This is a genomic window from Pseudomonas sp. 01L34 (genome assembly GCF_056400265.1).
On record NZ_JBFTSX010000006.1, the window covers coordinates 514,999 to 572,669 of the forward strand.

Below are 57,671 nucleotides of genomic sequence, written 5' to 3' on the forward strand. Positions count from 1 at the left end.
AGGGGGCTTGCCCCCGTTCGGCTGCGTAGCAGTCGTAAAACGTTGCACGCGGTGTACCTGACACACGGCGATTGCAGGTTTTGGGGCCGCTTCGCGACCCAACGGGGGCAAGCCCCCTCGCCACACAAGCTCACTGCCACAGGTTGCTTGGGTTGACTTGCGGACCGTGTGGGATCGGAGGTAGGTGTTTACGCGGCGATGGGCGGGGCGCGGGTGCGGGCGCCGGGGAAGAAGGTTTGCCGGGCGTGGCCCAGGCGGGTGGCGGGTGTGGTGAAGGTGGGGGCGGGCGGGGTGTCGAACGCGGTGAATGAAGCGCCACCGGTGAGTGCCGGGCAATTGAACAGCAGGCTGCAATAGCCGCATTTTTCCCACAGCGCGTGATGCTCGGCTGTCGGCCGGCAGTGTTCGGCAGCCGGTTGTGCGTCGTGGTCGGCGTGCTCCATCGCCGACATGTCCGAGCCCATGTCCATCGACATGTTCATGGACATGCCTATCGCCATGCTCGAAGCAGCCGCGCGCGAATCCATCGGCATCGACTGAGAAATCAGTGGGCCGATAAAGATCATCAGCATGGCGAACAGGCTGATCCAGCTGCCGCGGGTCAGGCTCATTGGCTGACGGCGGCGCACGGATGGCCTGGCGCTATGCGGGCGCATAGGCGTTTTCAACGGGGGCGATTACTGGGCGTGCATGTGCGCTTGCATGCTGTCCGGTGCCTTTTTCTGCACCGAGACCTCGACCGTTACATCACCGGACTTCTCGAAGTGCAGGGTCAGCGGGAAGCGCTTGCCGTCGCTCAACAGGCTGCGGTCTCTGAGCTCCAGCAGCATCACGTGGTATGCCATCGGGGCGAAGGTGACATCGCCGCCAGCCGGAATCTCGACGCTGGGCACTTGCTGCATTTTCATCAGATCGTTTTGCATCACATGTTCGTGCAACTCGGCCTTGCCGGATATTGGCGATCCGACGCTAAGCAGCCGATCAGCGGTTTTGCCGCTGTTGTGAATCACGAAATACGCCGCGACGGTGGGCGCGTTGGGCGGCAACTCCTGCGACCACGGATGGGCGATCTCAAGTTCGCCAACCTTGTATTCGTGGGCATTGGCAAAACAGGCAGGCAGCAGCAACACAGCCAGGACGATGAGTTTGTTCAACATGGCAGTTCTCCAGAACGATTCAAAACGCAGGTCAATTGCGAGAAGGAATCACACCAGAGGGGACGCGCGGGGGTTGAGACTCGGCCATTGCTGGCGCGGTGTCGGTGTGTCGAGCGTGGCCGGCGGCACGCTTCGATTGGCCTCGAATCGCGCGTAATACAACTGCGGCGTATGCCCCGGCAACGCCACCAACGGCGCGGAGCCCGAGCAACACCAGCAATGCTGCATGTTGGAATGATCGTCGTTCTGCGGGGCTTTCTGCTCGATGTCGCCCAGGGAAATCGCCACCAGCTTCGTGCCGCTGGAAGAGCAGAAACTGCCCCACAGCAACTGTTCGGCCGGCGATTTCGCCGTTTGCGCCATCGCTCCGGACATCGGCATGGCGAGCATGTTGAACAGCACTGCAAAGCAGGCGATCCAGGCAAATGCGAGCCGTTGTCGGGACATGGGACAGATCCGTTTGAGTGGGCGATCAGGCGCGGCTATTTAGCCTGATCAGGGGCGATAAGTAAAAAGACCGCGTGCGGTGTGGTGTCGCAGCGAGTCAGTCAGCATATCGAGCAGCCGGCGTGCAAGCTCAGCCTCGCCGTTTTGAAAGAGTGTAGCGACTTCGACTCTTAATGCCTGAGCGAATTGAGGGTCACTTTGGATTCTTGCCCGGATTGTGTTTGACATCTCTGAGCGCTACACGATTGAAGCTTCCATCGCCCGGGTCTTCCTCTTCGCAGGCCTTGATGTAGTGCCACATATCGGCAGACGTCAGGAGAAACTCAGTGATATCGAAGCGAGTGAATTTTTCAGTCATCCGCCATTTCCCGTTACATGGGTGGGGCTTGAAATATGGGGGTTGGGTTGTGAGCCCACAAGTCAGTCGATTTGGATGATGTTGTGCGTTAGGTCCGATGGATATGTAGGGGATTGCGCATTTTATGTAGCAGCTGCCGAAGGCTGCGTTCGGCTGCGTAGCGGTCGTGATCCCATGCGCCGCAGTCAACCTGGCAGACCGTGGTGTTTGATTTTACGACTGCTGCGCAGCCGAACGCAGGCTTCGCCAGCTGCTACCAGTTTTGTGTGAGGGCCGTTAAAACCTCAGTCACCGCCCCAAACTCCCGCTCAACCCCCGGCAACACCGGCCGCTTCAACACCAGCACCGGCACTCCACGCTCCCGCGCCACTTCGAGTTTCGGCTCGGTGGCAGTGCTGCCGCTGTTTTTGCTGATCAGCACATCGATCTGCCGACGTTCGAACAGCTCACGTTCATCCTCGATCAGAAACGGCCCACGGGCGCCGATCACTTCGCAGCGCGCGTTGCCCGGATAAACGTCCAGTGCACGCAACGTCCAGAATTGCTCCGGCGGGATTTCGTGCAGGTGCTGCAATGGCTCGCGACCGAGGGTGAACAGCGGTCGGCGAAAAGGTTTCAGCGCTTCGATCAGCTCGGCCCAGTCGCTGACTTCGCGCCAGTCATCTGCGGCTTGTGGCTGCCAGGCCGGACGGCGCAAGGCCCAACAGGCAATGCCGCTCAACTTCGCGGCGGTGGCGGCGTTGTGGCTGATGCGGGCCGCGTAGGGGTGGGTCGCATCCAGCAGCAGGTCAATGCCTTCGTCACGAATGAACTGCGCCAGACCTTCGGCGCCACCATAGCCGCCAACGCGGACCTGACAGTTCAGATCCGTCGGTACACGACCGACGCCAGCCAGGCTGTAGATGTGCTCCGGCCCCAGGGTTCGGGCGATGGCCAATGCCTCAGTGACGCCGCCGAGCAACAACACGCGCTTCATTGAACAACTCCCGCATGGCCGACAATCCCGCCCTGGCGATCGATGGCGAAGACTTCGACCTGAACCTGTGTCGGCACCACGCTGCGGGCAAAGTCGAGGGCGTGCTGGCACACCGCGTCGCCGAGGGCGATTCCGGCGGCGCTGGCCATGGCCAAAGCTTGCTGACTGGTATTGGCTTCGCGGATCGCCTGTTGCAACGCCGCATTGGCACCGACCGCCGCGGCCCATTCGGCCAGTTGCGGCAGGTCGATGCTTGAATGCCGACTGTGCAAATCCATGTGCCCGGCTGCCAGTTTGCTGATCTTGCCGAAGCCGCCGCACAGGCTGAGTTTTTCCACAGGTACTTTACGCAAGTGCTTGAGCACCGCGCCGACGAAGTCGCCCATTTCGATCAGGGCGATTTCCGGCAAGTCGTAGATCCGGCGCATGGTGTCTTCGCTGGCGTTGCCAGTGCACGCGGCGATGTGCAGGTAACCGTTGGTTTTGGCGACGTCGATGCCCTGGTGGATCGAGGCAATGTAGGCGGCGCAGGAGAATGGCCGGACGATGCCGCTGGTGCCGAGGATCGACAAGCCGCCGAGAATGCCTAGCCGCGGGTTCATGGTCTTCAGCGCCAGGGCTTCGCCGTCCTCGACGTTTACCGTGACCTCGAAGCCGCCCTGGTAATTCAGTTCCTCGGCCAGCAACGTCAGGTGATCAGTGATCATCTTGCGCGGCACCGGGTTGATCGCCGGTTCGCCGACGTTCAGCACCAGCCCTGGCCGGGTGACGGTGCCGACGCCACGGCCGGCGCTGAAGCGGATACCCGGTTCGCTGTGCAGGCGCACCTGGGAAAACAGCAGGGCGCCGTGGGTCACGTCGGGGTCGTCGCCGGCGTCCTTGATCGTTCCGGCTTCGGCGCCGTCGTCCGTCAGTCGACAGAATTCCAGGCGCATTTGCACCCGTTTGCCTTTGGGCAGAATGATCTCGACGGCGTCCGCTTCCACGCCGCCGAGCAGCAGGCGGGCGGCCGCGAGGCTGGTGGCGGTGGCGCAGCTGCCGGTGGTCAGGCCGCTGCGCAGCGGGGCGGGTTGTTCGGCGGTTTCGTCACGCATCGAGGGGTTTCGTCACGTCCAGCAAGGTAATCGGCAGCGCCTGACGCCAGGTATCGAACTCGCCCAACGGTTGCGCCTGGGCGACGTGAATGCGGGTCAGCTCACCGCCATGCCGTTCACGCCAGGCCATCAAGGTCACTTCGCTTTGCAGTGTCACAGCGTTGGCGATCAACCGGCCGCCGGGTTTGAGTTGCGCCCAGCAAGTATCGAGCACGCCCTCACGAGTGACGCCACCGCCGATGAAAATCGCGTCCGGGCGTTCGAGTCCGCTCAGGGCTTGCGGCGCACTGCCGCGAATCAATTGCAGGCCGGGAACGCCCAGGGCATCGCGGTTGTGTTCAATCAACGCCTGCCGTCCCTCATCCGCTTCGATGGCCAGCGCCCGGCAACTCGGGTGAGCGCGCATCCATTCGATGCCGATCGAACCGCTGCCGGCGCCGACGTCCCACAGCAGTTCGCCGGGGATCGGGGCGAGGCGAGAAAGGGTGATGGCGCGCACGTCGCGTTTAGTCAGTTGGCCGTCGTGCTGGAAGGCTGAGTCTGGCAGGCCGGCCAGGCGCGACAGGCGCGGCGTGTTGGGTTCAGCGATGCATTCGATGGCGATCAGGTTCAGATCGGCGATCGCCGGGTCGCTCCAGTCGTTGGCAGCGCCCTCGATGCGCCGTTCGGCTTCGCCGCCCAGATGTTCCAGCACGGTCAGGCGACTCGGCCCGAAACCGCCCTCACGCAGCAGCGCCGCAATGGCCGCCGGACTCTGGCCGTCGTTGCTCAACACCAGCAAGCGCACACCACTGAACAAATGAGCGTTGAGCGCGGCGACGGGACGGGCGACCACCGACAGTGTCACCACATCCTGCAACGGCCAGCCCAGGCGAGCGGCCGCCAGTGACACGGAGGATGGGGTGGGCAGGATCAGCATTTCTGCGCCGGGTAGTTGCCGCGCCAGGCTGGCACCGACGCCAAAGAACATCGGGTCGCCGCTGGCCAGCACGCAAACCGGCTCGCCCCGCAGCGCCAATAGAGGTTCAAGTGAGAATGGACTGGGCCAGAGCTGGCGCTCACCGCGAATGCACACGGGCAACAAATCCAGTTGCCGTTGGCCGCCGAATATCCGCGAAGCGCCCAGCAGGGCGCGACGGGCGTTCTTGCCCAGCCCCTTGAAGCCGTCTTCACCGATACCTACTACTGTCAGCCAGGGCGACATCTGCAGTCCTCAAAAAATGCCTCAAACGGGGTGTTCCGACGGGCAGGCTTTTCATGCCGTCGGACAAAGCAGGCATAATACCGCGCCTTCGCCCGCGAAGCGCCTTTCCCACACAGCCGGTCGCCCCTTTGAACGAACGCCCGATGTCTACCGCCTTACGCCCCTCGGCCTGCCCGGGGTTGCTGCGTATCGTCCCGGCGCTGGATGGCGGTATCTGCCGGATCAAATTGAACGGCGGCTCGATCAGCGCGGCCCAGGCTGAAGCGGTGGCCAGCGCGGCCGAACGGTTTGCCGGGGGCGTGATCGAGGCGACCAACCGGGCCAACCTGCAGATTCGCGGAATTGGCAGTGAGCAGACGGCTTTGATCGACAGCCTGCTCGCCGCAGGGTTGGGGCCGCGTACCGCGGCGGGCGACGATGTGCGCAATCTGATGCTCAGCCCGTCTGCCGGGATTGACCGGCACATGCTCTTCGACACGCATGCGCTGGCGGAGCAGATCCTCACCACGCTGCAAAGCCACGAACGTTTCCACGAGCTCAGCGCCAAGTTTGCCGTGCAACTCGATGGCGGCGAGGCGTTGGCGATGCTCGAGCACCCGCATGATCTGTGGTTGTCTGCTGCTGAGCGAAACGGCGAGCTGCTGCTGGCGTTCGGTCTGGCGGGTTGCCCTACGGACAGGCCCGCAGGCGCGGTGTCACTCGAGCAGGGGCACGCACTGGTGGTAGCGGTGCTGGAGTTGTTTCTCGACCTGGCGCGTCCGGATCAAACACGAATGCGTCATTTGCTGGCCGAGTATCCACTCGCAGAGTTTCTCGCTCGCCTGGCCGAGCGTGTGCCCTTGAAGTCGATTACCGATTGGCAGCGCTTGTTGACCCCAGGTGCCCTGCACATCGGCGATCATCCACAGGCTGGAACCGAATACGTCTATGTCGGCGCCGTACCGCCTTTGGGGCGGCTCGATCCCGTCATGCTCAGGGGCGTGGCGCAACTGGCGTGGGAATTCGGCGACGCGAGTCTGCGTTTCACTCCATGGCAAAATCTGTTGCTGCCCAACGTTCGCAAAGAGCGGGCGCCTGAAGTGATTAGGCGTCTGGAGCAACTGGGCCTGCTATGTGGCGCTGATCAGCCTGTGTCACGGTTGATCGCCTGCACCGGTTCCGCTGGCTGCGGCAAGGGCCTGGCCGATACCAAGAGCGACGCCATGCAATTGGCTGCGCTGTTGCAACGTCACGATCAAGCAGTGCATTTGTCCGGCTGCCAGCGTTCCTGCGCCGCGGCCCATGTGGCACCGATCACGCTGCTGGCTGTCGCCCCCGGTCACTACGACCTCTATCTTCGCGATGCAGGGCAGCCGGGTTTCGGCGCCCTGCACGCACACAACCTTACTATTGAAGCGGTCGCAGCCTTGCTCGACGCCCGCTCACGGAGCCCCCTTGATGCTTGATTACATCCGCGACGGTCAGGAGATCTATCGCAACTCCTTCGCGATCATTCGCGCCGAGGCCAACCTTGCGCGTATTCCGGCCGATCTGGAGAAACTCGCCGTGCGGGTGATCCACGCCTGCGGCATGGTCGAGGCCATCGACGGTCTGCAGTTTTCCGAAGGCGCCGGCAAGGCCGGGCGCGATGCGCTGGCCGCTGGCGCGCCGATTCTGTGCGACGCGCGGATGGTCAGCGAGGGCGTGACCCGCGCGCGTTTGCCGGCCAACAACCCGGTGATCTGCACCCTGCGCGACGACAGCGTGCCGGAGCTTGCCCGTGAGTTGGGCAATACCCGTTCCGCCGCCGCGCTGGAGCTGTGGCGTCCGCATCTGGAAGGCAGCGTGGTGGTGATCGGCAACGCACCGACCGCACTGTTTTATCTGTTGGAAATGCTCGATGCCGGCGCGCCGAAGCCGGCGCTGATCCTCGGCTTCCCGGTGGGCTTCGTCGGCGCCGCCGAATCCAAGGCGATGCTCGCGGCGGACAGCCGTGGCGTGCCTTTCGTCATCATGCAAGGCCGGCTCGGCGGTAGCGCCATGGCCGCCGCCGCCGTCAATGCCCTCGCCACGGAGATCGAATGATGCAGCAACCTGGACGTTTGATTGGCCTGGGCGTCGGCCCCGGTGATCCGGAACTGATTACCGTCAAAGCCTTGCGCCTGCTGCGCGAATCGCCGGTGGTGGCGTACTTCGTCGCCAAGGGCAAGAAGGGCAATGCATTCGGCATCATCGAAGCGCATCTGCAAGATGCACAAACCCTGTTGCCACTGGTTTACCCGGTGACCACCGAAGCGCTGCCGGCGCCGTTGTCGTATGAACAAGTGATCAGCGATTTCTACGATACGGCCGCTGAACAACTTGCCGCGCATCTGGACGCGGGCCGTGATGTGGCGGTGATCTGCGAAGGCGATCCGTTCTTCTACGGCTCCTACATGTACCTGCACGATCGACTGGCCGAGCGTTACGAAGCCGAAGTCGTGCCGGGTGTCTGCTCGATGCTCGGCGGTGCCTCGGTACTCGGTGCGCCGCTGGTGTATCGCAATCAGAGCCTGTCGGTGTTGTCCGGCGTGCTGCCCCACGAAGACCTCAAGCGTCGCCTGGCCGATGCCGATGCGGCAGTGATCATGAAACTGGGGCGCAACTTTCCCAAGGTCCGTCAGGTGCTGGAGGAACTCGGTCTGGCAGAGCGTGCGCTGTATGTGGAGCGCGCGACCATGGCCAACCAGAAAATCGTGCCGCTGGATCAGGTCGAGCCGATGTCCTCGCCGTATTTCTCGCTGATCATCGTTCCCGGCGAGCGGTGGCAAGGCTGATGACTCATTCCACGCCCGCAATCGTCATTCTCGGTCAAGGCAGTCTGGCCACTGCCCGCCGTATTCAACAGGTGTATCCGGCTGCGTTGATCCACGGCCTGGCCGGACGGGTCGAGGGCGCCGACCGCACTTATCCCGAATTCGGCGCGACCCTGCGCGAGCTGTATCAGCAGGACACGCCGATCATTGCCCTGTGCGCGGCGGGGATCGTCATTCGCACCCTGGCTGCGCTGTTGCTGGAAAAGGGCGCCGAACCGCCGGTGCTGGCCGTGGCCGAAGACGGTAGCGCGGTGGTGCCCTTGCTCGGTGGCCTCGGTGGCGTGAACGTCATGGCGCGCGAGATCGCTAGCGGGTTGCAGGTCGCTGCGGCGATCACCACCAGCGGCGAACTGCGCTTTGGCACCTGCCTGCTCAATCCGCCAAGCGGTTACGCCCTTGGCGATCTGGAACTGGGCAAGCGTTTTGTCTCTGATTTGCTTGCCGGGCACAGCGTGCGCATCGAAGGCGCGGCGCCGTGGCTGGAGCAGGCGCAGTTGGTGGAAGATCCACTGGCGCAGCGTTCGATCCATGTCGGCAGCGACGCCCGTGAGGCAAGTGCCAATGAGCTGGTGATTTATCCGCGCAGTGTTGCGGTGGCGATTGGCGCCGCCGCCGCAGATTTGCCGAGCACTGTTCGCGCGGCGTTACAGCAGGCGAACGTCGCGGTGCAGGCGCTGGCCTGCCTGGTAGCGGCTGACACTGAAATGGCCAGCCCGGTGTTGCATGCAGCGGCCGTTGCGCTGGGTGTGCCGCTGCGTTTTGTCGCGCCGGCGAGCGATATCGGCGCGTTGGCCCGTAGTGCGGTGCCCGAGGCGACGATCATCGCAACGACAAACAATGTGGCTGTGGCCGTGACCGAACAACCGCTGGACCTCACGCAAGTCGGCCGCCCACGCGGGCGTCTGGCCGTGATCGGCCTCGGCCCGGGCGCCGCCGAACTGATGGTGCCCGCCGTCAAGGCCGAATTGGCCCGGGCCACCGATGTGCTCGGCTACGAAACCTACGTGCGCATGGCCGGTCCCTTCCGCGCGGATCAGGTGCTGCATTGCACCGACAACCGCGAAGAAATGCAGCGTGCCCGTCACGCCTTCGAACTGGCGGCCCGGGGCCGTTCGGTGATCGTGGTGTCCTCAGGCGACCCGGGCGTGTTCGCGATGGCGGCGGCGGTGCTTGAAGCCTTGCACGAGTCGAGTGACCCGGCCTGGCACACTGTCGAGCTGGAGATCCTGCCGGGCGTCTCCGCGTCGCTCGCCACCGCTGCCCAGGCCGGTGCGCCGCTGGGGCATGACTTCTGCGTGATGTCCCTGTCGGACAATCTCAAGCCGTGGTCGATCATCGAAAAGCGTCTGGACCTGGCCGCCGAAGCGGACCTGGCCCTGGCGTTCTATAACCCGATCTCACGTTCACGGCCATGGCAGCTGGGGCGTGCGCTGGAGATCGTCGCGCAGCATCGCAAACCTGAAACGCCGGTGGTGCTGGGGCGGGATATCGGCCGACCGGGACAGACCTTACGCACGACCACCTTGGGGGCGTTGACCCCGGATCAAGTGGACATGCGCACCATGGTGCTCGTCGGCTCTTCCACTACCTGCGCATTCCCTCGCGCGGAGGGCGGCGATTGGGTGTATACGCCACGCTGGTACGGTGAAAAACCGGCGTCCTGATATCCAGCGGCCCTTCGGGGCCGCAGTCTTTTCCGTCACTTCACAGCACTGGAATCCCAGTGGTCGGGTTGGTTTTTTCCACGTTCGAACGTGTCGTCCTTTTCAGCGGCTGTCATGGGATTTGGCGCGGTAGCCTGTGGTCTTTTTTCTGTCGCTAATGTCTTGTTTTATTTATTCGGAAATATTAAATATTTTGCATTGTTGAGTGTGTGACAGGTTTGTTTGAAGTGGCAGTGGTTTAATGTTTGCTCGTGGTGTGTTAAGTAACTTTTGGTGTCGTTAGAGTGTGTTGTTAAGTTTTTTTGTTTCTGCTTTATTGAAATTAATTGAATTTCTTCCTGTTTGAGCTTGCCTGTTTCAAGGCGTAGTTTTCAACTTCCAGGTCAAGACTTTAGATGCCCTGTTGTTTGAGTGTCTGTGTTTATTGGCTGGCCTATTCGTTGATAATTAAACCGAAACAGTAAACGGGATACGCATGCACGATATTGAACGCCGAAACAAGGATGGTTATGTTGATTTTGTCAGTCTTTTCAAACTGGCGGATCTTGAGCGCGGATTGTCGTCGCATAAAGACAGTCCACACTACGAGGAACTATTGCGTTATTACTTTGCCTGTGTGGGGCTGCTGGAGTCGCCAAGACTGCTCGAACCGTTAGGGTTATTCAAACACACGCTGACACTGTTGCTGGGCAACAAGCGAGTCAAACGCAATCTTGATTCGCAGACGCCGGGCAATGCTGACGACACCGCGATGCAACTATCGCAGATACATGACGAAGTCGAACGGTATGAGTCGCGTCTTCGGTTCAGTGTGGAGCAGATGAACACAGTGGCGACGGAAGTTCCCAAGGTGTTGCATTTTGTCTGGCTCGGTGGCGGTCTCGGCGCCATTCAGCGCGATTACCTCAACCTATGGAAACAGGTGTTGGCCGAGCATGGCTACACCCTCAATCTCTGGTATGACAGCGATGCGCTGCTGGCTTATCAAACCAACAAACTGATTGTTGACGCCGCCAAGGCGCATGCCCTGACGCAGGTTGCAGACAAAAGTATCTCCGAAGATGAACTGGCAACCCTGTACGAGGAGCGCGCCATTGTTCTGAAGCAACAGATGTACGCACACATCAATGCGGCAGTGGCTAACGGTGAATCAGCCGATGAGGCACGGATGGATCTGCTGACTCGGGCCTACGGCCAGGATGCGGCGAAGCTGCAAGCGTTGAAGGAAAGCAATCACCGCAGTGTGCAGGACATGAACGGTTTCCAATTGCGCGATCTTGATGCGGCCGAGGTGCCGTTGCAATTACAGGGCATCTACGAACAGGAAATGCGATTACGCGGCAATCTGGCGGCGGCGTCCGATGTGGTGCGTGTTGAAGTTCTGTTTGGCGAAGGTGGCATCTATGCCGATGTGGATAACCTGCCGCCGTTATCGAGAACGCTGGGCGGAGTCGATATCCACGGTTTCGGTTCCGATGCGCATTTGGGGATTTTGCAGTTATTGCTCAATGACAATCCTGAATGGATGCCTGGGCGTCGGGCATCCTCCAGTTACATCGAGACGATTCCCCCTGAGCATTTGCCGGCACTGGAGGCTTTTGTAAAAAGCCGGCCGGGCCTGAGTGAGGTATTTCAGCCACCGGCAGATCGGTTGGCCCGACCCTTTATGCTGCGAGCGGCGTCGGAAGGCAGTTCGATAACGAATGCATTTCTGATGGCGCATCCCCGCTCGACGATTCTGCAAACCGTGCTCGAGCGTTTCCGGTTCAACTATGAGGTGATAGAGGCTTCGAACCGGTTGGCCGCCCGACGAGGCGTTGCTTTGAGCGATGTTGATGCCATGGCACCGCTGGTGCAGGAAGTGGTGGAAGGAACGTATGGGCCGCTGATTGAGCTGTCGATGGAAGAGGAGATATTTGCAGGGTTTCTGATCGATGCCATTGCGACCTACTTTCGCGACGGCATTCGGCTTCAGAGCGAAGGGACTATCTACCTGACCGGCCCTGGAGCCGTGCGTGATGGCATGGCCGATTACGCAAGAGCCCACTTTACCCCCTCGGTGGCTGAGGCCGTGCGCAAGGAGGCCGCCATTGCGCGCTACACGTCGGTCAACCGCGCCACCGAAGAAGAACTGGACCATTCCTGGAAGGACAATGAAACCGACCCTGATAAATGGGTCAGTAATGAGCAGAAACGCTGGCAGGAAGGCCAATACAAGACCCGTTACAGCGGCGATATCGCGCAATTGCTCAAAGGCCCGACGATTGAGTTCGAGCAAGGCTGGCCGGTGATCGAAGAGCGGCCGGTGCTGCTGACCCACGTGCTGGAGCGTTTGGTCGAAGGGCTGGGCGAGCCGTTCATGGCGGCGATGAGTCGGGGACACACTGGCGCTATCCGCTTCGAAGATCCACTGCCGCTGAGTTTTGATGATCGCCAGGCCATTCGTAATCAGCCCCTCGAATCGCAAGCCCCTGCTTTCCTGAACGATGGGAAAAGCCACAACCCGGGTGTCGATGAAGTGCTGAGCGACATCGCCAATGGCACCCGTCACTTCGTCGAGACGACCCCCTTGCAGAGGCTGTCGCTGGGGGTGTTGTTGGGGATGGACTCACTGCATAACCAACGCTTTGTGGAGTTCACCGGTGAGCTGGACAATCTGGCCAACAGCATGGTCGGGCAGGGCGCTTCAGGCCGTTACGCCGTCATTGAGCGGCAACTGTACAAGCGCGAGGCACCGGGATTCATCGCCAGTCTGAACAGTGATTCAGAACCGGCGCCGAGGGCAGCCGGCAGCGCACTTGAACTGAAAAAGGCTGCATTGACACAGGCGCGGACGGCGGGCCAGTGGGGGCGCCGTGTGGCGCAAATCCAGCAAGTGGCGACCCTTGAACATCGCATGCAGATCGTCGAGAAGGTGGGGCAGATACTCGACGAGATCGAAGCCAGCAGCATCAAACTGGTTCCCCAGGATCTGCTGCTGCGCAGCGGTGGCGAGGCGGTTGGCGGCCGGTGCTACCCGTTGGCCCTGGTGATGAGCGCGGCACTGCTGCAGGACGACGTGGCCTCCCGGCAGTTGCGTGAACGTTTCTATCTGTCCGCCATCGATCCCGAGCAAGCTGATTCGGCAACCTTCCTTCAAGCGCTGGAAGAGCTGCGGGATGTGCAATTGAACGATGTAGGGGCACCGCTTGACCGCGCGGACCTGGATCAGGTCACTGCCGCTCTCGAGCAACATGAAGGCAGCCGCGCGCTGATGCTTAACTCCGACAATCATTCGATGCTGGTGGCCAAGACCGTAGAGGGCGATCACACCACTTATCATTTTTACGACCCCAACTTCGCGTTGTTCGAATTCGAGCAACCGGCCATGTTCAAGCGGGCGCTGGAATACTTTTTTCTGAAGCAAGGCATGGCACGGCATTACGCGGCCTATGGTTCGCAAGCCCGGCCGGAGTTTGACCTGATTGACCTGCATGGGGGAAAGGTGTCTGACTTGAAGCTGTCTGCCGGATTTGCCGTGGAGCAGCTACTGAAGTCCGAACCGTTACCGGGAGCACCGCTGCGTCCGATTCGCCAGCGCCTGAACAGTGCCCGTGGGCAATCGCTGGTCAACAATTGGCATCTGGGCAGCAGTTTGCTGGAGCTCGATAGCCACTGGTGGGGACAGCAGATCGCACACGCCAGCGTCGGTTTGCAGGAGTTGCATGCGTCGGTAACGCCGCTGGTGCCGTTGTTCGAAACGCTGGAAATTACGCCCGAGGGTAAATATCGGGTGAGTCTGATCAATCCGTCAGACCCGGAACACGAGGTTCAGGTGATCAGCGGCGATCACCGTCTGTTGCGGATCAAGAATTGGCTGTCGGAACAGTTTTCAACCCTGGCGCGTAAACCGGTCGAGACGGGCGGTGTCGTGGATCCGACCGAGATCGGCAGTGTTCACACCCTCAACGCAGGGTTCGCCATTCAGGCGTTGATGAACGCGTTGCGTGGACGGGAAGGGGAGGGCCGGACATTGACCACCGCCGTGCGCCTGCACGCTTACGTCAACTATGCCCAGTTGGTGCATGGCACCGTCGTGGATGTGGTTGGCCTGGTGCAGTTGGTTCGCACCGCGTTGAGAGAAGAGAAAATCATCGCTCGTACTTGCGCTCCGGTAGTCGGCGAAGCTTTGGGGCATGCAGCCGGTGAAGGTGTCGGCGCCGTATTGGGGCTGGCCAACGTCGGCTTTGATATTTATCAGCTGTCGACGGCGCAAAACGAAGTCGAGAAGGCCCAGTTCGGTACTCAATTGACATTCGATACCGCCAGCCTGGCGCTCACGGCAGGCGGTATCGGTGCAGGACTGGCCGGCGCATCGACCGCCGCTGCGGTGCTCGGTGGCGCCGGGGTGATTCTTGGTGGCCTGGCCATTGGTGTTGCTGCACTGGCCCAAGGGTTTGCCAGCATCTTGCGAGACGCTGAGGAGGTCGGCAAGTTCTTCGACGACATGGATCGGGGGTATCGCTCGCACGGCTACCGGTTCGATCACACCGTTGGCGCCTGGGTCGTGCGGCCTTCGCTGATCGTCCAGCGCATAGATCTGAGTGCTGGCAAGTTGCTGCTCGACAGCCCGAAGCTGTTTCCACTGCACGACCACTTTGGAGTGCCGGGTTTCGATGTTGATTACACGCGGGCGATCAATATCCGCCAGGAATTGAACCTGCCCGGTCAAAAAGAATTTGCGCCGCCCACAGGGCAAGCCATTGTGCTGCCATGCACACCGCAAACCTTTTACGGCTATGAGTACAAGGCGCTGCCGTTCGCCTCCGCATTTCACGACCCTGGTTTTGACACGGCCCGGCGCCTTGAAAAAAAGCAAGCGGATGGTCAGCGGCTATTTCTGTTTACGTTCTATTCCTTTCCGTCGCATTACATCCTTCATCGCCTGAATCCGGTGTATCGCGAAACAGTCATCGAGGTGCAACTGGATGCGGTGGATCGTTCACTGGTGGTCCCCGTTTTGCCGGATGCCTGGCACGGCAAGCTGTCGTATGAGCTGACAGGCGCGGGGGGGAGCTGTTCATTGATGCTCAATCCCGGTGCAAGTATCCGTCTTGTCTCTCCAAGCCTGAAGCAATGCCGCTGGGTGTTGCAGGCAAGCTGGGCGAGTGAAAGTGATATCCGCATCGAGCCTTACGGCGAACTGTACATCGGTACTGTCCATGTGAAAATTTCCGGCAAAGGTCGTCATGAGGTGCTGATCCAGGTGGCGGATAAACAGTTGTTCAGCGTTGACCCTGGCAAACGCCAATTGGACATTCTCCAGCAGACAGCGCCTGAAGGACTCGATGAACAGGCATTGCTGGCGCACTACAAAGGCCTCGCGCAGGAGCATCGACTGGTATTGCCGTACACGCAGATCCATCGTTACCTGATTCCGTACGAGGCGCCGGACGAACCCCGTTACACCAATGCCTGGTATGACTGCGCTGAAGATCGTTTCCTGTATATCCGCAACGAGACCGTCCTTGAGGCCGACGAGGCGCAGCTGTCGATGGTGGTCGAGGGTTCTGCTTATTTCTACCAACCGGAGGGCCACCAGATCTGGCAAGTCGATGCCGCCACAGGCTTGCTCAAGAATCGCTATCGCTTACTGCTAGAGGACAGCAAAGGCACCATTCGCAGTATCGAAGCGGATGCTCATGGTGTGATTCATGTCGTGCAGGAGTACGTCACGGGCAATCAGGCCGCCAGGCAGTACCGTTACCTGATTCATGAAGGTCGATTGCTGTTGAGTTCCGTGACTCACGATATGGCGCGGGAACTGCAGGCGTTGGTGTTTGCCAGCGAAACGCTGGCCGACTGGTCATCGGTGTTCGGCAAGTATGTGTCTTTCAATCCTGTTCCTGAGCGGGACGGCTTCACAACGGTCGACTGGCAGCCGGCGCCTTACGTTTCGATCTGTTGGAAGTTTGACCCGGATCGGCGAGACATGGCGTGGGTTCGCAGTCGCGATCAATTGCTTATTCATCCGCTGCCCCGACCTCAACACGCGCGTGGCTGGGCCGATTCGATCAAGCACCTGAACGATCTGATGCTGTTGCCGATGGCCGATGACAGCGACATATTCTTCATATACGACCGGCTCGCCCAGACCCTTTGCCGACTGCAACGGACCGTGACAGAGGGCAAGGGACAATGGGCCCACCAATGGGTGCAGCCCGCCGGTCTCAAGCAGGTCGTGGCCGTCGAGAGCGGCTATGTGGCACTCGATGAGGAGGGGCTGTTTTTCAACCTGACCGCGCAAGGCGAGGTGCAGCTGGGCGGCCTGAGCGAGCAGTGGCTCAACGGCCGCGCCCAGTGGTGGCAGGCGCTGGAGCCGATTGTCGAGCGTTACCCGGGCAAAAATATTGCCATTGTCGGCCTGCGCAATTTCGCCGATAACGGCAACGTGGGTGCCTGGTATGTGAGTAACCGCCTGGTGCTGTGCGATCCGGGACTCGACAAGGAAATTCGCCTGCTTGGCGTTACCCCGGACAATCAGGCGGTCTGGCTGTTCGATCTGTCCAGCGGTGAAATCTGGAATCAGACGTTCATCGATCCGCAGCAACTTGATCAGGCATTCGGCACGGGCTCGCGATTGTTACTGGGCGACAGGTTGCCGGCTCATCAACCAGAGTGGGCGGATTGGCGTTTTGCCGACGTGACCATCGAGGGCGCCGGCTTGCGTGGGACAACCGTTGACGGCGTACTGCTCGAACTCCGCCATCAAGAGGTGGAGATCATCACTGGCGTCAGCCACGACTGGGTGAACGCCCATGGCGAACACTTGATCGAAAGTCTCCAGGCGTTACTGGAAACGGCGGAACATGCCGAATTTGTATCTGTGGAGTCCGAACCCGGCAGCTTGCAGTGGTATGCCGTCCAAAGCGCCCGGTTGATCCGGATTACCGGTAAGGATCTGCCGCAGATTATTCGCTGCTGGGCACTCAAGGCCAGGTCAATGTGTTGCTGCATGAGGCCCGGGAAGGACGGGTGCGTGTGTATCCGGACAGGCGAAGCATCGGGCCGTTCGATTATGTCCAGCGCAACGCCGAAGTGCTGGTTGTCGAAGGAGAAAAGACCTTGGGTGATCTCCTGCCGCTGATTCCCGATGACGTCAATACGTTGATTCTGCGATTGGGGCAGGGTGCCGTGACTTATCACCTGACGAAGGCTGTCTGGCTGAGGCTCGACTCAGTCATCGTCGACTGCCGGCACGCACTGGGTGAAGTGCCGGCCATTCCAGGCAAATTGATCTGGGCCTTCGATGATCCGCAAAGATTGCTGTTCGAGATTGTTCAGGAACATCTGGTCATCGTTGACCCGGACAGTGAGCACAGTTTGATCTTCCGTGATGTGTGTTCCGTCGACCCGGCATTGCGCGGTGATGTGTTCCTAGCGTTTGAAAAGCTGCAATCCCATCCGGTATCGATGTTCGTGGCGCGGTTGCGCGACAGGAAAGAAAAAAACGGTAGTGCAACGCTGCAGGAGTTGTTGGCGGAGCCGGCAGTCGCAGGATAAGCAGCGACTGGCGCCGGGTTCATGAAAAAAGGCCGCGAACGATTCCGTTCGCGGCCTTTGACATGATGGGGTCGGTGTGGCGATCACCACGTTCACGGGATGACGGAGTTGTTCGCCTATCAGGGCACCAGATAGCCTTTTACGCCGGTAAAGATGATCTGTGCTGCCAGCGCACAGACAAAAAGTCCCATCAAGCGACTGACGATTTGCAGGCCCTGATCGCCAAGAATCCGCTCGATACGGTTCGACAAGTAAAGCACCACCCCCACCGTGAAACTGGCCAGGGCAATGCTGAGGATCGCGGTGAGTTTGTCGTCCCAGTGCGGTTGGCTGACACCCATCACCAACAGCGCACCGATGGTGCCCGGGCCGACGGTCAGGGGGATGGTCAGCGGGACGATGGTCACGTCTTGCTGCACGTTGTCGGTTTGCACCACCGACTTACCCTGGGCCATGCCCAGCGCCGAGATGAATAGCACGCTGCCGGCGCCGATGCGAAATGCATCCACGGTAATGCCGAACACGTCAAATATCACCCTCCCGAACAGGTACAGCAAGACGCTGGAAACCAGTGTGGCAATTGCCACTTTCCAGGCCAGGCGACGTTGTTCCTTGCGCGAATAACCGCGGCTCAGACTGATGAAACAGGACAACACGAAGAACGGGCTGTAGAGCACCAGCATCTTCAGATAAACGCTGAATAACACGTGGAGCATAATATCGGCTCGCGGCAGGAGATTGTTGGAGCGGAGTCTATCAGCCGGTTTAGAAAGTTGTCGGCGCGCGACGGGAGATTGCTCAGAACGTCGAAGCCGTACGATTCTGATGATCGCGCTGGGCAACCCAATGCTCGATCAGGTCGCGCAACTGCGACAGCTCGACCGGTTTGGCCATGTGCCCGTCCATGCCGGCCTGACGCGCGCGCTCTTTGTGCTCGGCGAGGATGTGCGCGGTCAACGCCACCACGGGGGTGCGAATCCGCTGGTTGCCGACTTCCCAGGCACGCAATTGCTGGGTGGCGGAGAAGCCGTCAAGGATTGGCATTTCGCAGTCCATCAGCACCAGGTCGTAACGCTGGGCCTTCATTGCCACCAAGGCTTCTTCGCCATTGCTGGCGGTATCCGGTTGCAGGTTGAGCTTGCCCAGCATGCCGCGGATGACCTTGGTCGAGATGCTGTTGTCTTCGGCCACCAGGATGCGGAAGTCGCTGGGCACCTTGACCGGAAGGGTAGGGCCGGTGGGCAGGTGCTGCGAGGTCGCCGGGCCGTTGTTGCGCTGGTTCAGTTCGTCCGCCAGGGTGGTCTTGAGGGTGTAGCCGGCCACTGGCTTGGCGAGGATGCGCTTGATCCCGGAGTTGCGCGCGATGATCTTGCTCGGCGCGTTGCTGATGCCGGTGAGCATGATCAGCAGAATGTCGTGGTTCAGGCTCGGGTCTTCCTTGATCTTGGCGGCCAGTTGCATGCCGGTCATACCGGGCATGTTCTGGTCCAGCAGGACCACGTCGAAATAATCGCGCAGGTGGGCCTTGGTGCGCAGCAGCGCCAGGGCCTCCTTGCCGGACGGTACGGCGCTGACGTTCAGGCCCCAGGCGCTGCACTGCTGCACCAGCACCTTGCGACAGGTGTCGTTGTCGTCCACGACCAGTACGCGTGCGCCTTGCAACGGACTGTCCAGGTCCGAGGTCGGATGCTCGAGACGGTCCGGGTCCAGTGGCAGGGTCAGCCACAATGTGCTGCCTTGGTTGGCGCCGCTCTTGATGCCGAATTCGCCCTGCATCAAACGGATCAGCTGACGGGCAATCACCAGCCCCAGATTGCCCCCCAGGCTGGTGGCCGAGAGGAAATGCTTGCTGTGCAGCTCGGCGTGCATCAGTGCGTCGCGTTCTTCAGCCTCCATCGGCTGGCCGCTGTCCTGCACGGCGATGCGCAGCCGCGGTTTGGCGCTGCGTTCATCCAGGGCGACAACGATCAGAATCTCGCCTTCGTCGGTTTTCTTCAGGGCGTTTTCCAGCAGGCTCAGCAGGGTCTGGCGCAGGCGCGTCGGATCGCCGCTGATGACGCGCGGTACCTGTGGCTGGATAAAGCTGATCAGCTCGATGTTCTGTTGTTCGGCCTTGGCGCGGAAGATGCTCAGGCAGTCTTCGATCAGGGCATTGAGGTCGAACTGCACATCGTCCAGCTCGATCTGTCCGGACTCGAGCTTGGAGATGTCGAGAATTTCGTTGATCAGTGTCAGCAGTTCGTTGCCGGCGCTATGGATGGTTTGCACATAGTCGCGCTGCTTGACCGACAGCGGTGTGCCCAGCAGCAGCTCGGTCATGCCCAGCACACCATTCATCGGGGTGCGGATTTCGTGGCTGATTTTCGCCAGGAATTCAGCTTTGGCGTTTATTTCGGCATTGCTGGCAGCCAGGTCGCGACTGACGCTGAAACGGTCTTCGGTGATGCTACGCTGTCGCTCGCCCAGGGCCACACTCATCAACAGGCCACTGATACAGATAAACACCAGCAGGGTGATGATCAGGCCTTGCGGGGCGACAAGGGTCAGCCCCTGCAGCGCCGGCAGGATAATCAACGTGCCAAGGTTGAACACCACCATGGCCGCCACGAACAGGCGAGCCGGGCGATAACCTTTTTGCCAGTGATGGGCGCTGACGAACAACATGCTCAGGCCGGCCAGGGCAACCAGTGCGTACGTGATCAGGTTCAGCGGCAGGGTGTTGACGAACAACAGCAGCAGGCCGCAGGCCACGATGAACAGGATGTCCCCCAGCAGCAGCTTGTTCAGCGGGTGCGGGCCGAGCGGGGCGAAAAAACGGTAGGCGAACATCAGGCCGCAAGGTGCGGTCAGCAGCAAGGCAAGATAGGCACCGGGTGTTTGTACGACGGACCAGTTCGGCAACCATGGTCGGGCCAGGTTCAGCAGCAGCACCAGGCTGAGCAGCAACAACCCTTCGCACGCTGCCAGCCAGAGGCTGCTGCGCGAGCGGGTGTAGGTGTAGCGGGTCAGGTTATGCAGGATCAGCATCCCGAGACAGCCAAAGAGCAGACCGTAGATCAACGTCTGGTTCTGAGTGGCTGCGCTCATGACCGCCGATTGCAGGGTGATGTAAGGCCGAAACTGGTGTTCGGAGACCAGTCGCATATAGACGTCGAGGGTTTTGTCGCTTTGCGGCAGCGGCAACATGAAGTCGTTGCCGGGCAGGGGGCGCTCAGCCTGAGGCTGCCCGGTGCCGGTATTCAATTGATCGATCAGCTGGTCGCCATCGAGCACATACAGATTGAGGTGCGACAGGTCGGGAGCGAACACCCTCAGCAACTGTTCGTGTTTGCCGGGTGCCAGCCTGAAACGCAGCCACAGCGCACCGTCAGGCCCGGCTGCGGTGAGGCGGTCGAGTTCAACGGGGCTGAATTGATTGGTGTAGCGGCCGGAGCGGATGTCGCTCAGCTGCAGATCGCCCTGTTCGTCGAGCAATACCGCCCAGCCACTGCCTTGCGAGGCCTGGGCCGGGAGCATGCAGAGCAAGGTCAGCAGAGTGACGGTGAAGCCTATGGCAATCCTGAGCCAGCGCACGGCGAAATCCCTTCGTAGGTTGATGCCAGAATATAACTATGCGCGGCGCCGGAATAGTCCGGCAAGGGCTGCAAGCCCTTGCCTGGCCGAATGGATGGCTTATTCCTGATTTTCGCCACGCTCGCGGGCAATGGCGCGGTAGCCAATGTCCTTACGATAGAAGCAGCCTTCCCAGTCGATTTTAGCCGCCAGTTTGTAAGCCTGCTGCTGGGCTGCGTCGACGCTGGTGCCCATGGCGGTTGCGCACAGTACACGACCACCGGCCGTCACCACCTGACCGTCCTTGAGTGCAGTGCCGGCGTGGAAGACTTTGCCTTCCAGTGCCGCGGCTGCATCCAGACCGTTGATGGCAACGCCTTTGGCGTAGTCACCCGGGTAACCGCCAGCGGCCAATACGATACCGACGCTCGGACGTGGATCCCACTGTGCTTCGACCTTGTCCAGCGCTTGCGCCAGGGCCGCTTCGACCAGCAACACCAGGCTCGACTGCAAACGCAGCATCACCGGTTGGGTCTCAGGATCGCCGAAACGGCAGTTGAACTCGATAACTTTTGGGTTACCAGCCTTGTCGATCATCAAGCCGGCATAGAGGAAACCGGTGTAAACATTGCCTTCCTCGGCCATGCCGCGCACGGTTGGCCAGATCACCAGGTCCATGACCCGCTGATGGACTTCGGCGGTGACGACCGGTGCCGGAGAGTAGGCGCCCATGCCGCCGGTGTTCGGACCGGTGTCGCCGTCGCCGACGCGTTTGTGGTCCTGGCTGGTGGCCATCGGCAGCACGTTCTTGCCGTCGACCATGACGATGAAGCTGGCTTCTTCGCCGTCCAGGAACTCCTCGATGACCACGCGGGAGCCGGCATCGCCAAACGCGTTGCCAGCGAGCATGTCGCGCACCGCGTCTTCAGCTTCAGCCAATGTCATGGCCACGATCACGCCTTTGCCGGCGGCCAGGCCATCGGCCTTGATCACGATCGGTGCGCCTTTTTCACGCAGATAAGCCAGGGCCGGCTCGATCTCGGTGAAGTTCTGGTAGTCGGCGGTCGGGATCTTGTGACGCGCCAGGAAATCCTTGGTAAAGGCTTTCGAACCTTCCAGTTGCGCGGCACCTGCGGTCGGGCCGAAGCAATCCAGGCCACGGGAGCGGAACAGATCGACAACGCCTGCAACCAGCGGCACTTCCGGGCCGACGATGGTGAGGGAAACGTTTTTCTCCGCGAAATCTGCAAGCTGCTCGAGGGCGAGCACGTCGATGGCGACGTTCTCGCACTTGGCTTCAATGGCGGTGCCTGCGTTGCCCGGGGCAACGAACACTTTCTGCACGCGCGGATCCTGAGCCACTTTCCAGGCCAGGGCGTGTTCACGGCCACCGCTGCCAATGATCAAAACATTCATTTCAAAAACCTCGGATGACGCTAATTCTGTTTTGGAACCTAAAGCGCTTCACGCCGTAGGAGGTCGCAATGAAGCCGGTAGATGCAAGGCGGAGTCGACCTCGATGAGCGGAGTTGCCTTTTGGCAATGAGCGTCATCGAGGTCGGCTCCAACGCAGCAGGTACCGGGTTCAGTGCGGCCGTTGTCTTATTAGTGACGGAAGTGACGCATGCCGGTGAAGACCATGGCGATGCCGGCTTCATCAGCTGCCGCAATCACTTCGTTATCACGCATCGAGCCACCTGGCTGGATCACCGCAGTGATACCGACCTTGGCTGCGTTGTCGATGCCGTCGCGGAACGGGAAGAACGCATCCGACGCCATGACCGCGCCCTGCACTTGCAAGCCGGCATGTTCAGCCTTGATCGCGGCGATACGCGCGGAGTTCACGCGGCTCATCTGGCCGGCGCCGACACCGATGGTCTGACGGTTCTTGGCGTAGACGATGGCGTTGGACTTGACGTACTTGGCGACTTTCCAGGCGAAGATCAGGTCGTTGATTTCCTGCTCGGTTGGCGCGCGCTTGGTCACCACTTTCAGGTCTTCGCTGCCGATCATGCCGATGTCGCGGCTCTGTACCAGCAAACCGCCGTTGACGCGTTTGTAGTCCCAGGCTGGAACGCGGTCAGCCGACCACTCGCCGCAGGCCAGCAGGCGTACGTTGGCTTTGGCGGCCACGATGGCGCGGGCTTCTGCGCTGACGGATGGGGCGATGATCACTTCGACGAACTGACGCTCGACGATGGCCTTGGCGGTTTCAGCATCCAGCTCGCGGTTGAACGCGATGATGCCGCCGAACGCCGACTCGGTGTCGGTGGCGTAGGCCAGCTCGTAGGCTTGACGGATGCCGCCTTCGGCGTCCGGGCTCACGGCCACGCCGCACGGGTTGGCGTGCTTGACGATCACGCAGGCCGGCTTGACGAAGCTCTTCACGCATTCCAGCGCGGCGTCGGTGTCGGCCACGTTGTTGTACGACAGCTCTTTGCCTTGCAGTTGGGTCGCGGTGGCGATGCCGACTTCGGCAGGCTTGGCTTCAACGTAGAACGCCGCGCTCTGGTGCGGGTTCTCGCCGTAGCGCATTTCCTGAGCCTTGATGAACTGGCTGTTGAAGGTGCGCGGGAATTCGCTGCGGCCGGAGGTCGAGAGGGTTTCAGCCGCCTGGTTCACGGTGCCCATGTAGTTGGCGATCATGCCGTCGTAGGCGGCGGTGTGTTCGAAGGCCTTGAGCATCAGGTCGAAACGCTGAGCGTAGGTCAGGCCGCCGGCCTTGAGGCTTTCCAGAACGTTGGCGTAATCGCTGGCATTCACCACGATGGCCACGTCTTTGTGGTTTTTTGCCGCCGAACGGACCATGGTCGGGCCGCCGATGTCGATGTTCTCGATAGCGGTCGGCAGGTCGCAGCCTGGCTTGTTGATGGTGGCTTCAAACGGGTACAGGTTGACCGCTACCAGATCGATCGGCTTGATGCCGTGCTCGCTCATGATGGCGTCGTCGATACCGCGACGACCGAGGATCCCACCGTGGATTTTCGGGTGCAGGGTTTTCACCCGGCCGTCCATCATTTCTGCGAAACCGGTGTAATCCGCGACTTCCACTGCGGCAACACCGTTGTCGCGCAGCAGCTTGAACGTCCCGCCGGTGGAGAGGATCTCTACGCCCAGGGCTTCGAGCTCTTTGGCGAATTCAAGGATCCCGGTCTTGTCGGAAACGCTGATCAAGGCGCGGCGGATCGGCAGGCGGGTAGTCTGGTCGGTCATCTCAATTTCCATCAAAAGCAAAGGAGTCAGCAAAAAAGGCGACCGGTTTTACGTGGGCGCCTTTCTGGTTTGATTGAATGCTTACAGCAAATCGTACTGCTTGAGTTTCTTGCGCAGGGTGCCCCGGTTCAGTCCGAGCAGCTCACTGGCTTTGGTCTGGTTGCCCTTGACGTAGTTCATCACGCATTCGAGCAGGGGGGCCTCGACTTCGGAGAGCACCAGGTTGTACACATCCGTGACGGCAGCGCCCTCAAGGTGGGCGAAATAATTGTGCAGCGCCTTCTCGACACTCCCGCGAAGGGTCTGACCTTCTTCGCTCGGTGTATTGAGGTGCTGTTTCAAATTCACGTTGTCGCTCACGGGTGTTGTTCCACTCACTAAAGTCTCGGTCATCATCGTCATGCGGCCACCCCTTCTCCGTCCCCTGTCAGGCTCTTGTAACGTTCGGCGAAGAAGCCTCGAACGTAGGCGCATTGTGCTTCCGTATCTTCCAAACGATTGAAGTGGGCGCGAAACTCCCTGGCGCCCGGCAAGGTTGCGAGATACCAGCCCACATGCTTGCGAGCTATGCGCACGCCCATGACGTCGCCATAGAAGGCATGCAGCGCGGCCAGATGCTCAAGCAGAATACATTCCACCTCGATCAGTTCCGGTGCCGGGAGTTTTTCACCGGTACGCAGATAATGGTCGATTTCACGAAAAATCCATGGCTGCCCCTGGGCAGCCCGGCCCACCAACAGGCCATCGGCACCGGTCGCGTCGAGCACGTACCGGGCTTTCTCGGGCGAATCGATATCGCCATTGGCGAAGACCGGAATCGACACCGCCTGCTTGATCGCGGCAATGGTGTCGTACTCGGCTTCCCCGGTGTACAGGTCGGCACGGGTGCGGCCATGTACGGCCAACGCCGTGATGCCTGCCTGTTCGGCGATCTTCGCCACCGTCAGGCCGTTCTTGTTCGCCCGGTCCCAGCCGGTGCGGATCTTCAGGGTGACCGGCACATCGACCGCAGCCACCACGGCTTGCAGGATCTCGGTCACCAATGCTTCATCTTTCAACAGTGCGGAACCGGCGGCCTTGTTGCAGACCTTCTTCGCCGGACAGCCCATGTTGATGTCAATAATCTGTGCGCCCAGTTCGACGTTGGCCCGGGCCGCATCCGCCAGCATCTGCGCATCTCCGCCGGCGATCTGTACCGAGCGGGGCTCGGGATCGCCTTCGTGGATCATGCGCATCCGCGATTTGCGGGTGTTCCACAAGCTCATGTCGCTGGTGACCATTTCCGAGACTACAAGTCCTGCGCCCAATCGTTTGCACAGCTGACGAAAGGGCTGGTCGGTGACGCCCGCCATGGGGGCGAGGATCAAGCCGTTGTGCAATGTATATGGACCGATGCGTACCGCCGACATAGGACTTCCCTGTTGTGGGGCCGGATCATGAGAGTTCGAAAAAGGGTTGGCATGATACCCGCTCTCGATGACTGGATAAAGGCTGAATTGAACAAAATCTGAACAACTAATTCGTTATCGCCAGCGGTTTGGTTTGAACGGTCAAAGTCAGGAAACCGCCGTCAAGCCTGCAACGCTTGAGTGTTTTACTCGGGCGAATGGAAGCTCAGGCTGTAGTTCACCGCTTTGGGGCCTGGGTCGAGAATGTCCAGCGCGATGTGGATCGGCGTTTGCGGCGGCATTTCGGCCAGGCCTTCGAGATCGCCGTTGAGGTACTCGCCGGGCTTGAAGCGACGGCTGGCGATCAGGTGGCCGTTGAGGTCGGCAAAGCGCAGCTCCAGCAGCGGGAACGGCTGGGAGAAGGGCGCACGGTTATAAATGATGGCATCGACCACCAGCGCCCCGTTGAAGTCCGGGTGGCTGCGGACCACCAGATTGCTGCTTTTGACTTTCGCGATGTCGACCTTGGACGGCACTGTGCAACCGATGTGCGGGCACAGTTGCTGGAACCACGGACGATACTGGTCCTGGCGCGCCAGTTCGTCGAAGTGGTAGGCGACGTACTGGCCAACGAGGCCGGCGGCACCGATCAGGATCAGCAGCAGCCAGAAAAAGCGCCGACCCCAGGGGGAGCGGCGTTTTTGCCAATCCAGTTGCAACGGATCGTCGGTCAGGTCCTGTAGCACTTCAGCGCGCATGGCCGGTTCGCTGCGTTCGCGTCGCTTGCGCAGGGGCTCGACGGAGGGCAGGTCATCTTCGATCTCATCGTCATCGGTTTTCGCCGACAGGCTGCCAAAAGGGATCGGGGCGTCGAGCGGGTCGTGCAGGCGCAGCTGCTGTATCTCGGGCTCATCGTCCAGTGGCACGGGCTCCATGGACAGCGAAGGCTCGGTGCGCGAGTGTTTGCTTGGCTCGATCGTCGGTTCGACCATCGGTGATGGCGTCTGCGCGTCGGCGGCTTGCGCACGATCGGCGGCCGACTCACTGAAGAGACTGTCGGGCCAAGGGGCTTCGTCGTGTTCGGTGCTGTCGCGACGAGCACTGAGGCTGTCTTCGCGGGGGTGACCGAACTCCGTCGTCGGCTGGATTTCCCGCTGTTCGAGCCGGGCGAGTTCTTCGTCCAGGTCCAGGCTGTCCAGGTCCATCTCGGCCGCGGTCCATTGCTTTTGGCTGATGGCCCGCTGCACGGGCGGTTCTACGGGCGCCGATGCAGCCGGTTTTACCGCTTCCTTGCCGGCCCGTTGCTCAAGCAACTGCCTGGCGGCGTTGAACACCTGCAAGCACGAGCCGCAACGAACCACCCCACGGGCCACGCTCAACTGAGCGTGGCTGACGCGGAAGCTGGTTTGGCAATGCGGGCATTGGGTGACGAAGCTATCGGTCATGCGGCAATCCGGTTTATGCAGGCGCTCATTCTAGCGCCGACGGCCAGTGATGCGTACCCAGCCGTCGCGATTGGCGATCGGATCCAGATCGAAGTCCCGGGCATAGGCAGCGGCAACCTCTTCGCCCTGTTCGGCGAGGATGCCCGACAGTGCCAGGCGACCGCCGGGCTTGACCAGGCTGGACAGTTGCGGCGCCAGGGAAACCAGCGGGCCGGCGAGGATATTGGCGACCAGTACGTCGGCTTGAACCTGCGGCAAATCTTCCGGCAGATAGAGCGGGAACAGCTCGTCGGCAATGTTGTTGCGTCCGGCGTTGTCGCGGGAGGCCTCCAGGGCTTGCACATCGATATCGGTGCCGACGGCTTGTTTGGCGCCCAGCAACAGGGCGGCAATCGCCAGAATCCCCGAGCCGCAGCCGAAATCCAGCACGTTGCAGTCTTTCAGGTCCTGGCCATCGAGCCATTCCAGGCACAGCGCGGTGGTCGGGTGAGTGCCGGTGCCGAACGCCAGGCCCGGGTCCAGCAGCAGGTTCACCGCGTCAGGCTCAGGGGCGGCGTGCCAGCTCGGGACAATCCACAGGCGCTGGCCGAAGCGCATCGGCTGGAAGCCATCCATCCAGCTGCGTTCCCAGTCCTGGTCTTCGATCACTTCGCTGTGATGCTCGGGCAGCGGGCTGCCGGTCAGCAACTCCAGGTGGGCCAGCACGCTGGCGGCGTCAGTGCCACCTTCGAACAAGGCCAGCAGGTGTGTGTGCGACCACAGCGGGGTGGTGTTGAGTTCCGGCTCGAAGATCGGCTGATCTTCGGCGTCCATGAAGGTCACCGATACGGCGCCCACTTCAAGGAAAGCGTCTTCGTAGGTTTCGGCTTGTTCTGGGCTGATGGCGAGACGGACTTGCAGCCAAGGCATGGCGGGCACCTTTGAAAAATATAGATTGCAGCCTAGCGGGCTGCGAGAAGCGCGCAAGTTTACGCGAGCGCGCGGCAGAAGACGACCGGGTTGCCATCCAATAGCGGAGACGTCGGTCTCTGTGGCGAGGGAGCTTGCTCCCGCTGGAGCGCGAAGCGGTCCCAAAATGGCAGATACGGCTCTGTCTGACACAACTCGGATGAATGGTCTTGCGGCTGCTGCGCAACCGAGCGGGAGCAAGCTCCCTCGCCACAAGGTTTCCGGGCGGCATCTCCAGAAACAACAAAGCCGCCCGAAGGCGGCCTTGTCATGTTCCGGCTGAAGCTTAGTGCTTCTCGCCAGCCAGCTTGTGCTCGAGGTAGTGAATGTTCACACCCCCTTTGCAGAAGCCTTCGTCACGGGTCAGATCACGGTGCAGCGGGATGTTGGTCTTGATCCCGTCGACAACGATCTCGTCCAGCGCATTACGCATGCGCGCCATGGCTTCGTCACGGGTTGCGCCGTAGGTGATCAGCTTGCCGATCAACGAGTCGTAGTTCGGCGGAACGGCATAGCCACTGTACAGGTGCGAATCGACGCGAACGCCGTTGCCGCCTGGTGCGTGGAAATGCTTGACCGTGCCTGGGCTCGGCATGAACGTTTTCGGGTCTTCGGCGTTGATCCGGCATTCCAGCGCGTGACCGCGGATGACCACGTCATCCTGGGTGAACGACAGCTTGTTGCCGGCGGCGATGCTGAGCATCTCCTTGACGATGTCGATGCCGGTGACCATTTCCGATACCGGGTGCTCTACCTGGACACGAGTGTTCATCTCGATGAAGTAGAAGCGGCCGTTCTCGTACAGGAACTCGAAAGTGCCGGCGCCACGGTAGCCGATGTCGATGCAAGCCTTGACGCAACGGGCGAGGACTTCCTCGCGCGCGTTCTCGTCGATGCCCGGTGCCGGCGCTTCTTCGAGAACCTTCTGGTGACGACGTTGCAGCGAGCAGTCGCGGTCGCCCAGATGGATGGCGTGGCCCTGACCGTCGGAAAGCACCTGAACTTCCACGTGACGTGGGTTGGTCAGGAATTTTTCCAGATAGACCATCGGGTTGCCGAACGCTGCGCCCGCTTCGGAGCGGGTCAGTTTCGCCGAGGAGATCAGGTCTTCTTCTTTGTGCACCACGCGCATGCCACGACCACCGCCGCCGCCAGCGGCTTTGATGATCACCGGATAACCGACTTCGCGACCAATGCGCAGAGCGGTTTCTTCGTCTTCAGGCAGTGGGCCGTCGGAGCCCGGAACGGTTGGAACGCCAGCGGCGATCATGGCGTGCTTGGCCGATACCTTGTCGCCCATCAGGCGGATGGTATCGGCTTTCGGGCCAATGAACGCGAAACCGGAGTTCTCGACCTGTTCGGCAAAGTCGGCGTTTTCCGCAAGGAAGCCGTAGCCTGGGTGAATGGCGGTAGCGCCGGTCACTTCAGCAGCGGCGATGATGGCCGGAATGTGCAGGTAGGAGTGAGCGGCGGAGGCCGGACCGATGCAGACGGATTCGTCTGCCAGGCCCAGGTGCATCAGCTCTTTGTCGGCCTTGGAGTAAACGGCGACGGTCTTGATGCCCATTTCCTTGCAGGCACGCAGAATCCGCAGGGCGATCTCACCGCGGTTGGCGATCAGAACTTTTTCCAACTTCGCAGTCATCAAAGGCTCTCCGCGATTCAAACGATGGTGAACAGCGGTTGGTCGAACTCAACCGGCTGGCCGTCTTCGACGAGGATGGATTCGATCACACCGCTGTGGTCAGCCTCAATGTGGTTCATCATCTTCATGGCTTCGACGATGCACAGGGTGTCGCCTTTCTTCACGGTCTGGCCAACTTCAACGAAGGATGGCGAGGACGGCGAAGATTTGCGATAGAACGTGCCGACCATCGGCGAACGGGCAACATTGCCGTTCAGCGTTGGAGCCGCTGGAGCCGCAGGCGCAGCGGCAGCAACCGGAGCGGCGGCAGCAACTGGAGCCGGTGCCGGCGCATGCATCGGAGCCGGTGCGTAGTACTGCTGAGCCGGCGTCTTGCTGTGACGGCTGATGCGTACGGACTCTTCGCCTTCCTTGATCTCAAGCTCGTCGATGCCGGACTCTTCCAGCAATTCGATCAATTTCTTAACTTTACGGATATCCATGAATCATCAACTCCCAAGGGTCGGTCAGGGGCGTTTAACGCTTGTTGTTCAAGCCGTTGCCTGTCTTTCAAGCTGCTCTAGTGCGGCCTCCAGGGCCAGTCGATAACCGCTGGCGCCAAGGCCGCAGATCACTCCCACCGCTACATCGGAGAAGTAAGAGTGATGGCGGAAAGGTTCGCGTTTATGCACGTTAGACAAATGCACTTCGATGAATGGGATGCTCACCGCCAGCAGCGCGTCACGTAACGCGACACTTGTATGCGTAAAAGCTGCTGGATTGATCAGAATGAAGTCCACACCTTCGCCGCGAGCAGCGTGGATGCGGTCAATCAATTCGTACTCGGCGTTGCTTTGCAGGTAAAGCAAATGGTGGCCGGCATTGCGCGCCCGCTGTTCCAGGTCCTGGTTGATTTGTGCCAGGGTGGTTGCACCATAGACGCCCGGTTCCCGGGTGCCGAGCAGGTTCAGGTTAGGGCCGTGCAAAACCAATAGGGTCGCCATCTGCTGCTCCTTTGTGATCCGTGTGCAATTGTCAGAACCAGGCGACTATGCCGCAAAGACTTTGTGACTGTCCAGTTCTATGCAATAGGCAGCACGATGGCCGATGTTTGCGCGAAATATGTGACCGGGTGATTAAATCCGGTCATTTGCTTTCGCAACACGTTCGGCGAAGTCCGTGGCGTTTATCTCGCCGATCACTCGCACATCGGTGCGTTCGACGCCGTCCCTGCCGAAAAACATCAGCGCTGGAGGGCCGAACAGCTTGTAGCGGTCGAGCAGGGCGCGCTGTTCGGTGTTGCTGGCGGTGATGTCGAAACGGATCAGTCGATAGCCTTTAAGACGTTCGACGACGTTGGCATCGTTGAGCACTTCGTGTTCGATGACTTTGCAACTGATGCACCAGTCGGCGTACCAGTCGAGCAGCAGCGGCGTGCCGGAGGATTTGGCTTCGGCGAGGACACGATCCAGTTCTGCTGGAGAGGTTATGGTTTGCCAGGTGCTGGCGATTGGCGCTTGCTGCTCGTTGCTGGCGACGAGGCGCGTCTGGCCAATGGGGTTGAATGGATCGGACTGACCGCTGAACGCACCGTACCAACAGGCCAGTGCATAAAACAGCAGAAACATCCCCAGCAATTGCCCCAGGCGTTTTCTCGGCGGCTTATAGACAAACTCCAGCGCGCCCATGAACAAACCGACGCCACCGGCGAGCAAGCCGATCAACAGTAAAGTGATCTGGCCTGGCAATACTCGGCTGAGCAAACCGATCGCCAGCCCCAGCAGGAGCACACCAATCGCGTTTTTCACGTAGATCAGCCACGGCCCGCTTTTCGGCAACCAGGCCGCGCCGCCAGTCGCCACTAGCAACAGCGGTGCGCCCATGCCCAGGCCAAGCATGAACAGTTTCAATCCGCCGCCCAAGGCATCGCCGCTGGCGCTGATGTACAGCAGCGCACCGGCCAGGGGAGCCGAGACGCAGGGCGAAACCAGCAGGCTCGACACCACGCCCAGCACCGCCGCGCCCCACAGTGAGCCACCTTCGGTGCGCCCGGCGATCCGGTCCAGACGGCTGCTGATGGCGTAGGGAAGTTTCAGTTCGAACACCCCGAACATCGCCAAGGCAAACACTGCGAAAAACATCGCGAACGGCACCAGCACCCAGGCCGATTGCAAGCGCGCCTGAAGATTAAGCTGTGCGCCGAACATGCCCATCAAGGCACCCAACAGGGCGAAGCAGATGGCCATCGGCAGCACATAAGCCAGCGACAGGTTGAAGCCACGTAAACCGCCGATCTGCCCGCGCAGGACTACCCCGGAGAGGATCGGCAGCATCGGCAGCACACAGGGGGTGAAGGTCAGGCCGAGGCCTGCGAGGAAGAACAGCGCCAGTTCGCGCCAGCCCCAGGCTGTGGTCGTGGCACCGCTGCCATCAATACTCAGGCGCTCGGTCTCGGGCGGGTAGCACAGGCCTTTGTCGGCGCAGCCTTGATAGGTCACGGCCAGCGTAAAGGCGCGGGAATCGGTGCGTGGCAGTTCTACATCGAGAATGCCGTGGTAAACCTCGACATCGCCGAAGTATTCATCGTGCTTTTGTTCGCCCTTGGGCAGTTGAGCCGCACCGAGGCCAACGTCGGCCGGATCTGCGCGAAACTGGAAGCGATGGCGGTAGAGGTAGTAACCCTCAGTGGCGACGAAACGCAGCTTGATCGATTGCGGCGTACTTTCTACCAGGCTCAACTGAAAGGCTTCGCGCACCGGCAGGAAGTCGGCGCTGTTGTTGATCGAACCCAGGGTGGAACTGGGGCGACTGTCCAGCAACCCGGCGGCGGAGGCCGGGAGGGCGAGCACTAAAAACAGCAGGCAGAGCAAACGGCGCATGACAATCTCGCGTATTGGAGGTGCGGGCATGATAGCGGACGATGGGCTGGTGTGCAGAATGGGGAATGGGTGGTGAACATGCCCGCGATGGCGATTTATCAGACGCGGAAGGCTTGAACGGCGGTATGCAACCGTCCGCCCAGCACCAGCAAATTCTCTCCTTGCTCCCGCCCCTCGCCGATGCGCAGCAAGTTATCCCCACCCAATTGATGAATCCGCTCACTGTGATCGCGGATTTCGCTGACAGCGCCGCTCTGCTGGGCAGTGACATCGGCGATGCGCACGGCGGTGTCGGAAATGGTCTGGATCGCTCCGACGATTTTATCCAGCGCACCGTCGGCGGCCTGGGCCTGGTTGGCCGTGGCTTCGGCGTGTTCGACCTGGGCGCGCATGCCTTCGACCGATTGTCGCGCGGCGGTTTGCAGGCCGGCGATCAGTGTCTGAATCTCGGCGGTGGCACCGGCGGTGCGCTGCGCCAGTGAACGAACCTCTTCGGCCACCACCGCAAATCCCCGGCCCATCTCCCCGGCGCGGGCCGCCTCGATGGCGGCATTCAGCGCCAGCAGGTTGGTCTGGTCGGCAATCGAGCGAATCACCGTCAGCACGCCGCCGATAGTCGCCGACTCTTCGGCCAGATGTTCGATCATCTGCGCGTTGCCTTGCACTTCACCCACCAGCGCATGCAGCCCGGTGAGGCTCAGGCCGATGACCTTCTGACCATGCTCCACCGCCAGCCCTGCATGACGACTGGCGTCCGCGGCCTGGCTGGCATCACCAGCGACTTGTTGAATCGTCGCCTCGAGTTCACCGAGGGAGTCGCGGATCAGCGCGGTGTCGCCGGCCTGATGCTCGGCGCCGCTGTGCAGGTCATTGCTCAATTCGGCCAGCGTCCGGCTGCTGCCGGCGACTTGCTCGGCATTGAGGCGAATGGTCCCCACCAGGTCGACCAGATAGGCACGCAAGCGATTGAGCGAAGCTTGAATGTCATGCAGTTCGCGGTTGGTCGCACCCAGTTGAATGTCGCGACTGAAGTCGCCCTCGGCCCAGATCGAAAGGGCTGGCGCCAAATTGGTCAGGGTTCGGGCCAGGCGTCGCTGCAAGGTATCGATGAGCAAGGCGATCAGCAGAATCAGCCCGATCATCACGCCCTGCATCAGCCGCACTTCGCCCTGGATTTGCCCGTGCTGGGCGCGCACTACCGGTTCCAGCCCGGCGATGGCCTGCTGCACGGCGGTGATTTTCAAGTGAGTCGCGGCGCCGAGGTCGGCGCGTTTCTGGATCTGTCCGCGGGTGCGTGCCAGTTCAGTCGGGTAGCGGGTGAGCAGGCTGTTGAGTTCACGCTTGAGGCTGACGCCGGCGTCTTCGGCGACGGCTTTCTCGGTGTTCTCCAGGCCCATCATGGCGGAGAAGTCATCGGTGTTCGATTCACTGCTGGCAGTCACCCCCAGCAGCGGCAAGCTGTTCAATTGTTCAGACTGAACGCGGATGCTGGCGACTTCGCGCTCGACATCGGCGGCCAGTTCACTGCGCCCGCTGCTGACCAGTTTGTCCCGGGCCAAAGACAACTTGCCCAGATGCTGGGAAGCTGCGAGCAAAGGCGTCAGGTACGCCGCGTTGCCGTTGGCGTATTGGCTGAGCTGATCGAGGCTGGCACCGAGCTCGCGCTCGGCTTGCAGCAGCAGGGCTTGTGGATCGCCGGCGAGTTTGCCGGCGGCCAGCAGGTCCGTCTTGCTGAACTCCTCCAGATTCGACAGGCTGGGGTGCAAGGTATCGGCCAGGGGCGGAGGTAATTCGCCGAGCTCCTTTTGCAGGTTGTCGATGGCCTGGCTGGCGCTGCTCAGACGCAGGGCATCGCCGCTGGCCAGGTAATCCTCGACGTTGCGCGCCACTTCATTTTGAAACTGCTGGGACAGGCCCAGGTAACGCTCCATCAACAGATAGGGGCGTTCCAGGGCTTTTTGCGACCACCAGAGGGTCGCGCCGAGGGCCACGCACACGGCGACCAGAAGGAGGGTATTGAGATTGGTCAACAGCTTCAGGCGCATTGCGGACTACCAATGGCAGAATGGTAAGTGCCTGAAGTTATTGCGTTTCTGTTACAGCGTTATGACCGAATCGGTCGATTCCGATGAAAAAGTGGCACTTTGCTTTGACTCCCGCGCGGCTTGCACGCGGTTGCGTCCGGCGTCCTTGGCGCGGTACAGCGCCTCGTCTGCCTGTGTGGCCATCATCAGGCTGTCGGAGCCTTCGTGCAGTTCGACGACGCCGGCACTGAAGGTGCACCAGAGGTCCTGGGGCTGCGCGGGGTAGTGAATTTCGGCAAAGCGCTGACGGATTTCATCGAGCACCTTGTAGGCCGATTCAATATCGGTGTCCGGCATGACGATGGCGAACTCTTCACCGCCGTAACGGCCGATGAAGTCGCTCTTGCGCAACCGTTGCTTGAGGAACAGCGCCAGGCTCTTGATCACCCGGTCGCCCATGGGATGGCCGTGGCTGTCGTTGACCCGTTTGAAGTGGTCGATGTCGAGCATCGCAAAGCTCAGCGGCTTGTTTTCGCGACGGGCGCGGAATGAACAGTCTTCGAGCAATTGCAGGATATGGGTGTGGTTGTACAAGCCAGTCAGGCTGTCGCGCACCATCCGCGCTTTCAGATTGCGCGCCCGCGCCGCGCGGTTGCGCACGGTGGTGATCAGGTGGCGCGGCTTGATCGGTTTGGTCAGGAAGTCGTCGCCGCCCTCACTCATGGCGTCGAGCTGCTTGTCCAGATCGTCTTCGGCCGACAAATAAATGATCGGCACGCTGACATAGCGGTCGTTATGGCGGATCACCTTGGCCAGTTCCGTACCGGTGCAGGCCGGCATGTACATGTCGAGGATGATCAGGTCCGGCTGGAAATCCGCCAGCTCGGCCATGGCCTGGATCGGTTCGATCAAGGTCCGCGTGACGATCCCGGCGCTGTTGAGCAGGCGTTCGGTGTGCAAGGCCTGTGCGCGGGAGTCGTCGATGATCAGCACTTTATAAGGTTCGTACTGGGCGACGCAGGTCAGCACTTCGATCTTTTCCAGCAGGCTCGAGGCTTCGAGGGTGCCGGTGAGAAACTCCTGGCCGCCGGCGCGCACGGCAGCGAGGCGAGTCGGGGTGTCGGTTTCGTGCAAGCTGAAAAACAGCAACGGCAAGGGCTGCTCCAGGCCTTGCTGGGCTTCGGCCGCCAGTTTCAGGCCGATGCCGGCGCCGCTGAAGTCGACATCCATCACGATCGCCGCCGGCAAACGCTCGACCATCGAGGCGCGGAACGCGGCGACGCTGTCGAGGGCTTGGGCGCTGAGCCCGAAGAATTCAAGTTGCTTGGCCAGCCGTTCGGCCCGGTCGTGATCTTGCAGCATCACGTAGATCGGTTTGCGCAGCGGTGGCAGAAAGGTGTGTTCGAGCTGATCGCCATGGCGCAGGCCGGTGCGGGACAAGCGCTGCATCAGGCGGTTGAGGTCAGTGATCAATCCGCTGCTCAGGCGTCCGCGATTGGCGTCGACGGCCTCCAGCGACTGGCCGATATGACGGGCCAGCAGGGTGTGTTCCGGTTGTTCGAAACGTTCGGCAAAGCGCAGCAGGCGCAGATTGGCCTCGCTCAGCTCCGACAGGTCGGTGATGGACCATTCATTGCGTTGCAGACGTTGCCATATCTCAAGAATCTGACGTGCCTGATGAATTACCCGCTGGGCAAAGTGGTGCTTGAGGCGCTCACGGCTGGGGTCTTCTGGCTCGGTCATATCCTGACTACTAGTTAGGGTGCATGCTGAGATCGACTGGTGGCTCTATGCTAGCATCTCTTTTCAATTGCATGAGTGTCCTGCGTCAATAATCTGTAAAGCGACATCATTCAGTTCCCGACCGACTGGTCGCATAGGCTCAACGCTGTGCTTCATTTATAGTGATGGCTTCGATTGCAGTCATTGTATGGCTCGCTGTGTCCCGCAGGATTTAATGCGCGGCAAATAAGGCACGATGGCGTAGGGTTGTAGTCGAACCGATGAACTCAAGTGATTGAAAGGATATCGCCATGCTGGACTGGAAGAACCGCACGGGCAGCGCGCCTGAGCGTGCCGCTGAACCGAAATCGGCCACCCGCAGTTATTTTGGTGGCCTGTTGTTCAGCCGGGCGCTGGCCACTCTGATTTGCCTTTACTTGTTGGTGGCTATCGCGCTGGGCTGGTACTGGAGCCAGGAGCCCGCGCTGTTCCCGGTTCAGCAGAATGCCCAGATGGCAGCTGAGAAAGAAGGTAAGCAGATGGTGGTCGGGTACACCACGGTGGAAACCCTCAAGACCGTCGCTGGTACCTTGCTGACCAAACCGGGTGGCTATATTTCCAACGACCGTTTCCCGCCGGGCCTGTGGATGGACAATATGCCGAGCTGGGAATATGGCGTGCTGGTCCAGGTCCGCGACCTGAGCCGTGCGCTGCGTAAAGACTTCGCCCGTTCCCAGTCGCAGTCCGCCGAAGACGCCGACCTGGCCAAGGCCGAGCCGCGCTTCAACTTCGACAACAAGAGCTGGGTGCTGCCATCCAGTGAGTCCGAGTATCAGGAAGGCATCAACTCCCTGAGCCGCTATCAGGCACGCCTGTCGGGTCCTGACCAGAAGAGCGCGCTGTTCTACGCCCGCGCCGACAACCTGAACAACTGGCTGGGTGATGTAGGGACCCGTCTGGGCTCGCTGTCGCAACGGCTGTCGGCCAGCGTTGGCCGGGTCAAGCTCAACACTGCGCTGAAAACCGAAGTCCCGGCGCTCGGCCAGGTGCCGCAGGTTGACGAAGAAGTCGTTGAAACCCCGTGGATGCAAATCGATAACGTGTTCTACGAAGCCCGTGGTCAGGCCTGGGCATTGTCCCATCTGCTGCGCGCCATCGAAGTCGACTTCGCCGATGTGCTGGCGAAGAAGAACGCTACGGTCAGCGTGCGCCAGATCATCCGTGAGCTGGAGGCTTCGCAAGAGCCGGTCTGGAGCCCGATGATCCTCAACGGCAGCGGTTTCGGTGTGCTGGCCAACCACTCGCTGGTCATGGCCAATTACATCTCCCGGGCCAACGCCGCGGTGATCGACTTGCGTCAACTGCTCAATCAGGGCTGAGTCATGGTAGATAGCGCTAAAGAGGCCGCCCACCGCGCGGCCTCCGATGCCGAACAGATCGCCTGGGTCGACGAGCAGGACAACCTGCTCGGCGCCCTGGTGCGCTCCGACCTGCGTGAGCGTGGGCTGATCGGGCGCGGCACCTACATCATGCTGTTCAATTCTGCCGGTGAGCTGTGCGTTCACCGGCGCACCCTGAGCAAGGCGATTTATCCCGGTTATTGGGACGTGGCGGCCGGCGGCATGGTGCTGGCCACCGAGACCTACGCCGAATCGGCGGCCCGTGAGCTGGAAGAAGAGCTGGGGGTGAGCGGTGTGGAACTGACCGCCCACGATCACTTTTTCTTCGAGGACACCGGCAACCGGCTCTGGTGTTCGGCGTTTTCGGCGGTGTGGGACGGCCCATTGATCCTGCAGCCGGAAGAGGTGCTGGAAGCGCGCTTTATCCCGATCGATCAGGTCCTGCTGGAAATCCAGCAAAAGCCGTACTGCCCGGACTCTTTGGCAGCCCTGAAGCGCTATCTTCGCGCCCAAGGGGATGACGTCGCAAAAGAGCTGTAAATTGGCGCCGATTGGCTCTTAGCAAGTCGGCTTTTTGCCGTTACACTGCGCGACCTTTTCAAGCTGAACCGGCAGTGCCCGGCTCAGTAGCGCTGCCCCTGCCTGAGTGGGGCTTCGCGGTCGATAACCTTGCCCAAGGTTGCGATCAGTCTTTGTCCTCCCAAGAGGATTGCCGGTGGCCAAAAAAGCCGCATCCTTCGCCGCCCTTGGTGGCCTGGTATTTTCCACCGACGCAGGTCGTCATTGCCCGGAATGCAGTAAACCGGTGGATGCCTGCATCTGCAAACAAACCGTTATCCCGGCCGGCGACGGCATCGCTCGCGTGCGTCGTGAAAGCAAGGGCCGTGGCGGCAAGACGGTGACGACCATCACCGGCGTGCCGCTGGCCGAAGACGCGCTCAAGGAACTGGCCACCACGTTGAAGAAACGTTGTGGGACCGGTGGGGCGTTGAAAGACGGGATCATCGAAATCCAGGGCGATCATGTCGAGCTACTCTTGGCTGAGCTGATCAAACACGGTTTCAAAGCGAAGAAGTCCGGCGGCTAGCAGCCTCTGTGAAAACCACCCGCGGCTTGATCCAGTCCTGATTTCATTCTGGTCTGGCGTCGTCTCCATGGTTTTCACAGAGCCTGTTCATGACCGGTTTCTAAACTCACTGCGGTCAGCGAGGTCTACCCCCTCGTTGACGAAACGTCATTTTCATTCTTTAGACTGCGCCGGCCTGAACTCAAGGCGACGCTCTATGACTTCTTTATAGGGGACTTCGATGTCCGTAAGACGCACACGCAAAGACGATGGCAGCCAATGGACAGTTGCGGACAGCCGCAGTGTTTACGGGATTCGCCATTGGGGGGCCGGGTATTTCGCGATCAATGACGCCGGTCGCGTCGAAGTTCGTCCGAACGGCCCGACCAGTTCGCCTATCGACCTGTTCGAGCAAGTCGACCAACTGCGCAAAAGCGGTTTGTCCTTGCCGTTGCTGGTGCGTTTCCCAGACATCCTGCAAGACCGCGTGCGTCAGCTGACCGGTGCGTTCGACGCCAACATCGAGCGCCTGGAATACCAGAGCAAGTACACCGCGCTGTACCCGATCAAGGTCAACCAGCAGGAAGCGGTGATCGAGAACATCATCGCCACCCAGAACGTTTCCATCGGTCTGGAAGCCGGCTCCAAGCCTGAGCTGCTGGCGGTACTGGCGCTGGCGCCGAAGGGTGGCACCATCGTCTGCAACGGTTACAAGGACCGTGAGTTCATCCGTCTGGCGCTGATGGGCCAGAAGCTGGGCCACAACGTGTTCATCGTGATCGAGAAAGAATCCGAAGTCGGTCTGGTGATCGAAGAAGCGGCGTCGCTCAAGGTCAAGCCTCAGGTCGGCCTGCGTGTGCGTCTGTCGTCCCTGGCGTCGAGCAAGTGGGCAGACACCGGTGGCGAAAAATCCAAGTTCGGCCTGTCGGCGGCGCAACTGCTGTCGGTGGTCGAGCGTTTCCGTGCCGCTGGCCTGGACCAGGGCATTCGCCTGCTGCACTTCCACATGGGTTCGCAGATCGCCAACCTGGCGGACTACCAGCACGGCTTCAAGGAAGCGATTCGTTACTACGGCGAACTGCGCAACCTTGGCCTGCCGGTCGATCACATCGACGTCGGCGGCGGTTTGGGCGTGGACTACGACGGTACTCACTCGCGTAACGCCAGTTCGATCAACTACGACATGGACGATTACGCCGGTGTCGTGGTCGGGATGCTTAAGGAATTCTGCGACGCGCAGAGCTTGCCGCACCCGAACATCTTCTCTGAAAGCGGCCGCTCCCTGACCGCCCACCACGCGATGCTGGTGGTGCAGGTGACCGACGTCGAGAAACACAACGACGACGTGCCGAAGATCGACAACAAGGAAGAACTGCCGGAAACCGTGCAGTGGCTGGTTGACCTGCTCGGCCCGACCGACATCGAAATGGTCACCGAGACCTACTGGCGCGCCACGCACTACATGAGTGACGTGGCCACCCAATACGCCGATGGCAAGCTGACCCTGGCGCAAAAAGCCCTGGCCGAGCAATGCTACTTCGCCGTTTGCCGCCGCCTGCACAACTCGTTGAAGGCCCGTCAGCGTTCCCACCGTCAGGTGCTCGACGAACTCAACGACAAGCTGGCCGACAAGTACATCTGCAACTTCTCGGTATTCCAGAGCCTGCCGGACACCTGGGCCATCGGCCAGGTCCTGCCGATCCTGCCGCTGCACCGCCTCGACGAAGAGCCACTGCGCCGTGCCGTGCTGCAAGACCTGACCTGCGACTCCGACGGCAAGATCAAGCAGTACGTCGACGAGCAGAGCATCGAGACCAGCCTGCCGGTGCACGGTCTGAACGAGGGTGAAGACTACCTGCTGGGGATCTTCCTGGTCGGTGCCTACCAGGAAATTCTTGGCGACATGCACAACCTGTTCGGTGACACCGACTCGGTGAACATCTATCAGAATGCTGACGGCAGCGTGTACCACGCTGGTATCGAAACCCACGACACCATCGAAGACATGCTGCGTTACGTGCACTTGTCGCCGGAAGAGCTGATGACTCACTACCGCGACAAGTGCGCCAGTGCCCGCATCAGCGCCAGCGAGCGCACCCAGTTCCTTGATGCCTTGCGTCTGGGCCTGACCCGTTCGTCTTACCTGTCTTCTTGAGGTAGGGCACCGCGCCCATCAGGTTGTCTGAAATTTCTCCGTAGGTTGCGGAAATTTCAGATGACCTGGTGCGGGGCTTCTCTTTTGTCCCGCGAAATAGCCCACATGCCGAGCAATCCAAGTGATGTGGTCTTCTTTTCACGTAGGTCATTTCCTAAGTTGTACTTCGGCACTCTACTCGGCCATGTCTCTCAGCGAGAATCCCCGGCCGCCCCTCCTGTAGAGAATCGCCGATGTTCGATTCAGTCAACGAGCCGTCATTTCGTCTGGATATAGCGGGTCTTGCCGACCCCTTTGAGGTCTTGGCCTTTACCGGTAGTGAAGCGATCAGCGAGCCTTTTGCGTTCGACGTGGACCTGCTGAACGATGACCCGACACTGGACCTTGCAAGCCTGCTGTACCGCTCGGCCTTTTTGCACTTCGGGCCGCAGGGGGAGGGTATTCACGGACAGTTGCTTGGCCTCGTTCAACCCGGCCATGGCAATGAGCCCAGGCTTTGTCGCGTGCGTCTGGGCCCCAGGCTTGCTTGCCTGGCCCAGCGCTTCAACCAGCGAATTTTCAGCGATCGCTCGGTGCCGGACATTCTCGCCCAGGTTCTCAAGGAGCACGGCATTGCCGGCAAGGATCGTCGTTTCGACCTGAACGGCGATTACCCGTCCCGTGATTTCTGCACGCAGTACCGGGAGTCGGACCTGCAGTTTTTCCAGCGTCTATGCGCCCAGGAGCGGCTTCATTACTACTTCGAGCACCGTACGCGCGGGCATTGTCTGGTCTTGGGCGACGGTCCGGGGCAGTTTCGCCGTGGCGAAGAGAGGGTCTTCGAGGATGTGAGCGAACGACCGGGAGTGCATCAGTTCAAGCTTCATGGCTGCGGGCAGATTGCCGAGGGGCAGACGAACCTGCCAACGCTGCGCAGCGGTCAACTGATGCCGTTGTCCGGTCATCCGTATGCGGACTGGAATCGTCTCTGGCTAGTGACCCATGTCGAGCATCAGGGAGGACAACAGCCAGATTTTTTGTATCGCAACCAGCTGCGCGTCGTTGCGCAGGAGGTGCCTTACATCGCGGCTCATCCCGTTGTGAAACCCAGGATGCACAGCCTGCAAAGGGGATGGGTAGTCGACGTCGGTGAATCTCGCCCCGATCCCGGCAGATCGGTCGCCGTGCAGTTTGACTGGCTATATCAGGGCGAAGGCGCAGCCCCCAGCCACTGTTGGTTGCCGTTGTCTGGCGAGCTGGAAAGCGCGGGTGTCATGCCCTTGAGTGAGGGCACGCAAGTGCTGGTGAGCTTTATCGAAGGTGATCCTGATCAACCGTTGATCAGCGGATTTCTTCCCGGAGCACCGTCCAGCGCAGAGCCGGGCATGGTCGAGCTGCTATCCGCCTCGACCACTGAAGCCAGCCGCGCGGTTGATGGTTTATTGGGCTTGCTGCAATCCAGCGAACCCTTGGTACTCCTGTGTTTGCTGCCAGGTGGGGGCAGTTTCAGTCATTGCGCGCAATCCTTATGCACTTGCCGGGCAGCGACGCAGCTTGGCCAGAGCGGTGCGGCATGATTGCCGTTCAGGCGCCCGACTCGACCCCGCAATGGCTGTTGCTCGATGTGCCGGGCGTGCCTCAGGCCGGTGCGATGTTGCGGCAACAGTTTGCTCATGTCCGATGGTTCTGGCTGTTCGAAGGCAGCGAGTTTCATCCGTTGCGTGAGCACGGGCCAGTGTTGGTCGACCTTCGCGAATGCCCTGCACTCGCCGAGCTGTACTCAAGCGAGCCGCATACATGGGGCGGGTTGCTGCTGGTCAGTGAAGCCTCTTCATCACAACTGCTGGAGCATTTGCGCCGCATGCTCACCGTCTCCTTCAGCCTGCATCACCGGGCCTTGTTGAGTTACTACAACCCTCAAACGGCGAGTTACTTTTTCGATGCCTGCGATGCGCAGGAGCTGAGTCGCTGGCTCGGTCCGATCGATCAGTTACGCTGGTTCGGCGGCACTTGGGCCGATCGGGCCATTGGCTGTCTGGGCTGGCAACAGTTGTTCAATCCACGGCTTGCCGTCAGGCCGCTGGCCATCGAAGAAAACCTCAGCTCGCGTCAGCGAGACAGCTTGCAGACCTGCCTGCTGGAGCAGCATGCCTGGCGCTGGAGCCGATCCACCGGCACCGACTACAACAGCTTGTGGGCTCACCTGCAGGAAGGGCTGGCGCTGGGTTTCAGTGAGCGCTCGGTGCTCGATGGCTGGTTATGGCTGCGCTTGCAGCACCCTGACGCCGTGCCAGGGCAGTCGTTATCGGGAACCACCCAGCAGGAGCGTCTCGATAGCCTGCGCAACCTGTGGCAGAACGATCAACCCTGAACGGGTTGAAGGTATGTCGCTCGTCATCCTTTTAACCAGCCGTCGTTCTTGCGCAAGTACCAGGCGAATGTGCCAAGGGTCAGGCTGCGCAGCACCATGAACAGCAGGAAGGTTATCCACAGTCCATGGTTGCCCAAGCCTTGCAGTATCCAGGCGAAGGGCAGTAGCAGGATCACGGTCAACAGCATGCCGTTGCGCATTTCCCGGGCGCGGGTGGCGCCGATGAACAGGCCGTCGAGCAGGTAACTCCAGACCGCAATCAGCGGCAGCGCGGCGAGGTACGGCAGGTAGATGAAGGCGGTGTCGCGCACGCTCTGGATGTTGGTCTGCATCTGGATGAACAGGTGCCCGGCGTACAGAAACAGCAAGGCGAACCCCAGGCTTGCCAGCAGCGACCAACCGCACGCCACCACCAGTGAGCGGCGCAGGGCATCACGGTCGCGAGCGCCGATGGCGTGTCCGCACAGGGCTTCCACGGCGTGGGCCAGACCGTCCAGCGCATGGGCGGTCAGCAGCAGGCCGTTGAGCAGCAGCGCATTGGCGGCGACCGTGGCATCGCCCAGTCGCGCACCCTGCACGGTGATCAGGAAGAACACCGACTGCAACGCCAGGCTGCGGATGAAAATATCGCGGTTGACCGCCAACAATGGGCGCCAGCTCTGCCACAACGCCAATGCGGCCCAGGCGATATGGCCGGGATAGGCGCGCAGGGCTTTGCGGGTCATGAACAGGCCGATCAATGCGCCGGTCCACTCGGCGATCACCGAGGCCCGTGCCGCGCCGACCACTCCCCACTCCAGGCCAAGCACAAACCACAGGTTGAGTGCGATGTTGACCAGGTTGGTGCTCAGCAGAATCGCCAGCGGAGCCCGGGCATTCTGGGTGCCGAGAAACCAGCCGACCAGCGCATAACTGGCCAGCGCCGCCGGCAGCCCGAACAGCCGTGTGTGGAAAAACTCGCGGGTCAGTTGATCCAGCTCCGCCGACGGTTGCATGAAGTGCAACGCGACCCCGCTCAACGGCACGCCCAACGCTCCCAACAGAATGGCCAGGCCCATGGCCAACAACAGACCTTGCAGCAAAATCTGCCGCAACGCAGCGCCATCCCCACGCCCGGCCGCCTGGGCGGCAAATCCGGTGGAGCCCATGCGCAGAAAGCCCATGGCCCAGGCAAGAAAGGTATACAGACTGGCGCCCACCGCGACGGCGCCGAGCTGATGAGCATAGGGCAGGTGACCGATGACGGTACTGTCGACCAGCGCCACCAGCGGTACGGAAATGTTCGAGAGAATCATCGGGGCGGCGAGCGCCCAGACGCGGCGATGGGTCGGACGGTCGCGCCAGTCGGCAATCAGGTTGGACATGCAGGCTCCTTGGGGGCGCCTGCATTGTAGCGACGAACTCGGAATCCGCATCGATCCATTGTGGAAGCGAGCCTGTGTGGCTGCCTTAGTGAATGATCCAGCTCAGTAACCACAACCCCAGCAGCAACCAGATAATCCCCATGATGATCGACGCGTTCATGAAGGCGCGGATCGCCGACCACAGCAGCATCAGCCCGAGGATCAAGGTGATGATGCTGATGATCGAGGTTTCCATTCCCAATGCCTGGGCCAGCCCTTCGACAAAATTGCTGCCGGCGTTGCTCAACAGGTTGAACAGGCCACTGAGGGTGTCGATGATAAAACGGATGACCGAACCGATTGCCTGGCCGAGCCATTCGAAAAAGCTGTCTACCTGCATGTGTACGTCCTGATGGAGTGGTGGCGTGGTTGCCGGATCCGAGCCTTGGGCTATTGATCGTGCTCCCGGGTTCCCGTGGAAGCTGCCGAAGGCTGCGATTTTTTTGAGTATGGCGCAAGTACGCAGGCACAACGCTGCCACTTGCCTTCACCCGTCATCCCCCTGAAGCTATACGCCTTCAGGAGAGCCCGATGAACCTTGTTGAACTGACCGAACGCCTGCACGCCATTCGTGACCGCAATGACTGGCGGCAATTTCACAGCCCGAAAAACCTGGCCATGGCCGCGAGCGTGGAAATGTCCGAGCTGGTGGAAATCTTCCAGTGGCTGACCGAAGACCAGTCGCGCCAGTTGCCGGCGGACAAACTGGCCCATGCCGGGCAGGAAATCGGCGACATCGTGCTGTATTTACTGCTGCTGTGCAGCGAGTTGGGACTGGACATGAATGAAGTGGTACGTAACAAGCTCGCGGACAGCGAACGGCGGTTCAGCTGATGAGCGACCGTCATTTCGATCAGTTGGCGACCCGCTTCGCTGAAAAAATCTACGGTGGCGCCAAAGGGGCGATCCGCCTCGCGGTGCTGCAGGCCGACCTGGCCGAAACCCTGCCGGACCGCCCGTTGCGCGTACTGGACATCGGTGCCGGCCTGGGCCACATGTCGTTGTGGCTGGCCCAGCGCGGTCACCAGGTGACCCTGGCCGAACCCGCCGAGCCGATGCTTGAAGGCGCTCGCCAGCGTTTTGCCGAAGCCGGGCAGACCGCGACATTCATTCAGGCGCCGTGGCAGGAGTTGCTTGGTCAGCTCACCGAACCCTACGACCTGGTGCTGTGCCACGCCGTGCTGGAATGGCTGGCCGAACCCCATGCGATTTTGCCGGTACTGCATCAATTGACGAAGCCGGACGGCTGGTTGTCCCTGGCGTTCTACAACCGCGATGCGCTGATCTACCGTAACCTGCTCAAGGGCCACTTCCGCAAGATGCGCAAGAACGACATGGCCGGCGAGAAGCAGAGCCTGACGCCGCAACAGCCGCTTGATCCACGGGAGCTGGCAGCGCAACTTGAGGGGCTGTGGCGGGTCGAAACCCAGAGTGGAGTGCGGGTTTTTCATGACTACATGCCGGTGGAATTCCAGGCCCGCGCCGAACTGCTCGACTTGCTGGAAATGGAACTGGCTCACCGCCGTCACCCAAGCTTCGCCGGGCTTGGGCGCTACTTGCACTGGATCTGTCGGCCGATCTGACCGGAGTGCGCAATGAATAGTCGTTCAGGTTTACTGGTGATCTGTCTCGGGTTGGCGGCCTGTCAGGGCAGCAACCCTTACATCGCGACGTCCAATCCCTTGCCACCGGCACCGCCCCAGGCCGCCGGCACTTTCGACCGCAGCGCCTACCCGGCGGCGCCACGGGATTACGGTCGCTACCGCAGCTGGGCCTGGCTCAACGGGCGCCTGCCTGCGGGCACGGCCTGGGCCGATTCGGAGCAGGTGGCCGAAGTCGTCAGCAATGCCCTTGACCAGCGCGGCTTGCGCCCACTGCACGACAACCGCCCGGCGGACCTGTTGGTCAGCGCCGACCTGCATCTGGAAACCCGCTTGCGCCAGGTGCAGGACGGCTCTGGTTACGGTGGCGGCTATGGCGGTGGGTATTACGGCGGTGGTTACAACCGCTACGGCACGGGTTACGGCATGTACAACAGCGTGCCGGTCGTCCGTACTTATCAGGTACAGGTTGTGGTGGTGCGGGTCGATCTGTTCGACGCAAGCACCGGTCAACCGGTGTGGAGTGCCAGTGCCGAAACCAGCAGTCAGGGCAACCAGAGCGAACGTGCCGATGCCCTGCGCGAAGCTGTCGAAAAGGCTATGTCGGCGTATCCTCCTAGTTAGCTTCCTGTTCAGGAAGCCTCCCGCAGGTGCATGTCTTCAATCGGAGAAAAATCATGTTCCGCCGTCTCGTTTTACTGGCCATCGCCGCGCTGCTCACTGCCTGCGCCGCCAACGAGGTCAATCATGACTTCGATGCCAGTCGCGACTTTGCCGCCTATCGCAGTTGGAGCTGGAAAGAGCCCGCCGTGCAATACCGTCCCGACGACCCAAGGATCAAGAGTGACCTGACCGAGCAACGCATCCGCCAGGCCGTTGCCGATCAACTGGATCAGCGTGGCTTGCGTCCGGCCGCCGCCGGCGCCAAGGCAGACCTTAAGGTGCAGACCTACCTGATCGTTGAAGATCGCCAGCAACAAGTGACCACCTCCTATGGTGGCGGTTATGGTGGCCCATGGAACGGTTATTGGGGCGGGCCGATGTACAACGAAACCCGCAACGTCAGCTACAAGGTGGCGACCATCCAGATCGACCTGCTCGATGGCAAGGACGGCAAACTGGTGTGGCGTGGCAGCGACGAGCAAACCCTCAGCCGCACACCCAAGCCAGAGGACCGCAGCAGTACGATACGCCAGACGGTCGGGCGCATATTGGCTAACTATCCACCGCGCTGAACCCTGAACTAACCAACACCACAGCCCCCTGTAGGGCGAGCCTGTGGCGAGGGGGCTTGCCCCCGTTCGGCTGCGAAGCAGTCGTAAAACCAGTCACCACTTTCTAAGTTCAAGATTGTGGTTGCTGGTTTTAGGGGGGGGCTTCGCGCCCCAACGGGGGCAAGCCCCCTCGCCACACACGCCCCACAATAAGCCCATTCCCACAGGGAGTTTTTGTTGGTGGGATGGCTAGTTGCCAGCAATCCGGCAAACCCTTGTCTACACTGCTCTTCATCAATGGAGGTAGCCCTCGGCGGTGCGCCGGCAAAGGAGTGCGCCATGTCTCCCTGCTTGCAGTTTCGTAGCCCGGCCCGGCAACGGGGAGCGATCGGTTTGATGGCAGTGCTGACCCTCGGCATGGCCCTGGTGTTCCTGCTGATCGTGGTCGACAGTGGCCGCTTGTACCTGGAAAAGCGCAGCTTGCAGCGGATAGCCGACATGGCCGCACTGGAGGCTGCCACGCGCAACGGTGATTGCGCCGTGGGTGCCAGCGCTACCGCCTATGCCACCGCCAGCGTAAATCGTAACGGCTTCACCCTTCCTGACCCCACGCGCAGCCTGGCGGTAGCCTGTGGCACCTTGAGCCTGGACGCCAACAGTCTTCGGGTTTTTGTGGCTAACCCAAGCAGCAGCGAAGCCATTCGGGTGATCGTCAGTCATTCAGTGCCGCAGAGTTTCGCCGGTGGCGTTGGCGCCCTGTTCGGCGGTGCGCCGGCCGGGGCCACCCTCAACCTGACGGCGACCGCCGTTGCGGCGCTGCCGCCACCACTGGCATCGCTGACCCTGCGCACCACAGCGCTGAGCATCGATAGCAGCAAGTCGGCCACCCTCAATGCGCTGTTCGGCGGTTTGCTCGGCGGCAGTCTGAACCTGTCCGTGGCAGGGTGGGATGGGTTGGTGAACACCAACATCAGCCTGCTGGGTTACCTTGATCGACTGAAGGTCGACCTTGGCCTCAACGCCGCCGGGTATAACCAGGTATTGGGCGCTTCGGTGGCCGTCAGCCAGTTGATCCAGACCGCCGTCAATGTGCTGGACCCCGGCGGCACCCTCGGCGCGACGGCGACCATTGTCGGTCTGCAAGCCCTCAAGGTGGCCGCTGGCTCCACGACCGTGGTGTTGGGCAATCTGCTGCACGTCGAGAACGGCAGCGACGTCTCAACGTTCGCGACGACTGTGAGTGTGTTCAACCTGATCGAAGGCGTCGTGCAACTGGCCAACAAGAAAAACGGTGTGGTGGCGACAGTGCCGATCAATCTGGCAGGGCTGGCGCAAATCACCGCTCGAGTGCAGGTGTTGGAGCCGCCGCAACTCTCCGCGATCGGCAATCCGAAAAACGCCGCGCTGGATCCGCTGGGGCCCAATCGGATCTACGTGAGAACCGCACAGCTTCGCACGTTGTTGTCGATCGACTTGCCGGCGCTGGACGCCATCGCGGCGCTGGTCAATGCCGCGGCGGATCTGGCAGGACCGCTGACCAACACCCTCAACGCCTTGCTCAATCTCGACCTGGTGGCGGTGCTCAATTCACTGACCTGTGCCATCGGCGTGCCCTGTCAGACGCCCGACGTCATCGTGCTACCGGGGCCGATACGGCTCGACGTGGCGCTGGACGTCGCCAGTGCCGATAGTTACGTCACGGCTTACAGCTGCATCAGCAACACCAACAAAACCCTGACCACCAACACCAGCGCATCGCTGGTGAACCTGAAAATCGGCCGGATCGATGCCGCCAGTATGTTCGGCAGCAACACCGTACCACCGACGGTCACGGTGCAGCCGTTGAAGCTGATCGATATCGGGATCAAAACCTGCCGCAGGTTTTTGTTCGTGCCCATAACCTGCGATCCGCGTGTATCTGGCGTCGGTGGTGGCATCGATGTCGTTGCCGACACCAGTGTGGCGGCGAACACCAACATGCCCCATGTCTACTCCGCACCACCGGCCAACAGCCTGCCGGACATCAGCCAGCCGCCGTTTTACTACTCATTTTCCACCAGCAGCATTGTCAGCAACTTGCTCAACACCCCGGTCAACCTTCACGTCGATATGTATGGCCCGTCAGGCAGTCTCGTCGGCGGTCTGGGGGCGATCCTGAGCAGCGTGACCAGTTTGCTGGTCAGCGCAATCAACGGCGTGCTCAACCCGTTGCTCGACAGTCTGATCAACACTGTGCTGATAAGCCTTGGGGTCGACTTGAACAAGGTCGACGTCGGCGCCAACCTCAGTTGTCACTCAGGGCGCGCGTCGCTGGTGATCTGATCGCCCGTGACAATCGGCAACTCGATGCAGAAGCGGGCGCCCTCGGCCGAGTTTCTTACGCTCAACCGTCCGCCCATGTTCTCGACGATGCCGTAACTCACCGACAACCCGAGCCCGGTGCCGACGCCCACCGGTTTGGTGGTGAAGAATGGCTCGAAAATCCGCTCCAGCAACCGTGGGTCGATGCCGCCGCCGTTGTCCTCGACCCACAGCCGCACTGAATGCTCATCACGTTCGGCGTACAGCGAAATCCACGGTTTGAACGCCGGGTCGGCCTCGCGTTTGCTCAGCAACGCATCCCGTGCATTGACCATCAGGTTGATCAGCACCTGTTCCAGCTGATCGACGTAACCGCGCACCTGCACATCAAAACCGCTCTCGCTGACCCGCAGCTCAATGCCTTTGCCGCGCAAGCCTTCGGACAGCAGTGCCAGCGTGCCCTCGATGGCTTGAACCGGATTGAACGGCTGCTGCTCGACCTCCGAACGCCGGCCGAACACCCGCATGTGATCCACCACCTTCGCGGCGCGCTGGACTTGTGCGTCGATGCGATTGAGCTTGTCAGTCAGGTAATCGATTTGCGCATCGCCATTGCTCAGACGCTTGAGCACATTGACGATGGCCATGCGCATCACGTTCAGCGGCTGATTGATTTCATGGGCAAGCCCGGTGGCCATTTCGCCGAGGGTGGCCATTTTCGCGCTCTGGGTAAGCTGCTGCTGGGCGCGCCTGACCTCAGTGTTGTCGCGGCCCACGGCCTGAATTTCCAGCAAACGACCCTGGTCGTCGAACACGCCGCGATCCGACCAGACCCACCAGGCATGTTCCCGTCCCGGCAGTTGCAGGTTGATCTCCGCAGTGCTGACCGGGAACTCCGGGCTCAGTCGACTGAGGCGCTGGAGGAACGCTTCGCGCTGCTCCGGCGACATCCAGCTGCCCAGGTTCACCCCCGGCAACTGCTCGGGCTGGCATTCCAGGTAGGTGGCCAGCGGTCGATTGCCAAAGGTCAGCGTCAGGTCGGGGCGATAGCGGCAGATCATTGCCGGAGAGTCTTCCACCAGGATCCGATAGCGCTCTTCACTTTGTTTGACTTTCTCGCTGGCCAGAGTCGCCTCGGTGACATCCAGCCACAGGCCCACGGCTTCCACCGGCAGCCCGAGGTCATCGCGCAGCAGTTTGGCTTCGTCGAGCAGCCAGTGGTAATCGCCGCGACTGTCGCGCAGTCGATATCGGGCGCTCACCGAACCCTCGCGCAGCAGTTGCCGGGTACGCTCGAAATAGCCGTCGCGGTCTTCGGGGTGGACCCGTTCCACCAGCGCACCGGCGGCGCAGTCGGCGAGCGACCAGCCGAGCAATGGCAACAGGCTGTCGCTGAAAAACGTCGGTTGCAGCGCCCCTTCGACATAGCGCTGCACGTAGATCACCGCCGGTGAACTGGCGATCAGGTTGTCCAGCCGGGCATGGGCGGCAGCGGCGTTCTGCTGCTGGTTCTTGATGTCGCTGATGTCGAGCATGAAGCCCACCAGCCGGCGGTTTTTGCCGATGCCCAGGGCCTGGCCTTGCAGTCGATACCAGATCGGTGTTTGCGCCGAATCGGGGCGATGCAGGCGCACGCACAACAGCAGCGGCGAGCCTTCGTCCTGCAAGGATTGCAGGCGAATCGTCAGCTCTTCACGGTCGGCGGGGTGGATCTGTTCGAGCCAGTCATGCAGCGGCAAGCGGGCGCTCGTCAGGTTCAGTGTATTGGCAAGCGACGGCGCCAGTTGCACCTGGGCCTGGTCACTGAAGATTTCCCACCAGCCAGTGCCGAGCAAGGCTTGTAGAGATTCCAGCCGCTCCAGTTGCAGGTGGTGCTGATGCTCGCGCAAGCGCTCAAGCAGCGGGCCGGCCAGGGCGGCGGTGAGTTGCAACCAGTCGCGCTCGCTCAAGTCGGGGGCACGTTCTTGCACCGGGTAGAAACCACAGAGCAACCACGCGACCACGCCCAGGGCATTGCGATAGGGCACCGCGAACCCTTCGGCATTGCCGAAGATGCTTTGCAGGCGTGGGTGCTCGCTGGGTGTCAGCTGTTGGGGGACTGAGCCATTCAAACTGTCGAGGCCGGTGCCCAGGCGTTGATGGGTTTCCCACAACCTTGGTGCATCGAAGGCCGCGTACTGCTGGTGAATCAACCAACCCTCGGCCTGTTCATCGAGCAAGGCCATGGCCATGCACGGGATCTGAAAACGCTGGGCCAGGCCTTGCAGTTGTTCGGCCAGTACCTCGGGCAGGCGCGTCAGGCTGCACAGGCGCAACTGCTCGCTGACCTGCGCCGCGAGCAACTGGCACTGTTCACGACTGCGCGCTTGTCGACGTTCGAGCAACAGATCGCCGATGTCGATCAACTGCAATAACCATCCTTCGCCCAACGGCTGCACCCAGCCGCGCAAGTGCAGCGGTTGTCCGGCGAGGCTGAAAAAATCCAGGTCCAGGTTTTGTCCTTGCCACTCGGCCGGTGTGCCTTCGACCGACAGGGCGCTATGGGGCATGAGGTAATCGAGCAGGTGCGGTGACTGCGCGTCGGGTATCTGTTGCGCCAGCAGATGCCGCAACGGACCGCTCAGCTGAATCACTCGACCTTCATCATTCAGATGCAGCTGCAAGCCGACACGCTGCACGCTCGCAGGCTCTGGCGTGTTCGGGGTCTGTGGCGGGTGACGATTGAGCAGACGCCCGAAGAGTTTGTCCCCGGAGCTCAAAACTGCAGGCTCGATTGGGCCGTGAGGGTCGGCGGCAGATTGGGCACCGAACCGATTCCCGGCAGTACCAGAAACGGCAGCACTTGATTCAGTTTACTGGTGGGGTAGTTGATGCTGACCGTCAGCACGCCGCCGGTGTAGGTGGCGCTGGCGTCGGTGGCCACGTTGAAGTTCAGCGCGGCGGGAATCCAGGCCAGCTGCCGGGTCAGTTCGGTGGTCGCGATGTTTCTGACCGCCGTGTCGTAATTGGCGGTGCTCGGGTCCAGCGCCACACTGCGACGCACCGCTTCGGCCGTGGACTTATTGAACGATTGCATCAGCAACAGCGGCAGGCTGTAACTGACCAACCCATAAAACACGGCGAAAAAAATCACGAATACCAAGGCGAACTCAATCGCCACGGCACCTTTTTGCTTGCGGGGGAGGCCTGTTTTCATGAGTGCGTCTACCCTGACAATTACTGCGTAGTGTCAGCATAGAATCATTCAGCCAAAACGGACGTTTTTTACCGGATGCAGAGCCTTGTCCTACTCATCTGGCTGACGCTTTGCGCAGCACAGGATGCCCGAGAGCGCCACATCGCCAATGGCCTGACCGTCGGTGCAGGGGTGCTGGCGCTTATCTATCTGTTGTGGACAGGGACTACGTGGCTGGGGGCCGAGGCGGTGCAGGGCGGCTGGGCTTTGTTGTTGGCATTGGCCTTCACCTTGCCCGGTTATGCAGTGCGACGCATGGGGGCAGGCGACGTGAAGCTGATGGCGACGCTGGGTCTTGCGACGGACGGTACGCACCTGCTCGGCGGTTTCATCGGCGCCGGGGTGGCCAGTGTGCTCTGGCTGCTGCTGGCGCCAAGACTCTGGCTGCATATGGGGCAGAGGCTTAGAGCGCGTCTTCGTTACCTGGAGCCTGGCGCGTCAAAAAAGCAGCCCTTTGCGCCGTTCGTGTTGGTGGGTGTGCTGCTCACACTGGCCTGGATGCATTAATCGCAGGCGTCCCCTGTTCTATGTACATAGTTGGAAAGTGCGTCTACTTTCAAAATTGTTGTTGTACAGCCTGTGGTGTCGGTGCAGGAGCAGCCAAGCCAGACTTGGCATGGAGTGGCACGTGAACAAGCTTACCTCGGCAGTAAAAGTTCTTGTGGTTGATGATGAGCCGTTGATTGTCGAAGAGCTTCGCGAGTTCATCGAGCTCAATGGTTATCGCTGTGTGCCTTGTGTCTCCGGCCATCAGGCGATCGAGCGTTTCAGCGAAGACGTGAATATCGGCTTGGTGCTGTGTGATTTGCAGATGCCTGACATGGATGGCATCCAGCTTGTCCAGGCGCTGCAGCGGTTGTCCGGCAAGCATCGGGCATTCGAGGCGATCATGCTCACCGGGCATGCGAACAAGCAGGATGTGATCAAGGCTTTGCGTATCGGGTTCGCCGATTACTATCAGAAGCCGATTGATCTGGCTGAGTTGCTCGAAGGTTTGCAGCGTCAGGAGGTGGCCTTGCAGGAGCGGCAGAGAAATCTGCAGTTGGGGCATTTGAGTCAGAAGCTGCAGTATCTTTGTGAATCGATCGATGAGCTTTATCAGGATCTGGACAAGGTTCGTCGGGGGGCGTCTCCGGAACCTGTGTCAGGTTCAGTTGACGGTGTGGTCGGTGAACCGGAGCGGGTGGTGGGGATGCCGGCGGTGTTCAATCAGTTGTCGCCGCGTCAGTTGGAGGTGGCGCAGTTGGTGGGCAAGGGGCAGACCAATTATCAGATTGCCTGTGAGTTGGGGATTACCGAGAACACGGTGAAGCTTTATGTGTCGCAGGTGTTGCGGTTGACGCATATGCATAATCGTACGCAGGTGGCGTTGGCGTTGTCGCCCGGGAATGCTGGGGGGCGGCGGGTTTCTGCGCATTGATCTTGGCGGCCTTTGGGCCGACCATGTTCTTGTTGACCGGGTACATATCCATTTCTGCGGTAACGGCTGCTTAGGGTTCCGCTCTTACAGCGGGTCACTTTTGGCAAACGCCCCAAAAGTAACCAAAAGGTCTCGCCCCGAACGTACGGCCCCTCGCTAAGGCTCGGGGTTCCTTCGCTCCGGTATTCATCTGGGGGCATCGCCCTACGGTTGGCTTCGCTTCAACCTACATGCGATGTGTTCGACTGCGTCGAACGGCGCTACGCGCCAATCCCCAGATGAACACCTCCACTCAGCCTCCCGAAGGGGCGGGTGGATCAAGATCAAAAGCGGCAGGCGAGCTAACGCTCGGCCTGTTGAGTGGTGAGGGGCGGGTGTACGCCGCTCCATTGTGGGAGCGGGCTTGCTCGCGATGGTGGCCTTACAGGCAACGATGTTTATTGGTCGGTAAAAACGTCAGAACCTTCCCACATGTTTTTCAGGTTGCCCGTCGGAAGCGGCGTCTCTAGCCTTTGTCCGTCGCTGGCAATTCAGCGTCCGGGCGTCGCGGCCTGAAACAGCTTACTTGGTGCATAATCACCGTCCCCAACCGACGTTCCTTCGGAGCGTGTCGTTTGGTCTCATGGTGGCTGTGCGCGGGATACCTTTGGGTATGCCGGGTTTCCAAGTAGCTCGGTCCGCGAACCTGCGTACAGCTGCCACCCTATATCGCATCGCGGCGATCAGTGGCAGCTCCATTACTTACTTGGAACTTCACTATGTTCAAAGCCACACCGAATCCCCCTGAAACTGACGACGTTTCGCCCTACGAATCCCTCGATTCGAAAAAACTCAACGAAGCCGCCGAACGCGCGCTCGACCACTACCTAAAACCACCACCCAAACAACCCGAAGGCCGCAAGCCAAGCAGGATGTTTCAGGTCGCCCCGGACATGGACAACGAAAGCCTGCTGGCCCATGTCTGCGAATCACTGGCCTCGGCCAGCGTCATGACCAGCGATATCGCCGCCTATGTCGACGCCCCGCAGCGGCATACGCTCCTGGCGATTCAGCAGGTGATCATGCTGGCCGAGCTGGCGGTGAATCGGGTGCTGGATAACGTCGACGTACCAAAACCCGCGCCACACAGCTGACCCCTTGTAGGAACGACCTGTGGCGAGGGGGCTTGCCCCCGTTTGAGTGCGTAGCACTCACAAGATCTTTGGACCACCAGAGATTTTTGGGCAGCTTCGCAGCCCAACGGGGGCAAGCCCCCTCGCCACAGGCTCGCTCCTACAGGATCGTCAGTCTTTCAAGAACCAAAAGCCCGCGCCAGCGCGGTGAAGCTCGGTCCGGCCAGCACGATCAGCAACGCCGGGAAGAGAAACAACATCATCACCACGGACATTTTCGCGGACATTTTGGAGATGTATTCCTGCAAGCGTGTCAGGCGTCGGTCATCGAGCAGCAGCTTGAGCGCCAGCAGTGATTTCATCGCGCCGCCGCCTTGGTGAATCAGTTGTTGAAGGATCACGCAGGTGTCGGTGAATTCGTCCACCGCGAGCAATTGGGTGGCCTTGTTCAGTTCTTCGCCCAGTTCCAGACCGGAATCGACCCGCGCCAGTATCAGGCGCAATTCGTGGGTCAGGGTCGGTAGCAGTTGTTTGCTTTCGATGCTCAACACTCGCAGGGACTGTTCCACCGCCATGCCGGATTCGAACAGGATGCGCAGCAGTGGAATGAAGGTTGATACCTCGATCGCCAGTTGTTTTTGCCGCTGCTGCGCGGCGGCGGCCAGTAAGCGTTTGGGCAGCAGGTAGCCGAGGGCTGTGGCGAGGGTTGGAGTGATCCAGTGGTTGTTCACCTGCGGGAAGAACAGGCCCTGAATCAACAGGCACAGGGCCAACGCCAGCACCGGTGTGCCGATCTGGCAGGCGGCGAACAGCGAGCGTTGTCGGGCGCTGCGCCAGCCGAGGCGGTTGAGCAGGGTCTGGGTTTCGTTGTCCAGTTGGATCGAACGCTGACCGATGCGGCTGTCGCCCAGCAGTTGTAGCCAGTGACTGACGCGATGGTCGCTCAGCGGTTTGCCGTCCAGCCGTTGGGCTACCTGGCGCGCACGCCGGTGCTGGTCCAGCAGGCCACTGAGCAGCAACAGCGTGGCCGCCAGAAACAGCAGTGCGCTCAGCAGCAGGGCGATTTTCATACGCTTCGCAACATGCGCCACAGCGCCAGGCAGCCCACGACCTGCAAGCCGAACGCGGTCGCCAGCATCATTTGTCCCGAGCCGCTGTTCCACATGGCCAACAGGTATTTCGGATTGGACACCAAAAAGTAACCGGCAAGCCCCACAGGCATCAGCCCCAGCACCACGGCCGTGACGCGGGTTTCGCCGGTCATGGCGCGCAGTTGGCGCGCCGCCTGGTCTCGTTCGCGGATCATTTTGATCAGGTTTTCAAACAGCTCACTGGCATTGCCGCCGTAGCGGTGATTGACCTTCAGGCCCAGGGCGAACAGGCGAAACTCGTCTTTCTCATACAGCTCGGCGAGGTCCGAGATGGCGTCCGGCAGGCTGACGCCCAAGTGCACGTTGCGTTGAACCCGACCCATGGCGTCTTTCAGTGGCGCTTCGGCGGCGTTGATGGCGCCCAGCACTGCATCGGCCAGGGTGCGTCCGGACTTCAGGCTGCGCACGGTGTGGTCGAGCAGCGTCGGCAGTTGTTCGATCATGCGCTTGAGTCGGCGCTGATATCGCCAGCTGATGTACAGCCGCAGAGCCAGGGGCGGCACCAGTAGCAACATCAACAAACCGATCCAGCCCGCGAGGGCAAACCCCAGCAGGGCGCCCAAGGCCCAGAGCAGCAGCCACGACCCGATGCGCTCGGTGGGGCGCCCGAGGCCGGCGCGTAGAAAGGTCCGTTCCAGGCCAGACCAGGATGATTTCGCCACGGTCAGTTGCGGTTGCCCCTGGGTCAGGCGGCCGAGGGTTCGGTCGATGCCGGCCTGTCGCAGACTGTTGTAGAACAAACGGATCGACACCCCCAACAGCGTCAGGCAAAGCAGGATGAGCAGCGCCGGTTTGAGCATGCCGTGACCCTCAATACGCCAAGGGAGAGAGTGCCGACTCGCGACGCAGTTTGTCGCCGGCGGGGTTGGCCGCCTCGCGCAGAAAACCGCGGCCGGTGTGTCGGTCGAAGCGGAACAGGGTGTTGGTCACGTAGACGTCGTCACGAATACCGACGACCTCCACCACTTCGCTGACGCAGCGGCGGCCATCGGGCAGGCGCGTGAGTTGGATCACTACGTCCAGCGCCGCGCAAATCATTTGCCGCAGGGTGCGTTCGGCGATGAGCCGTCCGGTCAGGCCCACCAGCGTCTCCAGGCGCAACAGTGCATCCTGGGCGTTGTTGGCGTGCACGGTGCTCATGGAGCCGTCGTGCCCGGTGTTCATGGCGGTGAGCACGTCGACCACTTCGACG

Annotated in this window: 46 protein-coding genes and 1 pseudogene (1 of these 47 running past the window's edge); 19 read left to right on the forward strand and 28 right to left on the reverse strand. The window is 60.9% G+C overall.

Annotation, left to right across the window (positions count from 1 at the left end; translation table 11 throughout):
* Nucleotides 1–188: 188 nt before the first annotated feature.
* From AC1DQM_RS21285 to cbiE, 7 genes are all read right to left on the reverse strand, one after another.
* Nucleotides 189–656, reverse strand: a complete 468-nt coding sequence (locus AC1DQM_RS21285) for a DUF2946 domain-containing protein (RefSeq protein ID WP_477746805.1) — start codon at nt 654–656, stop codon at nt 189–191.
* 21 nt (nt 657–677) lie between these two features.
* Complete coding sequence (locus AC1DQM_RS21290) at nt 678–1,157, reverse strand: copper chaperone PCu(A)C (RefSeq protein WP_477744183.1); 480 nt, start codon at nt 1,155–1,157, stop codon at nt 678–680.
* Nucleotides 1,158–1,205: 48 nt separating this feature from the next.
* On the reverse strand, nt 1,206–1,604 hold the full coding sequence (locus AC1DQM_RS21295) for a DUF2946 domain-containing protein (RefSeq protein WP_019582256.1): 399 nt from the start codon (nt 1,602–1,604) through the stop codon (nt 1,206–1,208).
* 193 nt (nt 1,605–1,797) lie between these two features.
* Nucleotides 1,798–1,962: a hypothetical protein gene (locus AC1DQM_RS21300; protein ID WP_477746806.1), complete on the reverse strand. Its 165-nt coding sequence runs from the start codon at nt 1,960–1,962 to the stop codon at nt 1,798–1,800.
* A gap of 253 nt (nt 1,963–2,215) precedes the next feature.
* Nucleotides 2,216–2,938: a cobalt-precorrin-6A reductase gene (locus AC1DQM_RS21305; protein ID WP_430954338.1), complete on the reverse strand. Its 723-nt coding sequence runs from the start codon at nt 2,936–2,938 to the stop codon at nt 2,216–2,218.
* Complete coding sequence (locus AC1DQM_RS21310; protein WP_477746807.1) at nt 2,935–4,032, reverse strand: cobalt-precorrin-5B (C(1))-methyltransferase; 1,098 nt, start codon at nt 4,030–4,032, stop codon at nt 2,935–2,937. The genes AC1DQM_RS21305 and AC1DQM_RS21310 overlap by 4 nt, the downstream gene beginning before the upstream one ends.
* A complete protein-coding gene (cbiE, locus tag AC1DQM_RS21315) occupies nt 4,025–5,236 on the reverse strand; it encodes a precorrin-6y C5,15-methyltransferase (decarboxylating) subunit CbiE (protein WP_477746808.1) in 1,212 nt (403 codons plus the stop codon). The genes AC1DQM_RS21310 and cbiE overlap by 8 nt, the downstream gene beginning before the upstream one ends.
* Nucleotides 5,237–5,379: 143 nt before the next feature.
* Between cbiE and cobG the strand changes: the two genes are divergently transcribed.
* The 5 genes and pseudogenes from cobG (at nt 5,380) to AC1DQM_RS21340 (ending at nt 17,276) form a co-directional block, all read left to right on the forward strand.
* Complete coding sequence (gene cobG / locus AC1DQM_RS21320) at nt 5,380–6,681, forward strand: precorrin-3B synthase (RefSeq protein ID WP_477746809.1); 1,302 nt, start codon at nt 5,380–5,382, stop codon at nt 6,679–6,681.
* Nucleotides 6,674–7,300, forward strand: coding sequence for a precorrin-8X methylmutase (locus AC1DQM_RS21325; protein ID WP_007937188.1), 627 nt, complete (start codon nt 6,674–6,676; stop codon nt 7,298–7,300). The genes cobG and AC1DQM_RS21325 overlap by 8 nt, the downstream gene beginning before the upstream one ends.
* Entirely contained in the window at nt 7,300–8,031 is a 732-nt protein-coding gene (locus tag AC1DQM_RS21330; protein WP_477746834.1) for a precorrin-2 C(20)-methyltransferase, read from the forward strand. The genes AC1DQM_RS21325 and AC1DQM_RS21330 overlap by 1 nt, the downstream gene beginning before the upstream one ends.
* Nucleotides 8,031–9,734 carry a precorrin-3B C(17)-methyltransferase gene (gene cobJ / locus AC1DQM_RS21335; RefSeq protein ID WP_477746810.1) on the forward strand — a complete coding sequence of 568 codons (1,704 nt, stop codon included), beginning with the start codon at nt 8,031–8,033 and terminating at the stop codon, nt 9,732–9,734. The genes AC1DQM_RS21330 and cobJ overlap by 1 nt, the downstream gene beginning before the upstream one ends.
* A 475-nt stretch (nt 9,735–10,209) precedes the next feature.
* Nucleotides 10,210–17,276: pseudogene (locus AC1DQM_RS21340) on the forward strand (TcdA/TcdB pore-forming domain-containing protein).
* A gap of 119 nt (nt 17,277–17,395) precedes the next feature.
* Here AC1DQM_RS21340 and AC1DQM_RS21345 read toward each other — a convergent pair.
* The 14 genes from AC1DQM_RS21345 to gcbA form a co-directional block, all read right to left on the reverse strand.
* Nucleotides 17,396–17,992, reverse strand: a complete 597-nt coding sequence (locus AC1DQM_RS21345; protein ID WP_018928428.1) for a MarC family protein — start codon at nt 17,990–17,992, stop codon at nt 17,396–17,398.
* Between the two features lie 82 nt (nt 17,993–18,074).
* The gene (locus AC1DQM_RS21350; protein WP_018928427.1) at nt 18,075–20,849 is read right to left on the reverse strand and encodes a hybrid sensor histidine kinase/response regulator; all 2,775 of its coding nucleotides are present in this window, start codon (nt 20,847–20,849) and stop codon (nt 18,075–18,077) included.
* A 99-nt stretch (nt 20,850–20,948) separates the two neighbouring features.
* Nucleotides 20,949–22,244, reverse strand: coding sequence for a phosphoribosylamine--glycine ligase (gene purD, locus AC1DQM_RS21355; RefSeq protein WP_007937200.1), 1,296 nt, complete (start codon nt 22,242–22,244; stop codon nt 20,949–20,951).
* 189 nt (nt 22,245–22,433) lie between these two features.
* On the reverse strand, nt 22,434–24,041 hold the full coding sequence (gene purH / locus AC1DQM_RS21360; RefSeq protein ID WP_018928426.1) for a bifunctional phosphoribosylaminoimidazolecarboxamide formyltransferase/IMP cyclohydrolase: 1,608 nt from the start codon (nt 24,039–24,041) through the stop codon (nt 22,434–22,436).
* An 81-nt stretch (nt 24,042–24,122) separates the two neighbouring features.
* Entirely contained in the window at nt 24,123–24,443 is a 321-nt protein-coding gene (gene fis, locus AC1DQM_RS21365; RefSeq protein ID WP_007907419.1) for a DNA-binding transcriptional regulator Fis, read from the reverse strand.
* Nucleotides 24,440–25,450: a tRNA dihydrouridine synthase DusB gene (gene dusB / locus AC1DQM_RS21370; RefSeq protein WP_018928425.1), complete on the reverse strand. Its 1,011-nt coding sequence runs from the start codon at nt 25,448–25,450 to the stop codon at nt 24,440–24,442. Before dusB ends, fis begins: the two co-directional genes overlap by 4 nt.
* Nucleotides 25,451–25,635: 185 nt before the next feature.
* Nucleotides 25,636–26,874: a DUF3426 domain-containing protein gene (locus AC1DQM_RS21375; RefSeq protein WP_477746811.1), complete on the reverse strand. Its 1,239-nt coding sequence runs from the start codon at nt 26,872–26,874 to the stop codon at nt 25,636–25,638.
* Between the two features lie 30 nt (nt 26,875–26,904).
* Complete coding sequence (gene prmA, locus AC1DQM_RS21380; RefSeq protein WP_019582270.1) at nt 26,905–27,783, reverse strand: 50S ribosomal protein L11 methyltransferase; 879 nt, start codon at nt 27,781–27,783, stop codon at nt 26,905–26,907.
* A 325-nt stretch (nt 27,784–28,108) separates the two neighbouring features.
* On the reverse strand, nt 28,109–29,467 hold the full coding sequence (gene accC, locus AC1DQM_RS21385; protein ID WP_018928422.1) for an acetyl-CoA carboxylase biotin carboxylase subunit: 1,359 nt from the start codon (nt 29,465–29,467) through the stop codon (nt 28,109–28,111).
* Nucleotides 29,468–29,484: 17 nt separating this feature from the next.
* Entirely contained in the window at nt 29,485–29,949 is a 465-nt protein-coding gene (accB, locus tag AC1DQM_RS21390) for an acetyl-CoA carboxylase biotin carboxyl carrier protein (RefSeq protein WP_111455267.1), read from the reverse strand.
* Nucleotides 29,950–29,997: 48 nt separating this feature from the next.
* The gene (gene aroQ, locus AC1DQM_RS21395) at nt 29,998–30,450 is read right to left on the reverse strand and encodes a type II 3-dehydroquinate dehydratase (RefSeq protein ID WP_007937215.1); all 453 of its coding nucleotides are present in this window, start codon (nt 30,448–30,450) and stop codon (nt 29,998–30,000) included.
* A gap of 132 nt (nt 30,451–30,582) precedes the next feature.
* Nucleotides 30,583–32,325: a protein-disulfide reductase DsbD gene (locus AC1DQM_RS21400; protein WP_028940126.1), complete on the reverse strand. Its 1,743-nt coding sequence runs from the start codon at nt 32,323–32,325 to the stop codon at nt 30,583–30,585.
* Nucleotides 32,326–32,423: 98 nt separating this feature from the next.
* Nucleotides 32,424–34,370 (reverse strand): methyl-accepting chemotaxis protein, encoded by a 1,947-nt coding sequence (locus AC1DQM_RS21405; RefSeq protein WP_477746812.1) that lies wholly within the window; start codon nt 34,368–34,370, stop codon nt 32,424–32,426.
* A gap of 51 nt (nt 34,371–34,421) precedes the next feature.
* Nucleotides 34,422–36,092, reverse strand: coding sequence for a diguanylate cyclase GcbA (gcbA, locus tag AC1DQM_RS21410; RefSeq protein ID WP_018928418.1), 1,671 nt, complete (start codon nt 36,090–36,092; stop codon nt 34,422–34,424).
* Between the two features lie 290 nt (nt 36,093–36,382).
* On the opposite strand from gcbA, the gene AC1DQM_RS21415 reads away from it, so the two are divergent.
* The 6 genes from AC1DQM_RS21415 (at nt 36,383) to AC1DQM_RS21440 (ending at nt 43,042) form a co-directional block, all read left to right on the forward strand.
* Nucleotides 36,383–37,450, forward strand: a complete 1,068-nt coding sequence (locus AC1DQM_RS21415; protein WP_018928417.1) for a DUF2333 family protein — start codon at nt 36,383–36,385, stop codon at nt 37,448–37,450.
* 3 nt (nt 37,451–37,453) lie between these two features.
* Entirely contained in the window at nt 37,454–38,011 is a 558-nt protein-coding gene (locus AC1DQM_RS21420; protein ID WP_019582277.1) for an NUDIX hydrolase, read from the forward strand.
* A 175-nt stretch (nt 38,012–38,186) separates the two neighbouring features.
* Nucleotides 38,187–38,558: a translation initiation factor Sui1 gene (locus tag AC1DQM_RS21425; RefSeq protein WP_007914613.1), complete on the forward strand. Its 372-nt coding sequence runs from the start codon at nt 38,187–38,189 to the stop codon at nt 38,556–38,558.
* Between the two features lie 220 nt (nt 38,559–38,778).
* On the forward strand, nt 38,779–40,692 hold the full coding sequence (gene speA / locus AC1DQM_RS21430) for an arginine decarboxylase (protein WP_018928415.1): 1,914 nt from the start codon (nt 38,779–38,781) through the stop codon (nt 40,690–40,692).
* Nucleotides 40,693–40,925: 233 nt separating this feature from the next.
* Nucleotides 40,926–42,248, forward strand: coding sequence for a contractile injection system protein, VgrG/Pvc8 family (locus AC1DQM_RS21435; RefSeq protein ID WP_477746813.1), 1,323 nt, complete (start codon nt 40,926–40,928; stop codon nt 42,246–42,248).
* Nucleotides 42,245–43,042 carry a DUF4123 domain-containing protein gene (locus tag AC1DQM_RS21440; RefSeq protein WP_477746814.1) on the forward strand — a complete coding sequence of 266 codons (798 nt, stop codon included), beginning with the start codon at nt 42,245–42,247 and terminating at the stop codon, nt 43,040–43,042. Before AC1DQM_RS21435 ends, AC1DQM_RS21440 begins: the two co-directional genes overlap by 4 nt.
* A 23-nt stretch (nt 43,043–43,065) precedes the next feature.
* Here the strand turns inward: AC1DQM_RS21440 and AC1DQM_RS21445 are convergent, their stop codons facing one another.
* Together AC1DQM_RS21445 and AC1DQM_RS21450 are read right to left on the reverse strand one after the other, a co-directional pair.
* Nucleotides 43,066–44,406, reverse strand: coding sequence for an MATE family efflux transporter (locus AC1DQM_RS21445; protein WP_018928412.1), 1,341 nt, complete (start codon nt 44,404–44,406; stop codon nt 43,066–43,068).
* A gap of 85 nt (nt 44,407–44,491) precedes the next feature.
* Entirely contained in the window at nt 44,492–44,785 is a 294-nt protein-coding gene (locus tag AC1DQM_RS21450) for a hypothetical protein (RefSeq protein WP_018928411.1), read from the reverse strand.
* Between the two features lie 191 nt (nt 44,786–44,976).
* Here AC1DQM_RS21450 and AC1DQM_RS21455 point away from each other — a divergent pair, with 191 nt between their 5' ends.
* The 5 genes from AC1DQM_RS21455 to AC1DQM_RS21475 all read left to right on the forward strand — a co-directional run bounded on the left by AC1DQM_RS21455 (nt 44,977) and on the right by AC1DQM_RS21475 (nt 49,582).
* Entirely contained in the window at nt 44,977–45,279 is a 303-nt protein-coding gene (locus AC1DQM_RS21455) for a MazG-like family protein (RefSeq protein WP_007937232.1), read from the forward strand.
* A complete protein-coding gene (locus tag AC1DQM_RS21460; protein ID WP_019582282.1) occupies nt 45,279–46,028 on the forward strand; it encodes a methyltransferase domain-containing protein in 750 nt (249 codons plus the stop codon). Before AC1DQM_RS21455 ends, AC1DQM_RS21460 begins: the two co-directional genes overlap by 1 nt.
* A 12-nt stretch (nt 46,029–46,040) precedes the next feature.
* Nucleotides 46,041–46,670, forward strand: coding sequence for a DUF4136 domain-containing protein (locus AC1DQM_RS21465; protein ID WP_086944037.1), 630 nt, complete (start codon nt 46,041–46,043; stop codon nt 46,668–46,670).
* A 53-nt stretch (nt 46,671–46,723) separates the two neighbouring features.
* Nucleotides 46,724–47,281 carry a DUF4136 domain-containing protein gene (locus AC1DQM_RS21470; protein ID WP_018928408.1) on the forward strand — a complete coding sequence of 186 codons (558 nt, stop codon included), beginning with the start codon at nt 46,724–46,726 and terminating at the stop codon, nt 47,279–47,281.
* 318 nt (nt 47,282–47,599) lie between these two features.
* Nucleotides 47,600–49,582 (forward strand): pilus assembly protein TadG-related protein, encoded by a 1,983-nt coding sequence (locus AC1DQM_RS21475; RefSeq protein ID WP_477746815.1) that lies wholly within the window; start codon nt 47,600–47,602, stop codon nt 49,580–49,582.
* On the opposite strand, the gene AC1DQM_RS21480 is transcribed toward AC1DQM_RS21475, so the two are convergent.
* Both AC1DQM_RS21480 and AC1DQM_RS21485 read right to left on the reverse strand, forming a co-directional pair.
* Complete coding sequence (locus tag AC1DQM_RS21480) at nt 49,552–52,320, reverse strand: PAS domain-containing sensor histidine kinase (RefSeq protein WP_477746816.1); 2,769 nt, start codon at nt 52,318–52,320, stop codon at nt 49,552–49,554. The two genes, AC1DQM_RS21475 and AC1DQM_RS21480, sit on opposite strands and share 31 nt — an antisense overlap.
* A complete protein-coding gene (locus AC1DQM_RS21485) occupies nt 52,317–52,757 on the reverse strand; it encodes a TadE/TadG family type IV pilus assembly protein (protein WP_018928405.1) in 441 nt (146 codons plus the stop codon). The genes AC1DQM_RS21480 and AC1DQM_RS21485 overlap by 4 nt, the downstream gene beginning before the upstream one ends.
* Nucleotides 52,758–52,832: 75 nt before the next feature.
* Here AC1DQM_RS21485 and AC1DQM_RS21490 point away from each other — a divergent pair, with 75 nt between their 5' ends.
* From AC1DQM_RS21490 to AC1DQM_RS21500, 3 genes are all read left to right on the forward strand, one after another.
* A complete protein-coding gene (locus tag AC1DQM_RS21490; protein ID WP_018928404.1) occupies nt 52,833–53,303 on the forward strand; it encodes a prepilin peptidase in 471 nt (156 codons plus the stop codon).
* A 109-nt stretch (nt 53,304–53,412) separates the two neighbouring features.
* Nucleotides 53,413–54,216 (forward strand): response regulator, encoded by an 804-nt coding sequence (locus tag AC1DQM_RS21495; RefSeq protein ID WP_477746835.1) that lies wholly within the window; start codon nt 53,413–53,415, stop codon nt 54,214–54,216.
* A 758-nt stretch (nt 54,217–54,974) separates the two neighbouring features.
* Nucleotides 54,975–55,349 (forward strand): DUF6124 family protein, encoded by a 375-nt coding sequence (locus tag AC1DQM_RS21500; RefSeq protein WP_477744170.1) that lies wholly within the window; start codon nt 54,975–54,977, stop codon nt 55,347–55,349.
* Between the two features lie 158 nt (nt 55,350–55,507).
* Here the strand turns inward: AC1DQM_RS21500 and AC1DQM_RS21505 are convergent, their stop codons facing one another.
* The 3 genes in view from AC1DQM_RS21505 to AC1DQM_RS21515 are tightly spaced (at most 10 nt apart) and all read right to left on the reverse strand, a layout consistent with a single transcriptional unit that may run on beyond the window.
* The gene (locus tag AC1DQM_RS21505; RefSeq protein WP_477746817.1) at nt 55,508–56,398 is read right to left on the reverse strand and encodes a type II secretion system F family protein; all 891 of its coding nucleotides are present in this window, start codon (nt 56,396–56,398) and stop codon (nt 55,508–55,510) included.
* Nucleotides 56,395–57,279: a type II secretion system F family protein gene (locus tag AC1DQM_RS21510; RefSeq protein ID WP_258613048.1), complete on the reverse strand. Its 885-nt coding sequence runs from the start codon at nt 57,277–57,279 to the stop codon at nt 56,395–56,397. Before AC1DQM_RS21510 ends, AC1DQM_RS21505 begins: the two co-directional genes overlap by 4 nt.
* A 10-nt stretch (nt 57,280–57,289) precedes the next feature.
* Nucleotides 57,290–57,671 carry the 3' end of a TadA family conjugal transfer-associated ATPase gene (locus AC1DQM_RS21515; RefSeq protein WP_018928399.1) on the reverse strand. The gene runs 899 nt beyond the window's last position, so 382 of the gene's 1,281 nt are visible here — the last part of the coding sequence; its start codon lies beyond the right edge, outside the window; the stop codon is at nt 57,290–57,292.

Excerpts from the sequence above, each read along its gene's own strand:
- AC1DQM_RS21285 (WP_477746805.1), bottom strand. The coding sequence starts at position 656 with ATGCGCCCGCATAGCGCCAGGCCATCCGTGCGCCGCCGTCAGCCAATG.
- AC1DQM_RS21290 (WP_477744183.1), bottom strand. The coding sequence starts at position 1,157 with ATGTTGAACAAACTCATCGTCCTGGCTGTGTTGCTGCTGCCTGCCTGT.
- AC1DQM_RS21295 (WP_019582256.1), bottom strand. The coding sequence starts at position 1,604 with ATGTCCCGACAACGGCTCGCATTTGCCTGGATCGCCTGCTTTGCAGTG.
- AC1DQM_RS21300 (WP_477746806.1), bottom strand. The coding sequence starts at position 1,962 with ATGACTGAAAAATTCACTCGCTTCGATATCACTGAGTTTCTCCTGACG.
- AC1DQM_RS21305 (WP_430954338.1), bottom strand. The coding sequence starts at position 2,938 with ATGAAGCGCGTGTTGTTGCTCGGCGGCGTCACTGAGGCATTGGCCATC.
- AC1DQM_RS21310 (WP_477746807.1), bottom strand. The coding sequence starts at position 4,032 with ATGCGTGACGAAACCGCCGAACAACCCGCCCCGCTGCGCAGCGGCCTG.
- cbiE (WP_477746808.1), bottom strand. The coding sequence starts at position 5,236 with ATGTCGCCCTGGCTGACAGTAGTAGGTATCGGTGAAGACGGCTTCAAG.
- cobG (WP_477746809.1), top strand. The coding sequence starts at position 5,380 with ATGTCTACCGCCTTACGCCCCTCGGCCTGCCCGGGGTTGCTGCGTATC.
- AC1DQM_RS21325 (WP_007937188.1), top strand. The coding sequence starts at position 6,674 with ATGCTTGATTACATCCGCGACGGTCAGGAGATCTATCGCAACTCCTTC.
- AC1DQM_RS21330 (WP_477746834.1), top strand. The coding sequence starts at position 7,300 with ATGCAGCAACCTGGACGTTTGATTGGCCTGGGCGTCGGCCCCGGTGAT.
- cobJ (WP_477746810.1), top strand. The coding sequence starts at position 8,031 with ATGACTCATTCCACGCCCGCAATCGTCATTCTCGGTCAAGGCAGTCTG.
- AC1DQM_RS21345 (WP_018928428.1), bottom strand. The coding sequence starts at position 17,992 with ATGCTCCACGTGTTATTCAGCGTTTATCTGAAGATGCTGGTGCTCTAC.
- purD (WP_007937200.1), bottom strand. The coding sequence starts at position 22,244 with ATGAATGTTTTGATCATTGGCAGCGGTGGCCGTGAACACGCCCTGGCC.
- purH (WP_018928426.1), bottom strand. The coding sequence starts at position 24,041 with ATGACCGACCAGACTACCCGCCTGCCGATCCGCCGCGCCTTGATCAGC.
- fis (WP_007907419.1), bottom strand. The coding sequence starts at position 24,443 with ATGACGATGATGACCGAGACTTTAGTGAGTGGAACAACACCCGTGAGC.
- dusB (WP_018928425.1), bottom strand. The coding sequence starts at position 25,450 with ATGTCGGCGGTACGCATCGGTCCATATACATTGCACAACGGCTTGATC.
- AC1DQM_RS21375 (WP_477746811.1), bottom strand. The coding sequence starts at position 26,874 with ATGACCGATAGCTTCGTCACCCAATGCCCGCATTGCCAAACCAGCTTC.
- prmA (WP_019582270.1), bottom strand. The coding sequence starts at position 27,783 with ATGCCTTGGCTGCAAGTCCGTCTCGCCATCAGCCCAGAACAAGCCGAA.
- accC (WP_018928422.1), bottom strand. The coding sequence starts at position 29,467 with ATGACTGCGAAGTTGGAAAAAGTTCTGATCGCCAACCGCGGTGAGATC.
- accB (WP_111455267.1), bottom strand. The coding sequence starts at position 29,949 with ATGGATATCCGTAAAGTTAAGAAATTGATCGAATTGCTGGAAGAGTCC.
- aroQ (WP_007937215.1), bottom strand. The coding sequence starts at position 30,450 with ATGGCGACCCTATTGGTTTTGCACGGCCCTAACCTGAACCTGCTCGGC.
- AC1DQM_RS21400 (WP_028940126.1), bottom strand. The coding sequence starts at position 32,325 with ATGCGCCGTTTGCTCTGCCTGCTGTTTTTAGTGCTCGCCCTCCCGGCC.
- AC1DQM_RS21405 (WP_477746812.1), bottom strand. The coding sequence starts at position 34,370 with ATGCGCCTGAAGCTGTTGACCAATCTCAATACCCTCCTTCTGGTCGCC.
- gcbA (WP_018928418.1), bottom strand. The coding sequence starts at position 36,092 with ATGACCGAGCCAGAAGACCCCAGCCGTGAGCGCCTCAAGCACCACTTT.
- AC1DQM_RS21415 (WP_018928417.1), top strand. The coding sequence starts at position 36,383 with ATGCTGGACTGGAAGAACCGCACGGGCAGCGCGCCTGAGCGTGCCGCT.
- AC1DQM_RS21420 (WP_019582277.1), top strand. The coding sequence starts at position 37,454 with ATGGTAGATAGCGCTAAAGAGGCCGCCCACCGCGCGGCCTCCGATGCC.
- speA (WP_018928415.1), top strand. The coding sequence starts at position 38,779 with ATGTCCGTAAGACGCACACGCAAAGACGATGGCAGCCAATGGACAGTT.
- AC1DQM_RS21435 (WP_477746813.1), top strand. The coding sequence starts at position 40,926 with ATGTTCGATTCAGTCAACGAGCCGTCATTTCGTCTGGATATAGCGGGT.
- AC1DQM_RS21440 (WP_477746814.1), top strand. The coding sequence starts at position 42,245 with ATGATTGCCGTTCAGGCGCCCGACTCGACCCCGCAATGGCTGTTGCTC.
- AC1DQM_RS21445 (WP_018928412.1), bottom strand. The coding sequence starts at position 44,406 with ATGTCCAACCTGATTGCCGACTGGCGCGACCGTCCGACCCATCGCCGC.
- AC1DQM_RS21450 (WP_018928411.1), bottom strand. The coding sequence starts at position 44,785 with ATGCAGGTAGACAGCTTTTTCGAATGGCTCGGCCAGGCAATCGGTTCG.
- AC1DQM_RS21455 (WP_007937232.1), top strand. The coding sequence starts at position 44,977 with ATGAACCTTGTTGAACTGACCGAACGCCTGCACGCCATTCGTGACCGC.
- AC1DQM_RS21460 (WP_019582282.1), top strand. The coding sequence starts at position 45,279 with ATGAGCGACCGTCATTTCGATCAGTTGGCGACCCGCTTCGCTGAAAAA.
- AC1DQM_RS21465 (WP_086944037.1), top strand. The coding sequence starts at position 46,041 with ATGAATAGTCGTTCAGGTTTACTGGTGATCTGTCTCGGGTTGGCGGCC.
- AC1DQM_RS21470 (WP_018928408.1), top strand. The coding sequence starts at position 46,724 with ATGTTCCGCCGTCTCGTTTTACTGGCCATCGCCGCGCTGCTCACTGCC.
- AC1DQM_RS21475 (WP_477746815.1), top strand. The coding sequence starts at position 47,600 with ATGTCTCCCTGCTTGCAGTTTCGTAGCCCGGCCCGGCAACGGGGAGCG.
- AC1DQM_RS21485 (WP_018928405.1), bottom strand. The coding sequence starts at position 52,757 with ATGAAAACAGGCCTCCCCCGCAAGCAAAAAGGTGCCGTGGCGATTGAG.
- AC1DQM_RS21490 (WP_018928404.1), top strand. The coding sequence starts at position 52,833 with ATGCAGAGCCTTGTCCTACTCATCTGGCTGACGCTTTGCGCAGCACAG.
- AC1DQM_RS21495 (WP_477746835.1), top strand. The coding sequence starts at position 53,413 with ATGGAGTGGCACGTGAACAAGCTTACCTCGGCAGTAAAAGTTCTTGTG.
- AC1DQM_RS21500 (WP_477744170.1), top strand. The coding sequence starts at position 54,975 with ATGTTCAAAGCCACACCGAATCCCCCTGAAACTGACGACGTTTCGCCC.
- AC1DQM_RS21505 (WP_477746817.1), bottom strand. The coding sequence starts at position 56,398 with ATGAAAATCGCCCTGCTGCTGAGCGCACTGCTGTTTCTGGCGGCCACG.
- AC1DQM_RS21510 (WP_258613048.1), bottom strand. The coding sequence starts at position 57,279 with ATGCTCAAACCGGCGCTGCTCATCCTGCTTTGCCTGACGCTGTTGGGG.